At 65.7% G+C, this 57,671-nt stretch carries 47 protein-coding genes and 1 riboswitch (1 of these 48 cut by a window edge); of the genes, 14 read left to right on the top strand and 33 right to left on the bottom strand.

Going from position 1 to position 57,671, the window contains the following annotated elements; all coding sequences use genetic code 11:
- Window positions 1-63: 63 nt before the first annotated feature.
- The 5 genes from AB0J47_RS07855 to ftsY form a co-directional block, all read right to left on the bottom strand.
- Window positions 64-378: a hypothetical protein gene (locus AB0J47_RS07855; RefSeq protein WP_364341747.1), complete on the bottom strand. Its 315-nt coding sequence runs from the start codon at window positions 376-378 to the stop codon at window positions 64-66.
- Window positions 379-486: 108 nt separating this feature from the next.
- Window positions 487-2,955, bottom strand: a complete 2,469-nt coding sequence (locus AB0J47_RS07860; protein ID WP_364341749.1) for a [protein-PII] uridylyltransferase — start codon at window positions 2,953-2,955, stop codon at window positions 487-489.
- An 88-nt stretch (window positions 2,956-3,043) separates the two neighbouring features.
- A complete protein-coding gene (locus AB0J47_RS07865; RefSeq protein ID WP_040868325.1) occupies window positions 3,044-3,382 on the bottom strand; it encodes a P-II family nitrogen regulator in 339 nt (112 codons plus the stop codon).
- A 4-nt stretch (window positions 3,383-3,386) separates the two neighbouring features.
- Window positions 3,387-4,766, bottom strand: a complete 1,380-nt coding sequence (locus AB0J47_RS07870; protein WP_364341751.1) for an ammonium transporter — start codon at window positions 4,764-4,766, stop codon at window positions 3,387-3,389.
- Window positions 4,767-5,000: 234 nt separating this feature from the next.
- On the bottom strand, window positions 5,001-6,644 hold the full coding sequence (ftsY, locus tag AB0J47_RS07875) for a signal recognition particle-docking protein FtsY (protein ID WP_364341753.1): 1,644 nt from the start codon (window positions 6,642-6,644) through the stop codon (window positions 5,001-5,003).
- Between the two features lie 120 nt (window positions 6,645-6,764).
- Here ftsY and AB0J47_RS07880 point away from each other — a divergent pair, with 120 nt between their 5' ends.
- Window positions 6,765-7,154 carry a DUF2237 domain-containing protein gene (locus AB0J47_RS07880; RefSeq protein WP_019048221.1) on the top strand — a complete coding sequence of 130 codons (390 nt, stop codon included), beginning with the start codon at window positions 6,765-6,767 and terminating at the stop codon, window positions 7,152-7,154.
- Window positions 7,155-7,227: 73 nt separating this feature from the next.
- Here AB0J47_RS07880 and AB0J47_RS07885 read toward each other — a convergent pair whose 3' ends face one another.
- Window positions 7,228-8,019, bottom strand: coding sequence for a helix-turn-helix domain-containing protein (locus tag AB0J47_RS07885; protein ID WP_364341756.1), 792 nt, complete (start codon window positions 8,017-8,019; stop codon window positions 7,228-7,230).
- 105 nt (window positions 8,020-8,124) lie between these two features.
- On the opposite strand from AB0J47_RS07885, the gene AB0J47_RS07890 reads away from it, so the two are divergent.
- A complete protein-coding gene (locus AB0J47_RS07890; RefSeq protein ID WP_364341758.1) occupies window positions 8,125-9,045 on the top strand; it encodes an NmrA family NAD(P)-binding protein in 921 nt (306 codons plus the stop codon).
- A gap of 58 nt (window positions 9,046-9,103) precedes the next feature.
- Here the strand turns inward: AB0J47_RS07890 and smc are convergent, their stop codons facing one another.
- Window positions 9,104-12,721, bottom strand: coding sequence for a chromosome segregation protein SMC (smc, locus tag AB0J47_RS07895; protein WP_364341760.1), 3,618 nt, complete (start codon window positions 12,719-12,721; stop codon window positions 9,104-9,106).
- Window positions 12,722-13,304: 583 nt separating this feature from the next.
- On the opposite strand from smc, the gene AB0J47_RS07900 reads away from it, so the two are divergent.
- The 4 genes from AB0J47_RS07900 (at window position 13,305) to AB0J47_RS07915 (ending at window position 18,750) form a co-directional block, all read left to right on the top strand.
- Window positions 13,305-14,666: a hypothetical protein gene (locus AB0J47_RS07900; RefSeq protein WP_364341763.1), complete on the top strand. Its 1,362-nt coding sequence runs from the start codon at window positions 13,305-13,307 to the stop codon at window positions 14,664-14,666.
- 273 nt (window positions 14,667-14,939) lie between these two features.
- Window positions 14,940-15,365, top strand: coding sequence for a DUF1707 domain-containing protein (locus tag AB0J47_RS07905; protein ID WP_364341765.1), 426 nt, complete (start codon window positions 14,940-14,942; stop codon window positions 15,363-15,365).
- A gap of 244 nt (window positions 15,366-15,609) precedes the next feature.
- Entirely contained in the window at window positions 15,610-16,515 is a 906-nt protein-coding gene (locus AB0J47_RS07910) for an alpha/beta hydrolase family protein (protein ID WP_364342038.1), read from the top strand.
- A 243-nt stretch (window positions 16,516-16,758) separates the two neighbouring features.
- Entirely contained in the window at window positions 16,759-18,750 is a 1,992-nt protein-coding gene (locus AB0J47_RS07915) for a hypothetical protein (RefSeq protein WP_364341767.1), read from the top strand.
- 18 nt (window positions 18,751-18,768) lie between these two features.
- On the opposite strand, the gene AB0J47_RS07920 is transcribed toward AB0J47_RS07915, so the two are convergent.
- From AB0J47_RS07920 to AB0J47_RS07955, 8 genes are all read right to left on the bottom strand, one after another.
- The gene (locus AB0J47_RS07920; RefSeq protein ID WP_063042863.1) at window positions 18,769-19,218 is read right to left on the bottom strand and encodes a DUF350 domain-containing protein; all 450 of its coding nucleotides are present in this window, start codon (window positions 19,216-19,218) and stop codon (window positions 18,769-18,771) included.
- A gap of 30 nt (window positions 19,219-19,248) precedes the next feature.
- A complete protein-coding gene (locus tag AB0J47_RS07925; protein WP_364341770.1) occupies window positions 19,249-20,412 on the bottom strand; it encodes a glutathionylspermidine synthase family protein in 1,164 nt (387 codons plus the stop codon).
- Window positions 20,412-20,954 (bottom strand): hypothetical protein, encoded by a 543-nt coding sequence (locus tag AB0J47_RS07930; RefSeq protein ID WP_364342040.1) that lies wholly within the window; start codon window positions 20,952-20,954, stop codon window positions 20,412-20,414. The genes AB0J47_RS07925 and AB0J47_RS07930 overlap by 1 nt, the downstream gene beginning before the upstream one ends.
- 340 nt (window positions 20,955-21,294) lie before the next feature.
- Window positions 21,295-21,573: an acylphosphatase gene (locus AB0J47_RS07935; protein WP_364341772.1), complete on the bottom strand. Its 279-nt coding sequence runs from the start codon at window positions 21,571-21,573 to the stop codon at window positions 21,295-21,297.
- Window positions 21,573-22,043 carry an OsmC family protein gene (locus tag AB0J47_RS07940; protein ID WP_364341774.1) on the bottom strand — a complete coding sequence of 157 codons (471 nt, stop codon included), beginning with the start codon at window positions 22,041-22,043 and terminating at the stop codon, window positions 21,573-21,575. The genes AB0J47_RS07935 and AB0J47_RS07940 overlap by 1 nt, the downstream gene beginning before the upstream one ends.
- A gap of 104 nt (window positions 22,044-22,147) precedes the next feature.
- Window positions 22,148-22,855 carry a response regulator gene (locus AB0J47_RS07945; RefSeq protein WP_364342042.1) on the bottom strand — a complete coding sequence of 236 codons (708 nt, stop codon included), beginning with the start codon at window positions 22,853-22,855 and terminating at the stop codon, window positions 22,148-22,150.
- A gap of 41 nt (window positions 22,856-22,896) precedes the next feature.
- Complete coding sequence (locus tag AB0J47_RS07950) at window positions 22,897-25,398, bottom strand: sensor histidine kinase KdpD (RefSeq protein ID WP_364341776.1); 2,502 nt, start codon at window positions 25,396-25,398, stop codon at window positions 22,897-22,899.
- Entirely contained in the window at window positions 25,395-25,568 is a 174-nt protein-coding gene (locus tag AB0J47_RS07955; protein ID WP_364341778.1) for a hypothetical protein, read from the bottom strand. The genes AB0J47_RS07950 and AB0J47_RS07955 overlap by 4 nt, the downstream gene beginning before the upstream one ends.
- Window positions 25,569-25,947: 379 nt before the next feature.
- Between AB0J47_RS07955 and AB0J47_RS07960 the strand changes: the two genes are divergently transcribed.
- The 4 genes from AB0J47_RS07960 (at window position 25,948) to AB0J47_RS07975 (ending at window position 30,767) form a co-directional block, all read left to right on the top strand.
- Window positions 25,948-26,034: a potassium-transporting ATPase subunit F gene (locus AB0J47_RS07960; RefSeq protein WP_364342044.1), complete on the top strand. Its 87-nt coding sequence runs from the start codon at window positions 25,948-25,950 to the stop codon at window positions 26,032-26,034.
- A complete protein-coding gene (kdpA, locus tag AB0J47_RS07965; RefSeq protein WP_364341780.1) occupies window positions 26,035-27,705 on the top strand; it encodes a potassium-transporting ATPase subunit KdpA in 1,671 nt (556 codons plus the stop codon). It abuts the gene before it with no gap.
- Between the two features lie 112 nt (window positions 27,706-27,817).
- A complete protein-coding gene (gene kdpB, locus AB0J47_RS07970) occupies window positions 27,818-29,878 on the top strand; it encodes a potassium-transporting ATPase subunit KdpB (protein WP_364342047.1) in 2,061 nt (686 codons plus the stop codon).
- Window position 29,879: 1 nt separating this feature from the next.
- Window positions 29,880-30,767 carry a potassium-transporting ATPase subunit C gene (locus AB0J47_RS07975; protein ID WP_364341782.1) on the top strand — a complete coding sequence of 296 codons (888 nt, stop codon included), beginning with the start codon at window positions 29,880-29,882 and terminating at the stop codon, window positions 30,765-30,767.
- A gap of 49 nt (window positions 30,768-30,816) precedes the next feature.
- Here AB0J47_RS07975 and AB0J47_RS07980 read toward each other — a convergent pair whose 3' ends face one another.
- From AB0J47_RS07980 to AB0J47_RS07990, 3 genes are all read right to left on the bottom strand, one after another.
- Window positions 30,817-31,002, bottom strand: a complete 186-nt coding sequence (locus AB0J47_RS07980) for a hypothetical protein (RefSeq protein ID WP_364341784.1) — start codon at window positions 31,000-31,002, stop codon at window positions 30,817-30,819.
- Between the two features lie 81 nt (window positions 31,003-31,083).
- Window positions 31,084-33,222 carry a glycogen debranching N-terminal domain-containing protein gene (locus tag AB0J47_RS07985; RefSeq protein ID WP_364341786.1) on the bottom strand — a complete coding sequence of 713 codons (2,139 nt, stop codon included), beginning with the start codon at window positions 33,220-33,222 and terminating at the stop codon, window positions 31,084-31,086.
- Window positions 33,219-34,322, bottom strand: a complete 1,104-nt coding sequence (locus tag AB0J47_RS07990) for a glycosyltransferase family 4 protein (protein ID WP_364342050.1) — start codon at window positions 34,320-34,322, stop codon at window positions 33,219-33,221. The genes AB0J47_RS07985 and AB0J47_RS07990 overlap by 4 nt, the downstream gene beginning before the upstream one ends.
- A gap of 458 nt (window positions 34,323-34,780) precedes the next feature.
- Here AB0J47_RS07990 and AB0J47_RS07995 point away from each other — a divergent pair, with 458 nt between their 5' ends.
- A complete protein-coding gene (locus AB0J47_RS07995; RefSeq protein ID WP_364341788.1) occupies window positions 34,781-35,062 on the top strand; it encodes a hypothetical protein in 282 nt (93 codons plus the stop codon).
- A 1-nt stretch (window position 35,063) separates the two neighbouring features.
- Here AB0J47_RS07995 and AB0J47_RS08000 read toward each other — a convergent pair whose 3' ends face one another.
- From AB0J47_RS08000 to AB0J47_RS08040, 9 genes are all read right to left on the bottom strand, one after another.
- Window positions 35,064-35,513: a carboxymuconolactone decarboxylase family protein gene (locus AB0J47_RS08000; protein ID WP_364341790.1), complete on the bottom strand. Its 450-nt coding sequence runs from the start codon at window positions 35,511-35,513 to the stop codon at window positions 35,064-35,066.
- 65 nt (window positions 35,514-35,578) lie between these two features.
- On the bottom strand, window positions 35,579-37,105 hold the full coding sequence (locus tag AB0J47_RS08005) for a substrate-binding domain-containing protein (protein ID WP_364341792.1): 1,527 nt from the start codon (window positions 37,103-37,105) through the stop codon (window positions 35,579-35,581).
- 163 nt (window positions 37,106-37,268) lie between these two features.
- The gene (locus AB0J47_RS08010; protein WP_364341794.1) at window positions 37,269-38,324 is read right to left on the bottom strand and encodes a PHP domain-containing protein; all 1,056 of its coding nucleotides are present in this window, start codon (window positions 38,322-38,324) and stop codon (window positions 37,269-37,271) included.
- 5 nt (window positions 38,325-38,329) lie between these two features.
- A complete protein-coding gene (locus AB0J47_RS08015; protein ID WP_364341796.1) occupies window positions 38,330-38,911 on the bottom strand; it encodes a dihydrofolate reductase family protein in 582 nt (193 codons plus the stop codon).
- 55 nt (window positions 38,912-38,966) lie between these two features.
- The gene (gene mutM / locus AB0J47_RS08020) at window positions 38,967-39,827 is read right to left on the bottom strand and encodes a bifunctional DNA-formamidopyrimidine glycosylase/DNA-(apurinic or apyrimidinic site) lyase (RefSeq protein WP_364341798.1); all 861 of its coding nucleotides are present in this window, start codon (window positions 39,825-39,827) and stop codon (window positions 38,967-38,969) included.
- A gap of 159 nt (window positions 39,828-39,986) precedes the next feature.
- Window positions 39,987-40,709: a ribonuclease III gene (rnc, locus tag AB0J47_RS08025; protein WP_364341800.1), complete on the bottom strand. Its 723-nt coding sequence runs from the start codon at window positions 40,707-40,709 to the stop codon at window positions 39,987-39,989.
- Between the two features lie 22 nt (window positions 40,710-40,731).
- Window positions 40,732-40,914, bottom strand: coding sequence for a 50S ribosomal protein L32 (gene rpmF, locus AB0J47_RS08030; RefSeq protein ID WP_014987105.1), 183 nt, complete (start codon window positions 40,912-40,914; stop codon window positions 40,732-40,734).
- A gap of 61 nt (window positions 40,915-40,975) precedes the next feature.
- Window positions 40,976-41,602 (bottom strand): DUF177 domain-containing protein, encoded by a 627-nt coding sequence (locus tag AB0J47_RS08035; protein WP_364341802.1) that lies wholly within the window; start codon window positions 41,600-41,602, stop codon window positions 40,976-40,978.
- A 177-nt stretch (window positions 41,603-41,779) separates the two neighbouring features.
- Entirely contained in the window at window positions 41,780-42,526 is a 747-nt protein-coding gene (locus tag AB0J47_RS08040) for a DivIVA domain-containing protein (RefSeq protein ID WP_364341804.1), read from the bottom strand.
- 306 nt (window positions 42,527-42,832) lie between these two features.
- On the opposite strand from AB0J47_RS08040, the gene AB0J47_RS08045 reads away from it, so the two are divergent.
- Entirely contained in the window at window positions 42,833-43,348 is a 516-nt protein-coding gene (locus tag AB0J47_RS08045) for a GtrA family protein (RefSeq protein WP_364341806.1), read from the top strand.
- A gap of 57 nt (window positions 43,349-43,405) precedes the next feature.
- Here AB0J47_RS08045 and coaD read toward each other — a convergent pair whose 3' ends face one another.
- From coaD to AB0J47_RS08060, 3 genes are read right to left on the bottom strand one after another with little or no spacing between them, the layout of a single operon-like run.
- Window positions 43,406-43,891 carry a pantetheine-phosphate adenylyltransferase gene (coaD, locus tag AB0J47_RS08050; RefSeq protein WP_364341808.1) on the bottom strand — a complete coding sequence of 162 codons (486 nt, stop codon included), beginning with the start codon at window positions 43,889-43,891 and terminating at the stop codon, window positions 43,406-43,408.
- 54 nt (window positions 43,892-43,945) lie between these two features.
- Entirely contained in the window at window positions 43,946-44,506 is a 561-nt protein-coding gene (gene rsmD / locus AB0J47_RS08055; RefSeq protein WP_364341810.1) for a 16S rRNA (guanine(966)-N(2))-methyltransferase RsmD, read from the bottom strand.
- On the bottom strand, window positions 44,503-47,907 hold the full coding sequence (locus AB0J47_RS08060; protein ID WP_364341812.1) for a pyruvate carboxylase: 3,405 nt from the start codon (window positions 47,905-47,907) through the stop codon (window positions 44,503-44,505). The genes rsmD and AB0J47_RS08060 overlap by 4 nt, the downstream gene beginning before the upstream one ends.
- Window positions 47,908-48,140: 233 nt before the next feature.
- A riboswitch (cobalamin riboswitch) is annotated at window positions 48,141-48,445 on the top strand.
- Window positions 48,446-48,586: 141 nt separating this feature from the next.
- On the opposite strand from AB0J47_RS08060, the gene metE reads away from it, so the two are divergent.
- Window positions 48,587-50,842 carry a 5-methyltetrahydropteroyltriglutamate--homocysteine S-methyltransferase gene (metE, locus tag AB0J47_RS08065; protein WP_364341814.1) on the top strand — a complete coding sequence of 752 codons (2,256 nt, stop codon included), beginning with the start codon at window positions 48,587-48,589 and terminating at the stop codon, window positions 50,840-50,842.
- Between the two features lie 286 nt (window positions 50,843-51,128).
- Here the strand turns inward: metE and AB0J47_RS08070 are convergent, their stop codons facing one another.
- Window positions 51,129-51,515: a limonene-1,2-epoxide hydrolase family protein gene (locus AB0J47_RS08070; protein ID WP_364341816.1), complete on the bottom strand. Its 387-nt coding sequence runs from the start codon at window positions 51,513-51,515 to the stop codon at window positions 51,129-51,131.
- Window positions 51,516-51,786: 271 nt separating this feature from the next.
- Between AB0J47_RS08070 and AB0J47_RS08075 the strand changes: the two genes are divergently transcribed.
- On the top strand, window positions 51,787-53,208 hold the full coding sequence (locus tag AB0J47_RS08075) for a short-chain fatty acyl-CoA regulator family protein (protein WP_364341817.1): 1,422 nt from the start codon (window positions 51,787-51,789) through the stop codon (window positions 53,206-53,208).
- A 72-nt stretch (window positions 53,209-53,280) separates the two neighbouring features.
- Here the strand turns inward: AB0J47_RS08075 and recG are convergent, their stop codons facing one another.
- Window positions 53,281-55,554 carry an ATP-dependent DNA helicase RecG gene (gene recG / locus AB0J47_RS08080; protein WP_364341819.1) on the bottom strand — a complete coding sequence of 758 codons (2,274 nt, stop codon included), beginning with the start codon at window positions 55,552-55,554 and terminating at the stop codon, window positions 53,281-53,283.
- Between the two features lie 4 nt (window positions 55,555-55,558).
- Window positions 55,559-57,671, bottom strand: partial view of a DAK2 domain-containing protein gene (locus AB0J47_RS08085; protein WP_364342053.1) — the 3' portion only. It continues 347 nt past the right edge of the window; only the last 2,113 of its 2,460 coding nucleotides appear in the window; its start codon lies off the right edge, out of view — the gene reads right to left on this strand; its stop codon occupies window positions 55,559-55,561.

The following is a 57,671-nucleotide window of genomic DNA, read 5'->3' on the forward strand; positions in this document are numbered from 1 at the left end:
GTAACCACGGAGGGACCCGGGAGCGCCGAAATCGAAAACAGTGGGCGCGCAAGCGGTGCTCGGTTATTCCATCGTGCGGCGGCGCGGTTTTGCGGTTTTGCGGTAATCGTGGTTCTCCTGAGCAACCATGAAAACCGCCTCCCGACCGGTGAGACCGAGCTCGAGGGCCAGGTCGTCGAGCATGGCCCAGTCCGCGCCTGTCGGCACATCGCGGGTGGCAACAGCGGTGGCAATCGTCATAGCGGTCACAGCCTGCTGTCCGGACAGTGTCCGGCCGGGCAGCCAGGAGACCACCCACCGATCACCGCCGACGCAGCGCGCCATATGCGTGGTCTCGTCACTCGTCATCGTCGACGCCGAAACGACTTCAATTGCCACCGACCTGCTCCCCTCATGCTCGCGATAGCCAGACGCTCTGATAGTAGGGTGCGACGGGCGCGCTGCATACGCTTTCAGCAAATCATGTGCAAATGTCAATCACCCTGGTCAGGAGACCGAGCTGGTGCCTGGTGGTCCGACTCCCTCCGGAGGCTTCGGGGCGGGCCGCGGGACCACGGCAAGAACGGCCTTTTCGATGGTTTCGCGACGCTCCGGAATGTCGACGCCGAGGTCGAGGCCGAAGGCGTCGACCACCGCGGAACCCATGGTCACCACCTTCGCCCAGCGCACATCTGCGCCGCATTCGGCAAACGCCGAGGCCAACCGGCTGAGCAGGCCGATCCGGTCCTCGGCGCGCAATTCGAGGACCACCTGGCCCGGCGTCGATGTCGCCGACCAGATCACTCGGGGCTGTGCCTGCGCATACTGGCTCGGGCGAGCGCCGGTGGCCTCGTGCTCCCGCTTCGCCAGCAGCGCGGACAGATCCAGATCGCCCGCTGTCGCCCGGATCAGCTCCTGTCGCAGCAGTCCGCCGTCCGGCGGATCGCCGAACTTCGGGGATACCACGAAAGTATTGATGGCCGAGGCACCTTCGCCGCCCACGGTCGCCGAGAGCACCCGCAGCGAATGCAGGGCCAACACCCCGGCGGCATCCGAGAGCAGGCCGGGCGTATCCGGTGCGATCACGGTGACCGTGTAGGTGTACTTGCCCTCGCCCGGCCGCAGATCGACGTGCACGCCACCCGCCGCGGCCTTGGCCAGCAGGTCCGGTGCGATCGGTTCCGGCTCAGGCAGCAGATCTCCCGCCATGACCAGGCGGCAGCGGCGCACGAGTTCCCCGATCAGCGATGCCTTCCAATCGCCCCACACCCCGGGGCCGGTAGCCAGCGAATCGGCCTCGGCCAAAGTGTGCAGCAGTTCGAGCAGCTGCACGTCGCCGCCGAGGGCCTCGACGACGAATCGCACGGTGTCGGGGTCGGCCAGGTCGCGCCGAGTCGCGGTGTCGGGCAATAAAAGATGGTGGCGCACGATGGCGCTGAGTGTCCGCACGTCCGACGGCCATAGGCCGAGACGCCGTCCGATATGGGTGGCCAGTTCGGCGCCGACAATGCTGTGGTCACCGGCGCGGCCCTTACCGATATCGTGCAGCAGCGCACCGAGCATCAGCAGGTCGGGACGGGCGACGCGGGTGCTCAACGCGCTCGCGTAGGCGACCGCCTCCATCAGGTGCCGGTCCACGGTCCAGGTGTGCAGGGCATCGCGCGGCGGCAGGTCGCGCACCGCACCCCATTCGGGAAGCAGCCTGCCCCACAAGCCAGTTCGGTCCAGTGCCTCGACCGCATCGATGACGCCGCGACCGGCTCCGAGCAGGATCAACAGGTCGTTGACCGCATCCTTGGGCCAGGGTTCGCGCAGCTCCGGCGCATCCTCGGAGAGTCGATTCAGAGTGGTCGCGGACATCGGCAGCCCGGTCTGCGCCGAGGCTGCGGCCACCCGCAGGATCAGTCCGGGATCGCGCTGCGGCCGCGCATCCCGCGCCAACACGACCTCCCCCGCGTGTTCGACCACCCCCTCATCGAGTGGTCGCCGAACCGGCATGCGCCGCAGTCGCGCGAGGCCGCGCCGTGGTAGCGCATTGGCTGCGGTGCGAAGACCGACATCGACGGAATAACTCACCGTCCGCGCCGAATCGCTCAGTGTGCGAGCGAGGTCGAAACGGTCACCGATGCGCAAGGCCGCGCCGATCTCGTCGGCATCCTGGGCTCGCAGTTGATCGCGGGCCCGGCCCGCTACCCGATGCAGCTCCGTGCGAACATCCAGCAAACGGCGTCGCGCCTGCTTCAGACCACCGCCGGGCACATCTGGCCCCAGACCCGGCATGGCATCGGTCAGTTGGGCGATGGCCAGCGCGTCGAGCAGTTGGATATCGCGCAATCCGCCGCGCCCGTTCTTCAGATCGGGTTCGGCGCGGTGAGCTATCGCACCGCTGCGCTGCCACCTGGTCTCGGCCTGTTCGATCAATTCGTCGAAGCGCGAACGGATTCCGGTCCGCCACTCCCGGCGCACCCCGCCGATCAGCAGATTGCTCAACTCCATATCGCCGACGATGTGTCTGGCCTCGAGCATGCCGAGGGCCGCGATGAGATCGTCGGAGGCCACGCGCAATGCCTGCGGCACGGTGCGCACGCTGTGGTCGAGCTTGATATGCGCATCCCACAGCGGATACCAGAGCTGATCGGCCACCTCGGCCACCCGCGCGGGATCGACGTCATCATGCAGCAGCACCAGATCCAGATCCGAATACGGCAGCATCTCCTTGCGCCCGAGTCCGCCGACGGCGACCACGGCGAGACCGCTGTCGCGGCCGATGCCGAGTTCGGTGCCCTTGGTGGTCAGCCACAGTTCGAACAGATCGACCAGCGCCGAACGCAGGGATTCCGCGTCCAGGCGCGGATTGCGGGGCAGTCCACCCTCGAGCAATTGATTGCGTGCGCGGACCAGGTCGGTCGCGCCATTGGAGACGTTCGTGCCGACATCCTCGGTTACCTGTCTGCCGTCTTGCTCGTGACTACCCACAAACCACCGTCCATCCAAATGCGTACGGCCCCGCCCCGACCGGGCTATCCGGTGGGAGCGGGGCCGCCGCTCGATTTCGATTCTCCGTTTAGAGGGCGTCGGTACCGCGTTCGCCGGTCCGCACTCGGATGATCGACTCCACCGGTGTCACCCAGACCTTGCCGTCACCGATCTTGCCGGTGCGCGAGGCCTCGACGATCACCTCGACGACCTTGTCGACCGAGGCATCGTCCACGACAACCTCGACCCGAACCTTCGGCACGAAATCCACCGAGTACTCCGCGCCGCGGTAGACCTCGGTGTGCCCCTTCTGGCGGCCGTAGCCCTGCACCTCGCTGACGGTCATGCCCAGCACACCAGCCTGCTCGAGCCCGGATTTGACGTCCTCGAGAGTGAACGGTTTGACGATTGCGGTGATCAGTTTCATGTCGTCATGCCTCCTTGACGGCGGTACGTGCCGTGCCACCCACAGCAGCGAAATCGTATGCCGTTTCAGCGTGCTCGGACTCGTCCATGCCCACCGACTCGGCTTCCTCGCTGGCGCGCAGCCCAATGGTGAACTTCACGATATAGGCAATGATCAGGCTCGCGATAAAGGAGAACGCGAGTACCGCACCGGCACCGATGGCCTGACGCCACAGCTGGTCGAAGCCGCCGCCGTAGAACAGCCCGGTCTTGCCCGCGCCCGCCTCCGGTGCGGCAACCAGGCCCACCATCAGGGTGCCGATGACGCCGCCGACGAGGTGCACGCCCACGACATCGAGCGAGTCGTCGAAGCCGAACTTGAACTTCAGGCCGACCGCCAGCGCACAGATCGCACCGGCCACGAAGCCGATCACCAGGGCGCCGACCACGTTGACCGAGGAACACGACGGGGTGATCGCGACCAGACCGGCCACCACGCCCGATGCCGCGCCCAGCGAGGTGGGCTTGCCATCGCGGACCTTCTCCACCAGCAGCCACGCCAGCATTGCGGCACAGGTCGCGAGGGTAGTGGTGATGAAGGTCGAACCGGCCAGACCACCGGAGGAAACGGCGGAACCGGCGTTGAAGCCGAACCAGCCGAACCACAGCAGACCCGCGCCGAGCATCACGAACGGCAGGTTGTGCGGGCGGAACGGCGTCTTCGGCCAGCCCTTGCGCTTGCCGAGCACCAACACCAGGGCCAGGCCCGCAGCACCGGCATTGATATGGACCGCGGTACCACCGGCGAAGTCGACCGCGAGCAGTTTGTTCGCGATCCAGCCGCCTTCGTGCACGACATTGCCGTCGGCGTCCTTGACATCGAAGTCGAAGACCCAGTGCGCGACGGGGAAGTAGACGACCGTCGCCCAGATACCGGCGAACAGCAGCCAGGAGCCGAACTTCAGGCGGTCGGCGACCGCACCCGAGATGAGGGCAACCGTGATGATCGCGAACATCAACTGGAACGCGACGAACACGGTCGCGGGGATCGTACCCGCGAGCGGAATGTTCACTGCCGCAGTGGTGACAGCGCCGCTGGCGTCCTTGACCTCGGCAACCGAATTGCCGCCGATCAGACCCTTGAGACCGAAGAACTGCGCAGGATCGCCGATCACGCCGAATTTGTTGTCACCGAACGCGGTCGAGTATCCGTATAGCGACCACAGCACGCCGACCAGACCCATGGCACTGATGCTCATCATGATCATGTTGAGCACGTTCTTGGAGCGGACCATGCCGCCATAGAAAAACGCCAGGCCAGGCGTCATCAACAATACGAGCGCTGAACTGGCCAGCATCCAGGCGGTGTCACCAGTGTCCGGTGCACCGGTAAGGGGAAAAGCCACCTTAATGTCCTCCTCATCTCGGGCCCAGCCGACTCCGGCAATTGGACCTGCACAGAAGGGTCCTCATTCGGTGTTTCATCCGTGATGATGCTGTGTTTCGCCTAAGTGAACGCCTGGGGCAGTTGTGTTGCTACCACGTTTCCTGGCGTACACAGACGTTTCATCGCAGGTGTGCGATGGGTGTCGGAGCAAACCGACAGCTGCTTCCGAGAGGGAGGATCGGTGGTTGCGGAACTAGCCGAGCAACGCGTCCACGAAGGCGGCGGGTTCAAAGGGAGCCAGGTCGTCGGCGCCCTCGCCGAGACCGACCAGCTTCACCGGAACACCGAGTTCGTGCTGCACTTGGAAGACGATGCCGCCCTTGGCCGTTCCGTCCAGTTTGGTGAGCACGACGCCGGTGATATCGACGACCTCCGCGAAGACACGCGCCTGCATGAGGCCGTTCTGTCCGACGGTGGCATCCAAGACGAGCAGGACCTCGTCGACCACGGCCTTCTTCTCTACAACGCGCTTGACCTTGCCGAGCTCGTCCATCAGACCGGTCTTGGTGTGCAGCCGACCGGCCGTATCGATCATGACGACGTCGACGCCGCCCTCGATACCCGCGCTGACCGCGTCGAAGGCGACAGCAGCCGGGTCCGCGCCCTCCCTGCCACGAACCGTATCCGCACCGACGCGCTCACCCCAAGTCTGTAGCTGATCAGCGGCGGCAGCGCGGAAGGTGTCAGCGGCGCCGAGCAGGACCCGGCGGCCGTCGGCGACCAGTACGCGCGCGAGTTTGCCGGTCGTGGTGGTCTTGCCGGTGCCGTTGACACCGACAACCAGCAGGATCGACGGGTGATCGTCGTGCGGGAGTGCCCGCACCGAGCGGTCGAGTTCGGGACGTAGCGCCTCGATCAACACCTCGCGCAGCACGGCGCGAGCCTGTTCGGTATCGCGGACGCTGCGCGCGGCCATCTCCTCGCGCAGCCGCTCCACCACCGCCGCGGTGCTCGCGGTGCCCAGATCGGCGAGGACCAGGGTGTCCTCTACCTCTTCCCAGGAATCGTCATCGAGGTCGCCGCCGCCGAGCAGGCCGAGCAGGCTCTTGCCGACCGCGTTCTGCGAACGGGACAGGCGGCCGCGCAGGCGCACCAGGCGGCCCGCGGTCGGCTCGATTTCCTCGAGGGCGGGGGTCGTGGCCGCGTCGGCGGCTGTGGGTTCGGGGGCGGTTTCTACGGAGGGCTTGTCGGGGGTTGGCGGCGTGGCTGCGCGCGGGGTGGTGTCCGCAGGAGGGGCCGGTTTTGTGTCCGTCGGTGCGGTGGTGTCCGTCGGTGCGGTGGTGTCCGTCGGTGCGGTGGTGTCCGCGGGTGCGGCGGTTCCGGTGTCCGCGGAGGTGATGCTCGCCGCAGGCGCGGCGCCATCGGCACTGGTGGGCGGGGCGGTTCCGGGTTCGGCGGTCGTCTCGTCCGATTCGACCGCGGTATCCGAATCGGACGTGGCCGTTGCGGATTCGGCCGTGGTGGCCGCGCCGTCGGTTTCGATCGGCGCGGACTCCGCGGTTTCGACATCGCCCTCGGGCAGCGGCACATTGGTAATGCCACGCTTCGGCGCGTCACGCGGAATCGCCGCGTCATCGCCGACGTGCGGCTGCCCCTCGGTATCGGTTCGCTCGATCGGTGCGGGCGGCTCCGGGCGTGTCGCGGTGGCCGTGCCGCCCTGACTGAAGTTGAAGCCACCGGAGGCCGCGTATCCACCCGACCGGTCGGTCACTTCTTTCTCGGCGGTGGGCGCCGTCAGCGTGATGCGACGGCGCTTGTACAGGACGAATCCGGCGACGAACGCCACCACCAGCAGGGCGGCGACAGCGGCGATCAGGATCCAGGCTTCGGAACTCACGCCGACCATCCTTGCAGAAGCAGGTCCTTCGCCTTACCACAGCGTCCTGGACCCAACACACAACCCCCGAGATTTCTTGTCCTGCGGAACTTCTCGCGATGGGACAATAGTATCGGCGACGTGACCGATCGAAACGTGCTTGGGGGGCCGCTGGAAGAGTGCGGCACCGATCCTCTCACCGGCTTCTACCGGGACGGCTGCTGCAGTACCGGGCCGGAGGATCTGGGCAGCCATACCGTGTGCACCGTCGTCACGGCCGAATTTCTCGAACACCAGGCGTCCATCGGCAACGATCTGAGTACGCCGCGCCCGGAGAACAACTTCCCGGGCCTGCAGCCGGGAGACCGGTGGTGCGTGGTGGCCGTGCGCTGGTTGCACGCCCACGAGGACGGTGTCGCCGCGCCCGTGGTGCTTGCGGCCACCCATGAAAACGCCCTGGAAGTGATCTCGATGGACATTTTGCGCAAATACGCTGTCGACGTACCGGACGACGTGAGCGATCTGCTCTAACTCCCCGCCCTTTTGCCGACCGTCTGCCCAGAACGTCCCGTCCCGGGCAGACGGTCGCTGGGCGGAATCCGAATTATCGCAGCAAGGCCGCCTCGGCTAGCGCGGCGCGGGTGGTTCGTTGGCGGTGCGCCTTCTGACGGCACGCCGCTGAGCAGTATCGGGCCGGGCGGCCAGTGCCGGTGGAACGGATCTCGGTACCGCATATCGGACAGTGCGGAGTTTCGTTACGCACACCGGTTTCGTTACGTAGCTTGACCTCCGAATCAGGTTTCGTTACGGAGTTCGCGCGCATGGCATCGAGCATGATCGCGACAGCCCGAATCATCGGTCCGCCGGGTCGCTGACGTCGTTGGATCGCGACGCATCCCGTGAAAATGTCCAGTACATCGGCGATTTCGATATCGGCACGGACCGAACCTTGGCGCTGCGCGGCGGTCAGCAGCGCGCCGAGCGCATGATGGAAGCGGTCGCCCGCGCCGCGAAGCAGTGCCTTCGGCCAGCCGTCATCGGACTGGACCATATCGCAGAGCGCCTGGCTACGCGGGGACGACATGACCACGTCGGTGCAGACCGCGAAGAACGCGGCACCGGGATCCGGCGCGTCGAGATATTCGGCGGCCAGTGTCGCGAGCCGGTCGACGCGCTGTTGCATAACCGCTTCCAGCAGATCGGTTTTCGTGGGGAAATGCCGATAGACGGTGCCCGCGCCCACCCCGGCCCTGCGGGCGACCTCGGCCAGCGACACCGAGATGCCCTGTTCGGCGAAAGCGCGCTGCGCGGCGGCCAGCACCAGCGCGCGATTGCGGCGGGCATCGGCCCGCGCGGCGACTACCGACGGCGCTGGAGTGGATAGCGAAGCAGACATTTCGTTACGGTCTTCCGTTCCTGGACCTGGCCAACTGGATGAGCGCACCCATATCGTCCGAATACGGGTTATCCGACCCGATTGTATCGAGCAGAGAAGGCGAGCATGCCCCTTCAGCAGAATCCCATCCTGGTCACCGGCGCGACCGGCAAGCAGGGCGGCGCGACCGCGCGCCGACTGCTGGCCGACGGTATCGCGGTGCGCGCGCTGGTCCGCGATCCGCAGGCCCCCGCGGCCCGCGCATTGGCCGACGCCGGTGCCGAATTGGTGACCGGTGACTTCGACACCCCCGCAACGCTGGACGCGGCCGTTGCCGGAGCGCGCGGCGTATTCCTCGTGCCGCCAGCCGCTTTCGGACCGAACGGTTGGCAGGCCGATCTGGAAGCCACTCGCGGCATCGCGGTGATCGATGCGGCCGAGCGCGCGGGGGTCGAACAGATCGTCTTCACCGGTGTCGCCTCGATGACCGACGACGCCGCCTGGGGCCAGGCCGGAAAGAAAAGCATCGAGGATGCGGCGGCGGCCAGCGGATCGCGCTACACCCTGTTGCGTCCGGTGCGTTTCATGGAGAACTACATCATGCGTGGCAGTCCGGTCGACGGCATCATCGACGGCGTACACAAGCACCTGTTCGCTGCGGACCGGCCGTTGCAGATGATCGCGATCGATGATATCGCGGCCTTCGCCGCACTGGCCTTCGCCGACCCGGATCGTTTCCACGGCCGAACCCTCGAATTGGCCGGTGACGCAATCACTCCCGTCGCGGCCCTGGCCGCGATCACCCGGGCCACCGGATATCCGGTGCGCTACCACGAGGTCACCGAGGCCGAAGCCGATGCCCTCGGCGAACAGATCGGCAATACCTGGCGGCTGCTGCACGAATCCGGCGGCGGCTGGCGCGCAGACATCCCCGCGCTCCGGGAAATCTACCCCGCCCTCAACACCCTCGAATCCTGGCTCACCACAACCGGTGCTGCCAAGATCAAGGCCCAACAGGACAGCGACCGCTTGGCCACTTCACACTGACCGAGGTCGTCGGGATCCGCACTGGGCGCGCACGTACGGATCCCGAAGAGCCCTGGGTTCAGCTGGCCGCGCCGACCGGGGTCAGGGTCTCCCCGCGCAGCCGCTGACTGATCACCTGGGTAATGCCGTCACCGCGCATGCTGACGCCGTAGAGGGCGTCGGCGATCTCCATGGTCGGCTTCTGGTGGGTGATGACGATCAGCTGACTCTTCTCCCGCAACTGCTCGAACAGGCCGATGAGGCGGCGCAGATTGGTATCGTCCAGCGCGGCCTCGACCTCGTCCATCACGTAGAACGGTGAGGGGCGCGCGCGGAAGATGGCCACCAGCAGGGCAACCGCGGTAAGCGACTTCTCACCACCGGACAGCAGCGACAGTCGCTTGACCTTCTTACCGGGCGGACGCGCCTCCACCTCGATGCCGGTGGTCAGCATGTCCGAGGGATCGGTGAGCACCAGCCTGCCCTCGCCGCCAGGGAACAGTTTCGCGAAGACGCCGACGAATTCGCGCTCGACATCCTCGTAGGCCTCGGTGAACACCTGCAGGATGCGCGCGTCGACTTCCGCGACCACATCCAGCAGGTCCTTGCGCGCATTCTTGACGTCCTCGAGTTGGGTAGCGAGGAAGTTGTAGCGCTCCTCGAGCGCCGCGAACTCTTCCAGCGCAAGGGGATTCACCTTGCCGAGGGTGGCGAGGTCCTTCTCGGCGCGCTTGGCGCGGCGCTCCTGGGACTTGCGGTCGAACGGCATCGGCGCGGGCGCGGTCACCTGTTCGCCGCGCTCCTTGGCCTGCTCGTACTCCTGCCATTCCAGATCCGATGGCGGCATCGGCACATCCGGACCGTATTCGGCGATGAGATCGGACAGTGCGATGCCGAACTGTTCGGCGATGGTCGCCTCGATCTGCTCGATGCGCAGTGCCGCTTGGGCTTTGGCGACCTCGTCGCGGTGCACAGCGTCGGTGAGTTGGGCGAGCTGGGTGGTCAGCGCGCGGACCCGCTCCTTGATATGTTCGACCTGGGTGGCGCATTCGGTGCGGCGGCGCACCAGTTCATCACGGCGTGCACCCGCTTGCGCCACAACCGATTCCAGTTCGGCGGCGACCTTGGCGCCGGATTCGGCAACGGCGGCAGCGACTTCGGCGGCCTGCCTGCGCGCGGCCTGTGCACGTTCGGCGCGGGCCCTGGTCTCACGTTCGGCGCGGGCCGCCCGGCGCAGCGAATCCGCCTTGCCGCGAACCGATTCCGCGCGTTCCTCGGAGGTGCGCACTGCCAGGCGGGCCTCCACCTCCATGGACCGTGCCTCGGCAAGTGCGGCGGCGGCTTCCTCACGGTCGCGTCCGGCGGATTCGGTGCCCGCCGCGCCCATACCGTCGTCGTCGACCTCGGATTCGAGTTCGGTGCGGCGCAGCCGTTCTTCGAGATCGGCCAGTGCCGCCAACGCCTCTTCCCGGCCCGACTCGGTTTCCGCGCGCTGGCCGGTGAGCCGGTCGATATCGGATTGGGCGGTGCGTGCCACCTCGCCGAGCCTGCCCAGACGGTCGTAGATAACAACCAGCGCCTGATCCGATTCGTGCAGTGCGAGCAGTGCCTGGTCGACGGCATCCTTGCGGTCGGCTTGTTCGGCAAGTGCACCGGAAAGGGCCGCCTCCAGCTCCTCGGCGCGGCGTTGCGCAGCGACCAGATCGGCCTTTGCGGTATCGATATCGGCCTGGATCTCCAGCTGACTCGGTGCGCGATCGGATCCGCCGAGCACCCAACCGGTTCCGGTGAGATCACCGTCGCGGGTGACCACGCGCAGTTCCGGCCTGGCCCGGACCAGTTCGGTGGCGGCGGCGAGATCGTCGACCACGGCGACACCGGCGGTCAGCGCGGCAATGGCACTGCGTACGTTGTCCGGTGCGTCGACCACCTCGACCAGCCAGCGCGCCCCGCCGGGCAGCGCACCGTTCGACGCGATCGGCGCACTCGCGGCATCGAAGACGAGCGCGACGCGACCACCATCGGCTTCCTTCAGCGCCCGCATCGCGGCGTGTGCGGAATCCCCGGTATCGGCCGCCACGGCGTCGGCGAGCGGGCCGAGCGTCGCGGCGACCGCGGCCTCGAAACCACCGTGCACCCGGATCAGCCCGGAGAGCGGGCCGAGCAGGCCCTGCGCGCGATTCTCGACCAGCCAGGCCGCGCCGTCCCTGCGCGCCAGACCCATGCCCAATGCTTCGATGCGGGCGCTCAGCGAGGCGACCCGCTTGCTGGCGTCGCGATCCTGTTCGCGCAGTTCGGTGACACGCTGATCGGCGAGTTCGAGGGCCTGCACCGCATGCTCATGCTGGGCGTCCAGACCGGTCTCCCCGGCCTCGAGTTCACCGAGTTCGCCCTGGACCGTTTCGAATTCGGCCTTGGCCGCCTCGCCGCGCTGGCGGGCCTCGCCGATCGCGACGGTGAGCCGGGTGATTTCCGCGTCCACCGACTGCGATCGGGTGCGCAGGGTTTCGACCTGACCCGAGAGCCGGGCGAGACCCTCGCGCCGATCTGCGATAGCGCGCACCGCGGCCAGATGCGCCTGCTCGGCGGCCTTCGCGGCCTGCTCGCGTTCGGCGAGCGCCTCGCGCGCGGCTTCCAGGGTTTCGGTCGCGATTTCGACGGTCTCGCGCAGTTCGGCCTCCTCGGCCTCCACACGTTCGGCCTCGGCCTCGAGCTGCTCCGGATCGCGTCCGCTGCCGACGGGCATTTCGGTGTGCAGATTGCGGGCTCGGTCGCCCGCGATGCGGATGGTGGCATTGACCCGCTCGGCCAGCGCGGACAGCTGGAACCAGATCTGCGCGGCGGCCTCGGCGCTCGGGGTCAGTCGGGACAGCTGGAATTCCTGCTGTGCCAGTGCGGCATTGGCGGCATCGAGTTCGGTCTGCACGGTGATCTGCTGCTCGCGCGCGTACGCCTCTTTGCTCTGCTGACTCTCCAACTCGTTGCGCCGGGTGACCAGGTCGTCGGCGGCCAGACGCAGGCGCGCGTCGCGCAGGTCGGCCTGTACGGTCTGGGCGCGGCGGGCCACCTCGGCCTGTCTGCCGAGCGGTTTGAGTTGGCGGCGCAGCTCGGTGGTGAGGTCGGTGAGGCGGGCGAGGTTAGCCTGCATCGCCTCCAGTTTGCGGACCGCCTTCTCCTTGCGCTTGCGGTGCTTGAGCACACCGGCCGCCTCTTCCACGAAGGCGCGGCGGTCCTCGGGACGTGATTCCAGAATGGCCGAGAGTTGGCCCTGTCCGACGATGACGTGCATTTCCCGGCCGATGCCGGAGTCGCTGAGCAGTTCCTGCACATCCATCAGCCGGCAGGAGCTGCCGTTGATCTCGTATTCACCCGCGCCGTCACGGAACATGCGCCGGGTGATGGAGACCTCGGCGTAGTCGATCGGCAGCGCACCGTCGGAGTTGTCGATGGTGAGCGTGACCTCGGCGCGACCGAGCGGTGCGCGTCCGGTGGTACCGGCGAAGATGACGTCCTGCATCTTGCCGCCGCGCAGCGCTTTCGCACCCTGTTCGCCCATCACCCAGGTGAGCGCATCGACGACATTCGACTTACCCGAACCGTTCGGGCCGACCACACAGGTGATGCCCGGCTCGAAACGCAAGGTCGTCGCGGACGCGAAGGACTTGAAACCCTTCAACGTCAGACTCTTCAGGTGCAAATTCGACGACCCTTCCCTGCGCGGTGGTCGGACAATTCGTCGTCCCATAAGGCGACCAGCCATGGTATCCGCCGAGCATCGGTTACCCCGTAAGCGGGCGGACACCGCTCGGCCACCTCCGTAGGTTATCGACTCCGCGCCCGATGTCCGGCATTTCGTGTGCCCCACATTTGCTGGCCGCGCGTCAGTTTCGCACCCCTTGTCGGTGTTCGCACGTCGGGCGTTCAGCATGCGGTGACGGTGGTTGAGGTTCGGTTCTCGCACTGACGGAAGTACTCCGGAGGAGTCGGCGCATTCGGTGACCAAGTCCGGTGCGCGGATCAGCAACCGCTTGGCTTCCAGGATGGTTCGCTGAACGAGGGGTGTCTTCGGCGCTGTGGCCGGTGTTCTCCCTGGCCAGGCGGTCGAGGGTGCGGATGGAGTAGCCGACGCTGGCCGCGTGGTCGGTGACCCTGTGTCGACTTGGCAGACGCTACCGACTACGCCGGACTGACCGGTTTGTGCTTGCAGTATCGCCGGGCTGCTCGGGCGCATACGATCCAGTCTGATTCGCCAGCGGAACCTTAGTTCGGAAGTGCACAGCATGTCATCGGACAAGACCAGCACCTTGCTCGGTCTAATCCGTCATGCGACGACGCTGCGGCTGACACGCATCGCGACGCTGGTCGTGGGGAGCCTGGTGTTTCTGTACGCCTGCGAGGTCAGTCGAAACAGCGACCTTTCCGATGTCTGGGTGCAGGTCGCCGTGGCCACCGGATTCGCGCTCACCGGCCTGACAACCGCCTGGTTCGAGGTGAAGGCCGCCGACCACGCCGCCACTCGCGCCCGCACCGATATCCGCGGTTTCCATATCGAATCCGACGGCATAACGGTGCGAGCCCGCATCACCCGCTCCGGCGATCTCGTCTTCCACGGACACGACACCAGCGGCGCCCATCCGGCATACGAATGGGACTGGGCCTTCCGGGCCTCCACCTTCCCTGCCATCCGCACCGCCCTCGGCGGCGGCCGGGGCGACCTGCTCGACCTCCTCGAACACACCGCACCCGACCTGGACCGCCACGAACGCTACGACCCCGGCGCCTGGCTGTACAACCAGGGCATCCCCGCCGCCTTCCGGGAACGCGGCGACACTTCCCACCGCATTACCCGGAAGCTGCCCGTGGTCGGTCCCGATGCTTCCCGACCCGCCCCGTCCCGCGAAACCATTGGGGCACACCAGCTATCGAACACTCACCGTAACCCCGACGTGGACTCGCCTCGGCCCACCCGATCAAGCCGCCGCGAACCACCACCCGACCAAGCCCCGCCGGTCCCCACCCGACGCCGGACATCGGCCCGTCAAGATCCTCGGACCTCAGCGAAGCGCCCCGACGAACCACCAGCCGGAGGCCGCGGCCAGCCGTCGCACACCCGCCGCAGAGCAAAGGATCGGTGGGAGGCACAGCCGGAGGCTCATGCGGGCAGAACACCGAGTGATCGCTCGGACGCCGCACCAAGTGACGGCTGGGACGCACCATCGAGCGATCAGTGGGACGATCCGCCAGCACGCCCAACCGGACGATCGGGCACACCCCGCTACGAAGCATCGCCCGATAACAGGGTGGATCCATCAGCCGCCCGCCGTGGCGCACCAGCGACCCGACATCCTGAGCAACCACCATACGAACCAGGCACACCAACGCATGCCCGCCGCAGGACCCCTGCGGATCCACGGCAATCCGAGCCCTCGAGTAGTCACTGGAACGAACCCCCAGCCACCCGTTACAGGGCACAAGCGGCGGATTTCCGCGAAACCACCGGCTGGCCCCGGGACAAAAGTTCCGGCGCGCATCGGCACGTGCTATCCGGTGCACACCCCAGCGAACCGCCCCCGCCCGACCAGCGCGAACAACAGGCGCAGCGGCGAGACGAGCAACCTGGTCGGCGTCATCGCAGATCATAGGCTGCACACCGGGTAGCCCAGCTCATTGATGTGGCGGCAGCCGAACCCAGGCTCATTTGTGCTGAGGCGACGGAGCGAGCAGACCAGGCCACAAGTGATCAGCTGAACGCAGAGCAGAGTTCGTCGGGGCTACGGCGGCTGGAATCTCGGATGCCGCAGCGATGGCCAGCCCGGCCCCATTCCGCAGCACACCGCTTGACATTCCACATTGGAGGGTGCACGCTGAGGTCACCTTCCAATGTGGAATATGGACCTAGTCGTTAGGAACTGGACATGGAAATCTCGCCTGGTACTCGGGCCTCCGATGCGGAGCGCGAGAAGGTTGTGCGGCTGCTCGGACGGCACATGGCCGACGGTCGGATCGACCTCGCCGAATACGATCAGCGCGTCGCCCGCGTCTACGAGACCGGCGTTCGCGACGATCTGCAGCTAGTTCTCTCGGATCTGCCAAAATTGCCGAAAGAGTCTGCCACACAGAAGAACTCGATGAACCGCTTCCCGATCTGGCAGCAGATCGAAGGTACCTCGTGGCTCGGTGTGAGCGTGCTCGTGCTCACCATCTGGGCCGCGATCTCGATCAGCGTCGGCGAATTCACCTACCCGTGGCCGATCTGGGTCATCGGCCCATGGGGCGCCGTACTCGCCTTCCGCATGCTGGCCGGTTTCGAATCGGGCCGCTTCGGACGCCACACCAACTGACAATCGCCATGGTCAGGGATCCAGCCGTCGGAATACTCTGAGCGAGCGGGCTTTCGAGTGACGACGCCCAGCGCGAAAAGCCTTCGATCCGGCGGCCGGCGACTGAGCCCTTGGGCCTTGGTGGCGTTGCGGGAAGTTTCGGTGAGCATCCCGAAGAGGTTGGGACGCATTGGGTTTGCGCATTGATCTTCGGTGGTATTACGGGATCGTGAGGGCTTCAAGGTATTTGGCCTCGCTCGTGAGTGTGCTGGTGGCCGGTTTTGCGATTTCTGTCATATCCGTTCGGCCTGCGCTGGCGGCGCCGCAAGTGGTCGGTGAGACGCCGCTGGACGGCTCGGTCTCGCGAGTGGACGTCTACTCCCCCGCTATGGATCGGGTGGTGAGCAACAGGGTGATTCGAGCGGCGGGTGGGCCCGCGCCGACGCTGTATCTGCTCACCGGAATCGGTGGTGGCACCGATGGCATCTCGTGGTGGGACGATACGGATGTCCGGCAGTTCTTCGCCGACAAACACGTCAACGTGGTGATGCCGATCGGCGGCGCATACAGCATGTACACCGATTGGCTCAGCGACGATCCGGTGGTCGGCCGAAACCGGTGGCAGACCTATCTCTCGCGGGAACTCCCGGCTGTTCTGGATACCCGGCTCGGCAGCACCGGACGCAATGCGATCGCGGGTGTATCGATGAGTGCCGGGTCGGCAGTGGACCTGGCCATTCAGGCGCGCGATGTGTACAGCGCGGTGGCGGCCTACAGCGGATGTCCGTGGACGTCGGATGCGCTCGGGGTGGCGATGGTCAGCGCGCAGGTGATCCGCGGCGGGGCAAATCCGGTGAATATGTGGGGTGAGCTGGGCCAAGGGATCTGGCGAATGCACGATGCGTTCGCCAATGCGAGTGCGTTGGCGGGTAAGACGATCTATCTTTCGGCCGCCACCGGCACCCCTGGCGCGATCGATGAAGGCGGACTCGGCTTCCCGCCCGTCGAGGCCATCGCCAGCTCCTGCACGGATGCATTCGCGGACCGACTCAGCGAGCTCGGACTCCCCGCCATCCATGTCAACCGCCCCGAAGGCTCACACACCTGGGGCCAGTTCGAAACCGACCTCCACGATTCCTGGCCGCACCTGGCCCGAGCCCTCGGCGCATGACCGTGCCTGACCCGTTGTGCCGATAGTCTCGGGCAGTGGCCTACTTCGCGCGCAAACTAGGCGCGTGTTGCGCCTGCCCGCAATCTGGGCGGCCACTCCCGCGCACCGATTCACGCGTCGCGCACATTTCGCCGGGCGAATCGGTACATGGCGCGGGAGAACGCGACCGCAGGCAGGAGAGGGCGCGCGGTCCACGGCGCGAAGTTGTCACGCGGCTAGGGCGTGACACTACGGTGGGGTGACATGGATACCGTCGCCGTGCCGGAGTGGGTCGACCTCGCGCCTGCGCGGGAGGTTCGGGCGGGGCGGGGTGTGCTTGCGGTGGCGGTATGTCTTGTGGTGGTGCAGTTGGTGATTCGGGGGTGGGCAGCGGGGAGTGGGTTCTTCTATTGGGATGATCTGATTTTGGTGGGTCGGTCGGGGAGTCATTCGCTGTGGTCGGCGGATTTGCTGTTGTACAACCACGATGGGCATTTCATGCCGTTGGCGTTTGCTACGGCTTGGGTGGTTACTGCGATTGCACCGTTGACGTGGGCTGGGCCGGTGGTGTCGCTGGTGGTGTTGCAGTTGGCGGCTTCGGTGGCGGTGGTGCGGATGCTGGTCGTGCTTTCGGGGGTGCGGTGGGCGATTCTGGTGCCGCTGGGGTTTTACCTGTTCTGTCCGTTGACGCTTCCGGCGTTCGCGTGGTGGGCCGCCGCGCTCAATGCGCTGCCGCTGCAATTCGCGCTCGCTTGGGTGATCACTGATGCGGTGCGGCTGGTCGAGACCGGGCAGCGACGGTATGCGGCATCAGGGGTCGTGGTGTTGGGGGTGGCGCTGCTCTTTTTCGAGAAGTCGGTGATCGTTCCGTTCGCGGCATTCGCTGTTGCGGCGCTCGTTCGGCATGTCGATGGTGTCGGATCCGCGCTGCGGGTCGTGGCGCGGCGTGGGGCGGCGCTATGGGGTGGGTCGGGCGTGGTGATCGCCTGCTGGCTGGCCGGATATCTGATCGTGGTGGATGTTTCGGCGGTGCACACCAGTCCGGCGGAATTGCGTGACTTATTGCCCGGCGCGACGTCATTGGGGATTGTGCCGACGCTGTTCGGCGGACCGTGGAGTTGGCAGCGCTGGCTACCGTCGACGCCGTGGGCGGATCCGCCGAGTTGGGCTGTCGTGGCGGCTTGGGTCGCATTGTGCGCGTTGGTGCTGCTTTCGCTGCGTGCCCGACTCCGGGTGGGGCCGGTGTGGGTGACAGCGGCGGTGTACGTGCTCGTCGCCCAACTGCCGGTCGCATTGGCCCGCAGCGGACCGAACACGGCCGGCGAGCTGATGCAGTCCCTGCGCTACTTCGCCGATATCGCGGTGGTGTTGACCGCCGCGGGTGCGCTGATATTGCGTGCCCAGCCGCGCGACCACGGTTCGGATCTGCTTCCAGGTACGCACGGCCGCACCGCTGAAATACTTACCGGTTTTCGCGATCTCGCGCGTGTGCCGCATTTGCGGAGTGGGGCCGGTGCGGCATGCGGGCGGGGCCGTGCGGTGCTTTGGGGCGTCGGTGGTCGGGTGACCGGGTGGATTCTCAGGATGGGTAATCGGATACCGGTATTAGTGCCCGGTTTGCGGGTTACGGCTGTGTTGGGGGCGGTGTTTCTGGTGAGCAGTCTTTGGTCTACTGCGTCGTTTGTGGAGTCTTGGCGGGTCAATCCGACGAGGACGTATGTGACGAATGTGAAGGGGGCGTTGGCGGCGGGTGATGGGGTGCCGTTGCTGGAGCAGGAGGTGCCGTGGGATGTGTTGAATCCGACGGCTTATCCGCAGAATCTGGTCAGTCGGGTGCTTGCGCCGCTCGCGACGCCGACTACGTTTGCTGATTCGACTCCGCGGTTGCGGATGATTACTGATAGCGGTGAGATTGTCGAGGCGGCGGTTTGGTGGAATCGCAGTATTGTGTCCGGGCCCGAGGCCGGCTGTGGGTATCGGATTCAGGGGCCGCAGCCGAGCGATATTCCGTTGGATGGGCCGATGCTCGAGCATGAATGGACCGTGCAGCTCAACTATCTGGCCAACGAAGATGGACGGATTACTGTCTCGTTCGAACACGGCGAGCCCGTGAGTGCGCCGGTTCGCGAAGGGTTGAATACGGTCTACGTTCGAGTGGTCGGTAGCGGGTCCATGCTCCGAATCAGTCCTCGCACACCAGGACTCGCCCTCTGTCTCGGGGTTGGGCCCGTAGGAGTTGCCTCCTACGACAACTGACCTCCGGGCGGGTGCCAACTACAGAATGGCGAAGGCGACAACCAGACCGAGCGCGAAATGCGCGGCTGCTACCACGAGAACCTCGGTGGTGTAGACATCGGACGCCAGCGCCGCACCTATATCGATGCCGAGTGCGCGCTCGATGACCCGCACCGAGATCACCTGCGCGATAATGCCGACCAACCCGTAGACGCTGGCCGCGATGAGTCCCTCGGAGAGTTTGCCCGCCGAGGCGTAGGTCGCCAGGACCACGATCAAGGCCATGCTGACCATGCCCGCGGCCGTGACGATGATGGCATTCGGTTTACCCGCAGCGACCAACGCGCGCAGCTTGCCGGGTGTGGTCAGATCGATGGCGTAGAAGCCGACGAGCATGAGGGCCAAGCCGACAATGGCGTAGAGGACGATGGCTCCAACGCCGGTGCCGAGCGAGTTCCAGTAACCCGATTCGAGGGCAACTGCGGTCATCGTGATCCTTCCGAGGTGAGGTCGCGTTTGCTACTGCGTAATACGGTGCGGGACAAAGGCCGAGCCGTCGTCGGTGATCAATCCGGCCGTTTCACGAATCCCGAGTCCGGCCGCGTTGTCGCCGACGATCCAAGCGCCGAGGACCGGGCGCATATCGTCGAATTCCGGTAGCGGGTCCAGCAATTGGTAGACGAAACCCTCTTCGCCGTAGACCCCGCCGGTGGCCGTCTCCAGGCCCGCGCCGACAATGGTCATATTCGCACCCTCGCGCCCGAGCTTCGGCTTTCTAATGTATTCGGTGAGCTCATTGGGCTGATCGAGGTAGGCGGGCAATAGGTTCGGATGCCCGGGATACATTTCCCACAGGATGGCGAGGATCGCCTTATTGCTCAGCAGGGTCTTCCACAGCGGCTCGACCCACATGGTCTGCGGCAGGCTCGCGACCACACGCTTACCGAAATCGTCGTCGAGCACCCACTCCCACGGATAGAGCTTGAAGATCGCATCGATCGAACCCTCGGCCAGATCGACGAAACGCTCCAGCTCGCTGTCGAATCCGACGTCCTCGATCGGTAATGCGATGGTGTCGAATCCGGCCTCGGCGGCGGTCTCCTGCATATACGCGGTGGTGACGTTGTCCTCACCGGTAGCGTCCGCACCGGACCAGGTGAAATGCAATTGCGCGGAGGGCAGGATGTCGCGCAGCTCGGTCCAGCGCTCGACCAGCTTCTCGTGTAGGGAATTCCACTGATCGCCATCGGGATAGAGCGCGGTGAGCCAGTGCCACTGCACAATTGCCGCCTCTAGCAGCGAAGTCGGCGTATCGGCGTTGTACTCCAACAGTTTCGCCGGACGGCGCGCGTCATAGCGCAGATCGAAGCGCCCGTAGACGTACGGATCATTGCGCTTCCAGGATTCCGCGATCGGCCCCCAACTCCATTCGGGCAGACCGAAATCCTTGTACCGCTCGGTGAGTACCACATGCTCGACGGCATTCAGGCACATCGAATGCAGCAGTTCGACATCGGCCTCCAGCGCGAGGATCTCCGACATCTCGAACTCGTAGCGCACCGATTCATCCCAGTACGGCCGTGGCAGACCGCTCGCATCCCGGCCTGGTGATCCGTAGACAAGTCCCTGGCCCTCGATGATCTGCTGCCAGCCGGGCCGCGGCGTAGCGCGCACGCGTCGCATTACGAACCCCCGCTGCTCTTGCTGCTGGTGCCGAGACCGCCGCGAGTGATGGTGCTGCCGCTCTTGGTCGCGATCTGAGCGCCCTTGGGCTGCACCGTAGTTCCGCCGGTCGGCGGTTTGCCGACGGTGTTGTTGCCACCGTAGTAGTAGCGGTACTGGTGCCCGTTGTAGATGAAGATCCCGTTGCTACCGGTGTACGCTCCGGTCGTCCCGGATCCGACGGCGGTCGAGGCGACCTCGCAGTCGTCGTCGGGCGCGGTGACCTCCTGACCGTTCTGATCGATCACGGTGCAATAGGCGGTCACCTGATCGGGTTTGGTGAGCGCGCGGTATGCGAGATAACCGCCCCCGACCAAACCCGCGACACCGACAATGGCGACACCGCCGATGAGCACGCGCTTGCGAGTGCGTTTCTTTTGCTCGGCGGCCGCCGTCGCGGCCCGCTCGGCCTCCTCGGCGCGCTTACGTGCCTTGTCACGCGCCCGCGCCTCCGCCACCGTCGGCGGGCGCGGCTGGGTGATACCGGGCTCTTGCCGCTGGATACTGCCCCTTTGCGGCGGGCTACTGAACCGCCGCGGCTCGGCGCCGGGCTGAACCGGCCCGTCGCCCGGCGAACCAGCCCCGCCATCCTGCGAACCAGAGCCGCCACCGGCCGCGTCAGACCCAGGACTTGCAGGACCAGCCTCGGCACCCGCCGAGTGGGCCCCACTCCCCGGCGAAAACGGTTGCGATGGCGTGCTTTCAAACCCCGCGTACCCGCCGGACTCGGGCACGTCAGGCTTCGACGACCCCGGCTCCGGATCGGGCTGAGTCCGTCCCGCGTCGTCTCCCGCCCCCGGACCTCCCGTACTCAACGATCACATCGCTCGGTCGTCGAAACCACTACCGCTCCTCGAATCCGGACAAATCTCCCCGCGCGGGTTCCCAGCTTTCCACAACAAGGTCGACCCGACCAGGAGTATCTCCAGAACGCAGAAGATCCAGCAACATTTCGCATGCGGGTCGCGGACCTTCGGCCACCACATGCACCCGACCGTCGCGGGCATTGGTGGCGTGTCCGACGAGTCCGAGTGCCAACGCCCGTGAGCGCGTCCACCAGCGGAAGCCGACGCCCTGCACGTAGCCGTGCACCCATGCGCTGAGCCGAACCGCTTCCGGCATCACGCGTCGATGGCGTCGATATCGAATGTCAGCGTGACCTTCGAACCGGCCTTGAGCGTCCGGCCGACGGTGCAGACCTTGTCGATGGCACGCTGCACGGTGACCAGCAGTCGCTCGCGGGCCTGCTCGTCCAATTCGCTGAGGTCCAGCTCGAACACCTCGTCGAGCTGCGGGTACACCTCGTTCTCGCGGTCGGCGTCGCCGGAGACGTGGATGGTCGCGTCGAAGGTGTCGCCTAGCTTGCGCGAAAGCGGGAAGTCCGCGCTCAGTCCGGAGCAGCCCGCCAGGGCGATCTTCAGCAGCTCACCCGGGGTGAAGGCTCCCGGTACGCCCTGCGACGCGATCAATACCTCGGCACCGCGCGAACTGCGACCGGTGTACGCCCTCGTCCCTGTGCGCTCGACCCACAGGGTGGTCGGCTCGGTCGCGGCGGCGGTGGTGGTCGCGGATGCGGTGGTCTGGTCAGCCATGGTCTGATCCTGCCATTCTCTAAATGGAACTCTCACTCCCGCCAACGCCATGCGAGCGCGAGCCCTTCCACGAATGGCCACCCGAGCCGGTGATCTCCGAGACATCACTCCTGGAATCGGTACCCCATTCCGGCCTCGGTCAGCAGATGCTTCGGATTCGACGGGTCGATCTCGAGCTTGCGCCGCAACTGCGCGAGATACACCCGCAGATAATGCGTTTCGGTGGCGTACGACGGCCCCCACACCTCGCGCAGCAGCTCGCGCCGCCCGACGAGTTTGCCGCGGTTGCGCACCAGCATCTCGAGCATCCCCCACTCGGTCGGGGTCAGATGCACCGGTTCACCGTTCCTGGTGACCTTCTTCGCGCTCAGGTCGACGGTGAACGAGGACGTCACCACCACCGGATCCGAAGTATCGGTATCGGTCGCGCCGCGGCGGACCGCGGCCCGCAGCCGAGCGAGCAGCTCATCCATGCCGAACGGCTTGGTGACATAGTCGTCCGCGCCCGCATCCAGCGCCTCCACCTTGTCGGTCGAATCGGTACGCGCCGAGAGCACGATCACCGGTGCCGCGGACCAGCCGCGCAGTCCGGCCAGTACCTCGATACCGTCCATATCGGGCAGGCCCAGATCCAGGATGACCACATCGGGATGCTTATCGGCGGCCGCTCGCAATGCCGCCGCGCCGGTGCCCGCGGTGATCACCTCATAGCCGCGGACCGACAAATTGATGCGCAGTGCGCGCACGATCTGCGGTTCGTCATCGACCACAAGCACCTTCGTCGACGGTGCTTCCTGCTTCTTGTCGGTCATCACGACTTCCTGTGCGGTCCGCGGCGTCGTTGTGCTCATCATCAGCTGCTCACCTCGGTTTCATCGGCAGGCAGGTCCACGATCATCGTCAATCCTCCGCCCGGTGTCGGTTCGGCGTGCACGGTGCCGCCCATCGCCTCGACGAAGCCGCGCACCACCGACAGGCCGAGCCCTACCCCCGAGGTGTTGTCACGATCGCCGAGCCGCTGGAAAGGCTCGAATAATTGCTCCTCGGTGCCCGGCGGGACACCGGGACCCAGATCGACCACGGCGATCGACACCTGGTCGCCGTCGCGTTCCGCGGTGACCCGAACAGGCGAATCACGGGTCGAATGCCGAAGTGCGTTATCGATCAGATTGGCCAGCACCCGCTCGAGCAGGCCGCTATCTGCCCGCACCGAAACCTCGCCGACCTCCACCTTGACCCGATCCATCGCCGCGCGCCGCAGTCCGCGCGCGCCCATCCCGACGCTCACCAGCGCCTGATGCACGACCTCATCCATGTACACCCGACGGAACTGCGGCTGCACCACACCGACCGCCAGACGCGACGAGTCGAGCAGATTGCCGACCAGCGCGGTCAGCTGATCCACCGATTCCTCGATGGTTTCCAGCAATTCGACGGTGTCCTCGGGCGAGAACTCGATGTCGTCACTGCGCAGACTGGAAACCGCGGCCTTGGCCCCGGCCAGCGGTGTGCGTAGATCGTGGCTCACCGCGGACAGCAGCGCCCGGCGCAACCGGTCGGCCTCGAGCAGGGCCGCGGCGGCGCTGGCTTCCTCGGCCAGCCGGGACTGGCGGACCAGTCCGGCCGCCTGATTGGCGACCGCGTTGAGCACCGGACGGTCGGTCGCGGCGAGGGGACGTCCGGCCAACAGCAGCCAGCTCATCGCATCGCCCGCCTGAATCGCGGTTTCGGCCTCGGAGGCCCGCTGCGGCGGACTCGTGCCGACCGCCGCGATCACCTCGTCACCGCACTGCATGCTGACCGCGCGAAGCCCGTAGGTCTCGCGCACATATTCCAGCAGCTTGGGCAGATCCGCACCGTGCAGCACGGCTCCGGCGAACAGGGTCAGCAACTCGGCCTGCTGGGAGGCTCGGCGCGCCTGACGGGTCTGTTTGGCGGCCACATCGACCAGCGCCGCGACCGCCACCGCGACGATCAGCAACACCGCCACCGTGACGAAGCTGTCCGGTTCGGCGATGGTCAAGCTGTAGCGCGGATCGACGAAGAACCAGTTCAACAGCATGCCCGACAGCAGCGCCGAAAGTGCCGCTGGCACAACGCCACCCAATAACGCCACCGCGACGACGCCGATGAAGAACACCGCACTGAGCCCGCCGAGCTGCAGATATCCGTCCAGAAAGAAGGAGCAGACGGCCGAGACCGCCACCGGAACCAGCACCGCCGCGAGCCATGCGCGGATCGGCTGGCGCGGCATCAGCGAATAGCGGCGCAGCCCTCGGTTTGCCTCCTCGTGCGTGACCATGTGCACATCGATCTTGCCGGATGCCTGTACCACGGCGGAGCCGATGCCCTCGTCGAGCATGCGCGCCCAGCGCGAGCGCCGGGACGTGCCGAGCACCAACTGGGTCGCATTCACCTCGCGGGCGAATTCCAGCAGCGTATTCGGCACATCGTCACCGGTGACCGTATGCAGCGAGGCATCCAGACTCGCGGCGAATTCCCGCAGCCGTGCCAGCCGTTCGGTCGACACCCCGGCAAGTCCATCGCCGCGCACCACATGCAGCAGGATCAGGTCGGCGCTGGATTTGGTGGCGATGCGGCCAGCCCGGCGCACCACCGTCTCCGATTCGGGACCGCCGGTCACCGCGACGACGACACGTTCGCGCGCCTCCCACAGCTCAGTGATCTTGTGGTCGGCCCGGTATTTCGCCAATGCGGCGTCGACCTGATCGGCCAGCCACAGCAGCGCCAATTCGCGCAGGGCGGTGAGATTGCCGGGCCGGAAGTAGTTGCGCAGCGCCGCGTCGACCCTGTCGGCGGCGTACACGTTGCCGTGAGACAGCCTGCGCCGCAACGCCTCCGGCGTGATATCGACCAGTTCGACCTGGTCGGCGCTGCGCACCACGGCATCGGGCACGGTTTCCTTCTGCTGGATGCCGGTGATCTGCTCGACGACGTCGTTGAGGCTCTCCAGATGCTGCACATTGACCGTCGAGATCACATCGATGCCCGCGGCCAGCAAATCCTCGACGTCCTGCCAACGCTTGGCGTGTTTGCTCCCCGGCGCGTTGGTGTGCGCGAGTTCGTCGACCAGCGCCACCGCCGGTGCGCGGCGCAGCACCGCTTCCACATCGAGTTCGGGCAGCGTCGTGCCGCGATAGGCCACCATGCGCGGTGGAATCCGCTCGATGCCCGCCAGCAGTTCCGCGGTTTTGGCTCGGCCGTGTGTCTCCACTACCGCAGCTACCACGTCGCGGCCGCGTTCGAGTCGGCGATGAGCCTCGGCCAACATGGCGTAGGTCTTGCCGACCCCCGGTGCCGCACCGAGGTAGATGCGCAGTTGCCCGCGTTTCACTCGTCCATCATCGCGCGGTACGGCGTGTCGCCGGACATCCGTACCGAGTCTGTCGCGACGTCCGGATGCCAGGACGTCGCGCCCCTTCCCTCCACCAGAGTCGACAACGCGCGAATACCCAAGGCGCACAAGATAAATCCGACGATCACCGCGACTGCGACACCCGACATGACGATCCCTTCACCAACCGACAGGAAGCCGGTCGCGTTGGAAGCCCCCGCACAACCGGTCGATGAATTTCTACTCCCGTATCGGCCGCCTATCTGGATCTTTACGGTGTGTTGACGGGTTGTCCGCCTACCTTGACGGCATCCTTTCACCGAGTGCCCGAGCCCATACCCGTAAACGAAGCGTCAATGCTGATCAATGGGCCGCTAAGGACCCGTAAACACGCTCCGCACCAGCTCGAATGACCGCTTGACTCACCCTGTCGCGCTCCATACAGGGAGCGCCAATGGAGGTTGTGTAAATGTCTGTCGTGGTGTTCACGGTGCTCACCGTGGCGATCTTCGCGCTGCTGGGTCTGATCCAGCGGGGGGTGGAGAAGCTGTGATCGCGAACCTGGTCGGCTTGATTCTGGCCGTTCTCGTCGCCGTCTACATGGTCGCGGCTCTGCTTTTCCCCGAGAGGTTCTAGGTGAACACGACCACAGCGGGGATCGCCTTCCTGGCGTCCCTGATCATCGCGCTCGCCTTGGTGCATGTGCCGCTGGGTGACTACATGTTCCGGGTGTACAACGCCAAGAAACACTCCCGTGCGGAGCGGGTGATCTACAAGGCCATCGGCGTACAGCCCGAGGTCGAGCAGAGCTGGGGCGTCTACGCCCGCAGTGTGCTGGCGTTCTCCGCAGTCAGCGTGCTGTTCCTGTTCTTCTTCCAGCTGATCCAGGGCAAGCTGCCGCTGCACCTGAACGATCCGGGCACCGAGATGACACCGGCGCTGGCGTGGAACACCGCCATCAGTTTCGTGACGAATACGAATTGGCAGAACTACTCCGGTGAGTCGACCCAGGGTCACCTGGTGCAGATGGCCGGTCTCGCGGTGCAGAACTTCGTCTCGGCGGCTGTCGGTATCGCAGTGGCGGTCGCGCTGGTGCGCGGCTTCGCCCGCCGGCATACCGGCGAACTCGGCAACTTCTGGGTGGATCTGGTGCGCGGTACTATCCGCATCCTGTTGCCGTTCGCGTTCGTTTTCGCGATCGTGCTCATCGCCGGTGGCGCCATCCAGAATTTCCACCTGCACGATCAGGTCGCGCAGACGCTGAACGGTAGCGAGCAGACGATCACCGGCGGGCCGGTGGCCAGCCAGGAGGTCATCAAGGAACTCGGCACCAATGGTGGCGGCTTCTATAACGCGAACTCCGCGCATCCGTTCGAGAACCCCAACGCCTGGACCAACTGGCTGGAAATCTTCCTGCTGCTGGTGATCAGCTTCTCGCTGCCGCGCACGTTCGGTCGCATGGTCGGCAGCAAGAAGCAGGGCTACGCGATCGTGGCCGTGATGGGCACCATCGCGCTTATCAGCGTGACCTTGCAGAACTTCTTCCAGCTGCAGCACCATGGGACCGTGCCGACGGCGATCGGCGCGTCCATGGAGGGTGTCGAAACGCGGTTCGGCGTCGCCGATTCCGCGACCTTCGCCACCGCGACCACGCTGACCTCGACCGGTGCCGTCGACTCCTTCCACGACTCGTACACCAGCCTCGGTGGCATGATGACGATGTTCAACATGCAGTTGGGTGAGGTCGCGCCCGGTGGTACCGGCTCGGGTCTGTACGGCATGCTCATCCTCGCGGTGATCACCGTCTTCGTGGCCGGTCTGATGGTCGGGCGCACGCCGGAGTACCTGGGCAAGAAGATCACCCCGCGCGAAATCAAGCTCGCCGCGTCGTACTTCTTGATCAGCCCGCTGATCGTGCTCGTCGGCACCGCCGTCGCCATGGCAATGCCGGACCAGCGGGCGAGCATGGCCAACAGCGGGCCGCACGGACTCTCAGAGGTGTTGTACGCCTTCACATCCGCGGCGAATAACAACGGGTCCGCCTTCGCGGGTCTGACCGGAAATACCGAGTGGTACAACACCGCGCTCGGCCTGGCCATGGTTTTCGGGCGGTTCCTGCCGATGATCTTCGTGCTCGCGCTCGCAGGTTCGCTGGCCCAGCAGGGCACCACTCCCGAGTCGATCGGCACGCTACCGACGCACCGGCCGCAGTTCGTCGGCATGGTCGTCGGTGTGACGGTGATCTTGGTCGCGCTCACCTTCCTGCCCGCACTCGCACTCGGGCCGCTCGCTGAAGGAATCCACTGAAATGACCAGTCCCACTACTGAAATCACCAGCGTTCCGGACGAGTTCAACGAGTCGAAGAAGCGGCTGGAACACAACCGCGGTCGTGTCCCGCGTGGCGCGCTCGACCCGAAGATGCTGCTGACATCGCTGCCGGATGCCGCGCGCAAGCTCGACCCGCGCACCATGTGGCGCAACCCGGTGATGTTCATCGTCGAGATCGGCGCGGTCTGGTCGACGATCCTCGCGATCACCGACCCCAGCTTCTTCGCGTGGGCGATCGTGGTGTGGCTGTGGCTCACCGTGATCTTCGCCAACCTCGCCGAAGCAGTCGCCGAGGGCCGCGGCAAGGCACAAGCCGACACCCTGCGTAAGGCGAAGACCGACACCGTTGCTCGGCGACTGGTCGACTGGTCGCCCGGCGCCAGAATCGTCGAGGAGAAGGTCAGCGCGCCCGAACTGCAGCGCGGCGACTATGTCGTCGTCGAGGCGGGGCAGATCATCCCCGGTGACGGCGATGTCGTGGAAGGCATCGCCTCGGTGGACGAATCGGCCATCACCGGCGAATCCGCCCCGGTCATCCGGGAATCCGGCGGTGACCGCTCGGCCGTCACCGGCGGCACCACGGTCCTGTCCGATCGGATCGTCGTGAAGATCACCCAGGAGCCGGGCGCGAGCTTCATCGACAAGATGATCGCCCTCGTCGAAGGTGCTTCCCGGCAGAAGACGCCGAACGAAATCGCGCTGAACATCCTGCTCGCCTCGCTGACGATCATCTTCGTCTTCGCGGTGGTCACCCTGCAGCCGCTGGCTATCTTTTCCAAGGCGAACAACCCTGGCGTTACGGATACTTCGGCACTCGATGTGCACGGCATCACCGGCATTGTCATGGTCTCGCTGCTGGTCTGCCTGATCCCGACCACCATCGGAGCACTGCTCTCGGCCATCGGCATCGCGGGTATGGACCGCCTGGTCCAGCGCAACGTACTGGCTATGTCCGGCCGCGCGGTCGAGGCCGCCGGCGACGTGAACACCCTGCTGCTGGACAAGACCGGCACCATCACACTCGGCAACCGCCAAGCCTCGGAATTCGTTCCGGTACCCGGCGTTCCGGATGACGAACTGGCCGATGCCGCACAGCTTTCCAGCCTCGCCGACGAGACCCCCGAGGGTCGCTCCATCGTCGTCTACGCCAAGCAGGCGTTCAACAAACGCGAACGCACCCCGGGCGAGCTGACCGGCGCGACCTGGGTGGAATTCACCGCCCAGACCCGCATGTCCGGCGTGAACCTTCAGGACGGGCACCAACTGCGCAAAGGTGCGGCCAGCGCGGTCACCGAATGGGTTCGCGCACAAGGAGGGGACGTACCTACCGAGATCGGCGTGATCGTCGATGGCGTCTCGACCTCCGGTGGTACGCCACTGGTGGTCGGTGAGGTCAACGATGGCACGGCCCGGCTGCTCGGTGTCATCCACCTCAAGGACGTCGTCAAGCAGGGCATGCGGGAGCGTTTCGACGAGATGCGCCGCATGGGCATCCGCACCGTCATGATCACCGGCGACAACCCGTTGACCGCCAAGGCGATCGCCGATGAGGCGGGCGTGGACGACTTCCTCGCCGAAGCCACGCCGGAAGACAAGCTGGCCCTGATCAAACAGGAGCAGGACGGCGGCAGGCTGGTCGCGATGACCGGTGACGGCACCAACGACGCTCCGGCACTGGCACAGGCCGACGTGGGCGTCGCGATGAACACCGGCACCTCCGCGGCCAAGGAAGCCGGGAACATGGTCGATCTGGATTCGGATCCGACCAAGCTCATCGAGATCGTGGAGATCGGCAAACAGCTGCTCATCACCCGTGGCGCGCTGACCACTTTTTCGATCGCCAACGACATCGCCAAGTACTTCGCGATCCTGCCCGCGCTGTTCATCGCACTGTTCCCCGGCCTCGACGCGCTCAACATCATGCGGCTGGCCAGCCCGCAGTCGGCGATCCTGTCGGCGGTCATCTTCAACGCACTCGTCATCATCGCGCTGATCCCATTGGCGCTGCGCGGGGTGAACTACACACCGACCCATGCGTCGAAACTGTTGAGCCGCAACCTGACCATCTACGGCCTCGGCGGCATCATCGCACCGTTCATCGGCATCAAACTCATCGACCTCGTTGTCCAACTCCTCCCCGGGATGTCCTGATATGCGTATGTCAACCTGGATCCGGCAGCATCTGGCCGCGTTGCGTGCGCTGCTGGTGCTCACCGCGATCACCGGAATCGTCTATCCGCTAGCGGTTTTCGCGGTCGCTCAGTTGCCCGGCCTGCACGACAAAGCCGAGGGCTCGCTGATCACCGTCGACGGAAAGACAGTGGGCTCCAGCCTGATCGGGCAGTCCTTCACCGATAAACACGGCAATGTGCTGGCGCAGTACTTCCAAAGCCGCCCCTCCGCAGCCGGTGACGGCTACGATCCACTGTCCACCGCCGCGTCCAACCTCGGCCCGGAAAGCATCGTCGACACCCTCGACTCCGATCCGGACAAGGTGAAACTGAGCCAGCTCTCCACCGTCTGCGCGCGCAGCAAGGAGGTCGGCGACCGTGAGGCGGTCGACGGCAGCCGCCCGTTCTGCACCAAAGACGGTGTCGGCGCGGTGCTTTCAGTGATCGGTCCACGCGACACCGACGGCGAGGTCTCGCAACCAGTGCAGGTCATCAGCGTCAACGAAGCATGCCCGACGACACCATTCCTGGACACCTACAACGGTGTCGAAGTCGAGTGCGCCAAACCGGGCGAGGACTACTCGGCCGGCCGCATCGTCCCGATCTACGGCGACGCCGCAACCAACACACCAGTACCCACCGACGCGGTCACCGCCAGCGGCAGCGGTCTCGACCCGCACATCACGCCGCGGTACGCGGCCATCCAGGTCACGCGAATCGCCAAGGCCCGCAATATCTCCGAGGATCAGGTGCGCACACTCGTCGACGCGCACACCGATGGCCGGACCCTTGGCTTCCTCGGTGAACCGCGCGTCGATGTGGTCGGGCTGAACCTCGATCTCGACAAGCGATACCCGTTGCGCGGCTAACGACCCGAGCGCTCATTCCCGATGGGAATGGGCGCTCGGTCGATTCTGTTCAGTTGTCCTCGACGCAGGCGAAGCAATACGCCGATGCGGCGAGATACTGGTGGCAGTCCGGGCCATGGCCCGCATGCGTACTGCAGATGAAACGCGCCAGGTCGAGATCGAGATCCATGGGCTCGGCACTGCAATCACGGTGCTGACTGCTCCACAGATCCCGGCGATCCAGTGATGTCTGCATTGTGCACCTCCAGCCTGCTGGTATTCAGTGGAGAAGCAAACCAATGTCCTTACGGTGGTGGATTACCCGATTCGGCGCCGTTCATCGCGTGATCTGCCAATCATCGGGCAGACGCACGGTGGTGACCTGATCGCCCTCGGCCTCGAGATCCACGGTCGCCGAACCCAATCGCAGATCACTCAAAGTGACCGTGCCCCACTGCGGCGGCAGCTGCGGTCTGACAGTGAGCGTGTGCGACGGCGCGGCCGGATCCAATCCGAGGAACGAGCGCACCAGCAATAGCGGTGCCGCGCTGGCCCACGCCTGCGGTGAACAGGAAGTGGGATATGGGACCGGAGCGGCGAACTGATCGCGCGGGAATCCGCAGTACAGCTCGGGCAGCCGACCGCCGAAAGAGGCTGCCGCATCGAGTAATCCGCCCGCCAGCCGGGTGGCGAGCTCGACCGCGCCCGGCACCTGCCGGTAGCGTAGCAAGCCCGCGACGGCGATCGCGGTATCGTGCGGCCAGACCGATCCACAGTGGTAGCTCATCGGGTTGTAGGCACCCATCGACGAGGCGAGTGTGCGCAGCCCGAAGCCGGTGTCCATTTCGGGTCCGGAGAGCCGCCCGACCATTTCGGCGGCGTGCTCGTCACTGGCGATACCGGTCCAAAGACAATGCGCCACATTGCTCGTCAGCGCGTCGACCTGCCGTTTGCCGCCGTCGAGTGCGACCGCGTACCACCCCTGTTGCGGCAACCAGAACTGTTCGGCGAATTTACCTCGCAGTTCGGCGGCCCGCTCGCGTAACCGGGTCGCGGCGCGCTGATCGTCGAATGCCTCGGCCAATTCCGCGCGGGACAGCAGTGCGGCATACGCATAGCCCTGCACTTCGCACAGCGCGATCGGCGCCTCCGCGAGATGTCCCGCAGCATCGTTGATTCCGTCGAAACTGTCCTTCCAACCCTGATTGACCAGGCCGCGATCGGTGGCACGGCGATATTCGACGAAGCCGTCGCCGTCACGATCGCCGTAATCGGTGATCCACCGCACCGCGGCGTCGGCGGCGGGCAGCAGTTCCCTGATCACCTCCGAATCCGCGCCCCACCGATGACATTCCGCCAGCAACATGATGAAAAGCGGTGTGGCATCCGCGCTTCCGTAATAGGTACTGCCACCGAGCACATGCCCGCTGGCCGGGCCGCGGCGCATTTCGTGCATGATCCGTCCCGGCTCCTCCTCGGTGAGCGGATCGATACACTGCCCTTGCATTTCGGCCAACTGCTGCAGTGTGCCCAGCGCGAGATCCACTTCCAAAGGAAGCGCCATCCACGCTGTGAGCAAACTGTCGCGGCCGAACAGGGTCATGAACCAGGGCGCACCCGCGGCCACGAACGGACGGCCTTCGCCGGATTCGTCGTGGATCTGCAAGGCGCCCAAGTCGCTTTCCGAGCGGCGAAGTACCTGGGTGAGAACGGGATCCGCGGAAGTGATCTTCGTCGCGGTGTGTCGCCATGCCGCCATCTTGCGGCTCGGCGCGCTGAGCCCATGGTGCTCCCCCGGCGCCAATGGCGCCTGGACGCGCTGATTACCGACGGTCGGCTGGGCCACGATCTCGGTTTGCCAGCGTTCGCCGGGCAGCACGACCACCCGCCAGAGCAGGGTGCCGGGCAGAACAGCGGGCTCGACGGTCGCCGAGACCGTGAGCCCGCGCATCCGATCGGTGCGGTCGTGCAGCAGCAGTTCGCCTTCGGCCACGGCGACCTCGGCGCGGCCGTGCGCTACGCGGCCCTCCTTGACCGCGAACAGATCGACGAAATCAGCGTCGACATGCAATTCCAGGGTGACCGCGGTGGCCTCGCGGCCCATATTCTCCAGCGTCAGAATCTCGTGCATGCCGTCGGCGATGAGGCGTTCGCGCACCACGAGCAGGGTGCTATCGACCTGTCCGGCCTGCGGTGGCCGGCGCAGCACGAATCTGGCGGCGAACGCCTCTGGGCTGAGCACCGACAGTGATTCGGCAGGTTTGCCGTCCACCAGCAGTTCCCAGCGGGAGATGACGCGGGCGTCGCGAAAGAACAACCCGTGCGGGTGTCCCGGTTCGACATCACCGAGCCGATTCGATAGGCAGAAGGTTCCGCCCTCGACCAAGGTCACCGAACTTCCACAACCGCCGAGACCGGTCGGCTCACCGGAATTCAGCGGTGCGGGATTCGACGCGACGCCGGCGTCTGTGGTCATACGCGTTCGCTGGCGGGAATACGGACCGGCACCGTCTTATCGAGCAGCAGTGCCGCGCGCGCATGACGCCGCGAACGCAGGAGCTGGTGATAGACCTGCTCGTAGCCGCGCCCGAGCGTGCCAGCGCCGAAGTTCGCCTCGACGTGTGCGCGGCATGCGGCCGGATCCATCTGGCTCGCTTCGGCGATCGCCGCGGGCAGCTCGGACGGATCATCACAGATCCGGCCGGTCACACCATCGACGACGACCTCGGCAACGGCTCCGCCGCGAAGCGCCACCACCGGCGTACCGCAGACCATCGCTTCGATCATCACCATGCCGAACGGTTCCTCCCAGTCGATCGGGAACAACAAGCAACGCGCACCCGCGAGCAGTTTGCGCTTGGCCTGCGCATCCGCGAGTCCGAAAAGATGATCGCGCTCGGTGATCAGTGGGCGCACATGTTTCTCGAAATACGCCCGCTCGGGTGCCTCACTGCATTTGCCCGCGAGCACCAGAGGAATACCGGCCTCGTGCGCGGCTTGCAATGCCAGATGCGTGCCCTTGGTTGCGGTGAAGCGGCCGAGAAACAGTGCGTAGTCGCCTTTTTCGGTTTGGTACGGCCACTGGTCGACATGCAGTGCATTGTGTACGCGACCGACCCAATTCAGATCGGGCGCCAATTCGCGCTGCCGATCACTGATCGCGACCAGCGATACTTCCTGGCCCAATTCGCGGTAGTAGTGGTAGCAGTCGCCCTCGTCGACCGGGCCGTGCACGGTCACCACTGTCGGCAAGCCCAGTCCCATATATGCCGGGGCATTCAGTGGTCCGGCAAAGGTGTGGTCGTGCACCAGATCCACGCCCGAGGTGGCGGCAACCTGTTCGATCGCCCTTCGCACCTTCAGAGCGTGCACGACCTCGGGAAACGGCTCGCCGAGCCGTTCGGGTAACGCGCGATCCCAAACCGGAACGAATTTCGCCGTGGTACCGGGCTCGCCGGCGCCGAACAATGTCACGTCGTGCCCGCGTGCGACCAAGGCGTCGACCAAATCGGCGACGACGGCCTCGACTCCGCCATAGGCCTTCGGCGGTACGTCGAAGTATGGCGGAACAACCATCGCAATGCGGAATCGTTCACCGACGTGATCGGTAGACAGCAAATCCGAAGCGGCAATGGGCGCCGAATTCGGCGCGATTAGACCTGCGCTCATGACCATCCTTCCAGGGACAACCTTGTGCACATCCACCCAGCACTTCGGTGCGCTGGGCGCCGAACGTGTTGGCCGCCGCGGCGGAGGTGGAGACTGAAGCCTGCACCGCCGTCCATGAAGGCTTGGTTGGCCTGGTCACGCCGCTTGGCATGAACAGGGGGGCCGCACACAGACGTACCTTATTTCTGGATGCTCAAACCACGCAGTCGGTCTGAAATCTCAGCATTTGGGATAAAATAGCCCATTATCCGACTTTGGCATCAAGGGGACTTATCGCAAAATTGCATATTTCGAACGGGGTGAGCGAACAAATCCGGTGCGCGATTGCTCTACCATCTCATTATACGCATACATATAATATGAGCATGTTCGATCCCATCACTCTCGCCGTCGGAGCCGCAATCGCGGGTGCCGGCTGGGCCGTAGGCCGGTTCGGCAGGCGCTCGCCCGCTGCAGCCGCAGTCGCCCGGTGCGGCTGTGGCCACGACCTGGCGCTGCACGATCCGGAGGCGGGCACCTGCCATGCCGAGCTGGTCCGCAAGACCTACGGCGGGCCCGTATGGGTGCAGTGCGGTTGCCGACGCTACACCGGTCCGGTTCCCGTCGAGGAATTCTTCAGCAGACCGATCATGCCCTCGGACGACTGACTCACGACTCGGCCGCCGAGGCGGGCTGCATGCGCAGCGGCACCCCGATCCGGTTCCACAGGTTGATCATCGCGGTGACCGCGACCAGACCGGCCCGCGCGCCCTCGTCGAAGTTCTTCTCCACCTCGGCCCAGATTTCATCGCTGACACCGTGTTCACCAAGTCTGGTGACGGCCTCCGCGTAGGCAAGGGCGGCTCGTTCGACCTCGGTGAACTTCACCGACTCACGCCAGGCATTGAGGTAGTAGATCCGCTGTTCGGTCTCGCCCGCCATCCGCGCATCGGTGGTGTGCATATCGATGCAGAACAGGCAGCCATTCATCTGGGAAACGCGGATCTTCACCAGCTCACGCACCGTCGAATCCAGTGGTCCGCGGCGGATGGCCTGCTCGGCGGCGTACCAGGCCTGGTAGATCTCGGGCGCCGCCTCGGCGAGCTTCATACGTGACATAGGTCGTCCTCTCTCGAAATCGCTTACCCGAGTAGGACGAGATAGCCGCCGAGTCTGTGACAACGTTACGAAGACGGCAGGCAGCGGGCCCGATCAGGAAGCTCGCTACAGGGCTCGTTGCCATGCTCGCGCAACACATCCTTACCGGTCAGATCGGTCAGGAAGTGTATGAAGCTCGCACCGAGCGAATCGCCGGGGAGTTCGCCGTAGCTGTAGGCGTATTCGACACCCCAGAACGGATAGCTGCGGTTGACGGCGGCGTCGCGACCGGCCGCTACGCCATTGACGGTGAGGGTCGTGGCTCCTACCTTCACCGCCTCGGAGAACTCGCTGTAGCCGATCGCACCTGGGAGATCGCTCACCGCCTTCTGCATATCCTTGGTTACCTGCACATCGCAATATCTGGCTGTCGCGGGTGCGCCATCCTTGATCGCAACACAGCTGACGTGCGGCCGATCGGGCTGCGGACCGCCGAGTAACCTGCGCTCCAACGTATTTCGAGTGCCCGATCCCGGTATCCGATTGACCAGCACGACCGGCAGATCGGCACCGCCGACATCGCGCCAGTTGGTGATCCGGCCCTGATACAGATCCTGGATCTGGGCGACGGTGAGGTTGGTGACGCCGACATCCTTGTGCACGATCATGGTGAACAGCGATAGCGCCAGCGGGCGTGCCAGCAGCGGTTGGTAGCCATCACCTTTCGGTCCGTCGCTGATCGTGAGCAGGTCGGGATCGTCCTCGCCCTCCTCGGCGAGCTGGTCGAGTCCGCGTTCGGTGCCCTCGAAACCGAAGGCGAATTCCGCTCCGGTGCAACGCTTCCCATACTGCGCGGCCGCATCGCGAATGACCGGTTCGAAGGCCGAGGAGCCGACTACCGAGAGTTTGCCCGCGGCACAATCCAATGGCGTCGGATCGGGCGCCAGCACGGCGACCAGGAGCTGGACGACGATCACCACGACCAGGAAGGCCGTGAGCGCCACCATCACTCGCGAAATGCCGGTACGGCTCTGGGTTTCGATGATCCGTCCACCCTTGATGCCGCCGCTCAGCACCGGATCCGGATACTCTCCCGTGCCCTCCGAACGTTGCAGGATGGCCAGGATCTTGTAGTGATCGCCGCGATTGAGCGGCACTCTCGGCAGATCAATGGCACCGATATGTCCGACCGTATCCTCGCGAACCGCGATGCCCGAATCACGGCCCAGCGAATCGGCCAGCCCCTGGTCGCTCAGCTCGGTCACCGCCATACCGATGACCCGGCGCTGTGGAAAGTTCAGATGCAGGCCGACCCGGCCCGCCTCCGGTGCTTGGTAGTCGTGCGTGTCGATCGGTGTCGCACCGCTGTTTTCGATGCGGACCAGGACAACCGACAGATCCTTCAGCGGGGGACTCACACCGTCCTGCGCCGGGCGCAGCTGCGGCAGCACTCCAGGAAAGACCGACTCGATCTCACCGGTGACCGGCGTATCCATCTGGACCCGATAGCCGAGTTCCTTGCGTCCGACGAACACGAACTCCCACAGGAATGCGATGACCGGCACCGCGATACCGATGAGTCCGAGCACGATTTCGATCGGAAAGCCACCCACCGACGCCGCCACCCCCAAGAGATCTGTGTGTCAACCATTCTCGAACGTCATCGGGCATCCTCGCAGATCCCGCACCAGTGTTCGGCAACAGTTAACCGGATGGTCGGAAGCTGGCGCCGAAATCATCTCCGAACAGGTCGGCCTGCTCGTGCTGAAGCGACGATCAAACCACGTCCCCGGCTGGCGATTTGGTCCAGGCAAGCAGCTTCTCGGTTGGCCAAGTGTTGATAACCCGTTCCGCCGCAACATCGTTCGCGACAGCGCGCTCGCAGCCGTAACCCAGCCAGTCCAACTGACCAGGGGCATGCGCATCGGTGTCGATCGAGAAATAGCATCCCATCTCGACCGCCATCCGCAGCAGTCGCGACGGCGGATCGAGCCGTTCGGGCCGGCTGTTGATCTCCACCGCTGTCCCGTAACTCCGGCACGCCTCGAAGACGAGTTCGGCATCGAAACTCGACTCCGGCCGCAGCCCCCGCTGCCCCGCGATCAGTCTGCCGGTGCAGTGGCCCAGCACATCCACATTCGGATTCGCCACCGCATACACCATGCGCTTGGTCATAGCCTCGCTGTCGGCACGCAGATGCGAATGTACGCTGGCCACAACGATATCGAGTTCGGCGAGCAGATCGCTGTGCTGATCCAGGGCCCCGTCGTCGAGGATGTCCACCTCGATTCCGGTGAGAATTCGGAATGGCGCGACTCGTTCGTTCAGCTCGGCGACCACATCCAACTGCCGCCGCAATCGGTCGGCCGAAAGTCCGTTGGCGACGGTCAACCGCGGCGAATGATCGGTCAGCGCGCAGTATTCGTGTCCGAGCGCGGCCGCGACTCCCATCATCTCCGCGATCGGACTGCCGCCGTCGGACCAGTCGGAGTGGGTGTGCAGATCGCCGCGCAACTGGGCCCGCATGGGCTTGCCCGGTCCCCCGATGGGCTGCGCGGCCTTGCGCAGTTCGCTCAAATAGTCCGGTACCACACCGGAATACGCCTGCTCGATGACGGCGGCGGTCTTGGGGCCGATCCCCGCGAGTTCTTGCCAACTGTGCGCCGCCCGATGGATCGCCCGCTCGCCCTCGGGCAGCTGCGCCACGATGTCGGCAGCCCGCCGATACGCCTTCACCCGATGTGTTTGCGCCCGTGCGCGTTCCAGCCAGAAGCCGATTTCGCGCAGCGCCTCCACCGGACCCGGAGCGGCGATCGAATCGTCTTCCGCCACAGCGGTTACCGAATCCGGCTGTACTTCACGAAGGCGACGCCGTCCTCGAAAACCCGGCTGGTGATCACCCGGAAGCGGGCCGCCTCGGGCAGGCGCGGGCCGGCACCGAACAGCGGACGGCCACTGCCGAGTACGACCGGGTACAGCTTCAGGAAGATCTGATCGATCTCCGGCAGCAACACCTGCGCCAATTCCCCGCCGCCGCACAGCCAGATCCCGAGTCCGTTGTCCCGCTTCAACTCTCGCACTGTGGCGAGCGGATCGGCCGAGATGAGCTCAACCGACGGATCCGGGCTCTCGGGCAACGTCGTCGACACGACGAATTGACGCAGATGCGAATACGGGCTGGAGGTTCCGGTCCGCACGCCGAAATCGTGGGTCTTGCGACCCATCAGCACGGTGTCGAAGTAACGGTTGCGCTTATCTATGCCGAGGGCCTCCCGCACCTTCGTCGGCAGGGTCTCCGGGTACTGCGCGGTGATCGCCGGGCCGTGATCACCACCGACCGGGAAGAAGTCGACCGACCCCTCCTCGGTGGCGATGAACCCGTCGATAGTCGATGCGACGTAGTAGGTGAGCTTGCGCATAAGTCCTTCCTCCACGGCCGGTCTAACCGCCTAAAAGAACGGTAGCTCGCCAACCCTAACGGCGACGGGGCTTCGGTTGGCAGCGCGGGCAGGAGTACGAAGAACGATTCATGAACTTCTCCCGCAGGATGGGCGCACCACAGCGACGGCAGGGTTCGTCCTCGCGCCCGTAGACCGCGAGCGAACGTTCGAAGTAACCGGATTGGCCGTTGACATCGACATATAGGGCGTCGAACGAGGTGCCACCGGCCGCGAGCGCCTCCTCCATCACCACGCCGACCGCGGTGAGCAGGGTGCGTACGGCGGGTCTGGTCAGGCCGGATGCGAGCCGGTTGCCGTGGATCTTGGCCCGCCACAGTGATTCGTCGGCATAGATATTGCCGACGCCGGAGATCACGGTCTGATCCAGCAACACCCGCTTGATCTCGGTTTGTTTGGCGCGTACCGCTGCCACCACGGCCTCTGGGTCATAGCGCGGGTCCAGTGGATCCCGGGCGATATGTGCGACGGGCTCGGGCACCAAGGTGCCGTCGACCTCGACCAGCGGTGCGAGCGCCCAGCCGCCGAAGGTGCGCTGATCGACGAAGCGCAATTGCGTGCCGTCGTCGAGAGTCGCGAGTATATGCGCGTGCTTCTCCACCGGAGCATCGGCGGACCGCACGAGCATCTGCCCGCTCATACCGAGATGGACGACGAGCGAGGTGTCCGGATCGTCGAAGGTGAGCCACAGGTATTTGCCGCGACGCTCGGCGGCGCAGACCCGCAGACCCTTCAACCGGGCCGTCAGATCGTCCGCGCCTTCGAGATGGCGGCGCACCGACCTGAGATGGGTCACCGTGACGGATTCGACGACCCGCCCGACAACATGTGCGGCGAGTCCGCGCCGGACGACCTCGACCTCGGGCAACTCGGGCATCAAGCACTCCTATCGACCACGCGCGAGTCTTACGAGCACCCGTTCGCGGCCTGTCTCGCATCCGGGTGGCCGAAGCGCATCCGACGCCGTCGCGAGTCTCGGCCACTCGGAAGCGAGACGCCGGGGGCCGCGAATACGCGGTGCCGTAGGCACCGCAAATTAGATACTGTCGGTCAGCGCCTGATAGGCGGCGCCAGCGGCCTTCTGCTCGGCTTCCTTCTTGGAGCGGCCGACACCCTGACCAAACGGACGACCGCCGATCACGGTGGTCGCGGTGAATTCCTTGTCGTGGTCGGGGCCGGTCGAAGTGATCTCGTAGCTGGGCACGCCGAGGCCACGTTCGGCGGTGAGCTCCTGCAGGCTGGTCTTCCAGTCGAGTCCGGCGCCCATCCGCGGGCCGCGCTCGAGTAGGTCGGCGAACAGGCGCAGCACCACCTCGCGCGCGATATCGATACCGTGCTCGAGATGGACCGCACCGAGCAGCGACTCCATGCCATCGGCGAGGATGCTGGGCTTATCCCGGCCGCCGGTGAGCTCTTCGCCCTTACCGAGCAGCAGGTGCACGCCGAGCCCGCCTTCGCCGAGCCCGCGCGCCACCTCGGCGAGCGCGTGCATATTCACCACGCTCGCCCGCAGCTTGGCCAGTTCGCCCTCGGACTTGTCCGGGTGCTCATGGTAGAGCCGCTCGGTGATGCTCAGGCCCAGGACCGAGTCGCCCAGGAATTCCAGACGCTCGTTGGTCGGCAGCCCGCCGTTCTCGTATGCGTACGACCGGTGCGTCAGCGCCAGGCGCAGCAAATCGGCCCGCACGTCGACGCCGAGCGCCGCGAGCAGGCTCGCATGTTCACCGGACGCGCCGGGTTCGTCCTTGCTGGCGGTCACGTCGATACGACAGGTCGAACGATCAGACAGCAGCGGTGACCTGGCGGCCCTTGTAGGTGCCGCAGGAGGGGCATGCGATATGCGGCAGCGTCTTCTCGCCGCAGGCGCGGTTCGGGCACGTGATCAGGGTCGGCGCGGTGGCCTTCCACTGGCTGCGCCGCGACCTGGTGTTGGAACGGGACATCCGGCGCTTGGGAACGGCCACGACTACTTCTCCTCTTGTCCTATTGCTCGCCAGTTAGGCAGCATGGTCTTACTGGTCTGGTCTAAACGTCTGGGTTGGCACCCGCATTGGGGCTGCCGTTGCCGGGCGACTCGGCGGCGAACTTCGCCAACCCGGCCCAGCGAGGGTCAAGTATCTCATGCCCGTGGCCGGAACCCGCAATCGCCATCCGGACACCGCATTCCGGACACAGGCCCGCGCAGTCCGGAGTGCACAGCGGCTGCAGTGGCAGCTCCAGGCCGATCTGGTCCGTGATCACCGGTTCCAAGTCGATCGTGTCGTCCACGATGCGGTAGATCTCGTCGTCCTCGGTGGTCTGCTCGGTGGCGCTGTCCGGATAGGCGAACAGTTCCGTGAGCTGAATATCCACCGTGCCGGTGAACGGTTCGAGGCAGCGCGAGCACTCCCCTGCTGTCGGTGCGGCGACCGTCCCGGTGACGAGCACACCTTCGGACACCGCCTGCAACTGCAGATCGAGGTCCACCTCGGCGCCCACCGGAATGGCGATCAGATCCAGCCCGATCCGCTCGTCGATGGTGACCACGCGATGCAGCGCTTTCATTGTGCCTGGGCGGCGGCCCAGGCTGATGACATCCAGCACGAAACCCGCGTCCGGCGTGCGGCGTGCGGCCGTACGAGGACGCGAAGCGGGACCGGAACCGGCGGACATCACGAACTCACTTCATATTCGAGGGGAAATGGGCAACCAGTCCACAATACGCGAGGGCACGGTGAAGACCCAAACCGTCTGGGTCGTTCCGACCGTGCCGCCCGGCGACCTTCGCCAACAGTACGGATGTCGAGGGGCCGCACGGCTGGAGCGGGCCGAAGGGCCGGGTGGGGTGGTTCAGCGGCGATAGTCGGCCGCGTAGTCCGGAGCGCCCGCACCCGAGCGCAATTGGTGACGTCCGCCGCGCACGGTCCGCAAGGTGGCGTTGAGGGTCTCCTCGAAGTCGGCGAGCCTGCTGTCGACGTACTGGTCACATTCGTCGCGCATCCGATCGGCCTCTTCGTTAGCGCCGTCGATCAATCGAGCCGATTCGGCATGCGCGGCCCGCACCACTTCGGTCTGTGTGACCAAGCGGTCGCGCTCGGCCTCACCTTCGGCGACCGAACGGGCATAGGATGCCTTGCCCGCCTCGATCATCCGCTCGGATTCGATGCGGGCCCTACCGGTCACGGCCTCGAATTCGGCATTGCCGTCGGCGACGACGCGGTCGGCCTCGGCCTGTGCGGTATTCACCAAGTGGTCGGCGTGCGCGCTGGCCTCGGCGACCATGCGGTCGGCGTGCGCCTTGGCGTCGGCGAGGATCCGGTCGGCCTCCTCGCGGGCCGATCCGATGGTCTGGTGTGCCTGTTCGTTCGCGGTCGTCACCGTCGTCTCGGCGGCCGAACGGGCGTCGGAGACGATCTTGTCGCGATGATCGAGCACATCCTGGGCGTCGTCGAGTTCGCCGGGCAGTGCATCGCGCACGTCGTCGAGCAGTTCGAGCACGTCACCGCGCGGCACGATGCAGCCGCGGGTGGGCGGGATGCCGCGCGCTTCTTCGACGATGGCGACCAGCTCGTCGAGAGCTTCGAATACGCGATACATGCTCCTACCCCACTCTCGTGCAGACCTACGGCGAAACTTTCCGCCGTAGGCCAAGTGTGCCTCTCGTCACGGCTCGTGCCGAGTCCCCCACCGGTGTGTCGTGTAGGTGTCTCGTACGCCACAAAAACAAGTGGAGGATATGTCTCCACTTGGTGTTACATTTGTCCAGGAAGGTCGCAGACAAGATCTTCTTAAGTGGATCGCAGGCCCTGACCGGGACTGTGGGGATAGAGGAGGCCGACCGGGCGGATTGCGATGACCATCGCGGTTGTCCGTACCGAAGGCTCGTGTGGGATCGGAAAGACAATGACCGTACTGGAACTACCGCGGACGGCGGTTCTGCCGACAAGCAGCCTGTACACGCCGTGGGCGGGACCGTACCCGGTGCTGCAGTCGGTGACGGCCGCTCGGTTCGGCCAGTTGATGCAGTATCTGCGTGGCGATCGGGCGCTGGCTCAGCTGATCCGCTTCGCCCTGGTCGGCGGTTCCAGCAATGTCGCCTATGTCCTGCTGTTCTTCGCGATGCACGGCGTCGGTCCCCTGGTCGCCAATATCGCGGGCTCGGTCGTGAGCACCGTGATCGCCAATGAAATGCACCGTCAGCTCACCTTCCACGCAGCGGGTCGGGTCGGCTGGTTCACCGCACAGTGGGAGGGCGGCGGGCTCGCGCTGGTCGGACTCGGGATCACCACCGCCGCACTTGCCGCGCTCGAGGTGTGGATGCCAGGTATGGGCGGTACGTTCCAGGCCGCGGCCATTCTGGCCATCACCGCCGCGGTGGGCGGTATGCGCTTCCTCGCCCTGCGCGGGTTGGTCTTCTGAGCCTTTATCACGAGTCCGCCCCGGTTCTTCGGAACCGGGGCGGATTTCGTTGGGCGTTCAGCCTTTGCGTTCCGCGAGGCGATCGACCAAGCGCTTGTGGACGGCGGGCGGAAGCATATCGGTGACATCGCCGCCGTAGGTCGCGACTTCTTTGACCAGTGAGCTGGACAGGAAGCTGAAGGCCGGGTTGGGGGCGATGAAGAAGGTGTCGACGCCGCTGAGCTTCTTGTTCATCTGCGCCATCTGCAGTTCGTAGCCGAAGTCGGTAGCATCGCGCAGACCCTTGACGATCGCGCCGATGCCCTCCTGCTTGGCGAAATCCACCAGCAGACCCTGCCAGGACTCCACCCGGACATTGGGCAGGTGCGCGGTGGCCTCGCGCAGCATCTCCATGCGCTCCTCGACGCTGAACATCCCCTGTTTCTTGGGATTGATCATGACGGTCACCACGACCTCGTCGAACTGGGCCGCGGCCCGCGCGAAGACGTCGATATGTCCATTGGTCACCGGGTCGAACGAGCCCGGGCACAACGCTTCTGCCATGGACAGACGGTATCAGGAGGCCGGATCGTGACCTCGAATGCCGCGATGGCGGAGTTACTCCGGGGCGAACTCGGCTAGTTCGATGCGGGTTTCGCCGTATTTGCGCGCCTTCGCGGGGATATAGCCTGCGGGCCAGACGATCTCGGGTGAGCGGATGGAACGCTCGACTACGACGAGGGCGTCCGGTGCCATCCAATCGTGTTCGGCGAGGGCGCGGAGGTCGGCGGTGACCGTCGCGGTGTCGACGTCGTAGGGCGGATCGGAGAAGACCACGTCGTACTTTCCCGCACCGCCGCCCGCCAGGACGGTGGCGACGGAGCCGATGCGGAGTTCGGCACCCGGCAGACCGAGGTCGGCGATATTGCCGCGCACGATGGCGGCAGCCTTGCGGTCGGACTCGATAAGCAGGGCGTGCATGGCGCCGCGTGAGAGGGCCTCCAGGCCCAGTGCACCGGATCCGGCGTAGAGGTCGAGTACCCGAAGGCCGTCGAAATCGATGCGGGCGTCGAGGGCGCTGAACAGGGCCTCGCGCACCCGATCGGAGGTGGGGCGCGTGCCCGCGGGCGGGACGCGTAACCGGCGCCCGCCCGCGGTACCCGCGACGATCCGGGTCATTCGGCCGCGGACTCGCGCACCGTCAGTTCGACCAGCAGGTCACCGCCTTCGACCTGCTGTACCTTGCCGATCGCGACGCGCCCGACGATGCCCCCGCGCGGCGCGGTGATCGCTGCCTCCATCTTCATCGCCTCGATGGTGCCGACGGTATCGCCCGCCGCGATCGAATCGCCTTCGGACACGGCAAGTGTCACCACACCGGCGAACGGGGCAGCGATATGGCCCTGGTTGTTCTTATCGGCCTTCTCTGCGGCCGGGATATCGCTGGCGATGGAGCGGTCGCGCACGGCGACCGGGCGCAGTTGGCCGTTCATGATGCACATGACCGTGCGCATACCGCGCTCATCGGGTTCGGAGATGGCCTCCAGTCCGATCAGCAGGGTGACGCCCTTCTCCAGTTGCACACGGTGTTCTTCGCCGCGACGCAAGCCGTAGAAGAACTGGTTGGCCGACAGCCCCATGGTGTCGCCGTACTTTTCGCGGTGCGCGAGGAATTCGGCGGTGGGGCCGGGGAAGAGCAGCCGGTTGAGCGTGGCACGGCGCAGTTCGGAGGAACCGGCGAGTCCGGCCTCGTCCGCCGGGGTCAGCGGGGTCTCCGGCTTGGCCGGTCCGCGACCGGCCAGTGCCCGACTGCGGAACGGCTCGGGCCAGCCGCCCGCCGGATTGCCGAGTTCGCCACGCAGGAAACCGATTACCGAATCCGGAATGTCGTAACGGCCCGGATCGGCGGCGAAGTTTTCGATGTCGACACCGGTGCCGACGAGTGCGAGCGCGAGGTCGCCGACCACCTTCGAGGACGGGGTGACCTTGACCAGGCGGCCCAGAAGTCGGTCCGCCGCAGCGTATTTCGCCTCGACCTCTTCGAAGCGGTCACCGAGACCGAGCGCGATCGCCTGCTGCCGCAGATTCGACAGCTGACCGCCCGGGATCTCGTGGGTATACACCCGGCCGGTCGGCGCGGGAAGCCCGGATTCGAAGGGCGCGTACACCTTTCGCAGCGCCTCCCAGTACGGCTCCAGGTCGCAGACATTCTGCAGGTTGAGGCCGGTGTCGAATTCGCTGTGCGCCGCAGCCGCCACGATCGCGGAAAGCGCTGGCTGAGAAGTGGTTCCGGCCATGGCGGCACTCGCGCCGTCGACCGCGTCGGCACCGGCCTGCCAGGCGGCGAGATAGGTGGCCAGCTGACCGCCGGGAGTGTCGTGGGTGTGCACGTGCACCGGCAAGTCGAAGTTCCTGCGCAGCGCGGAGACCAGGGTCGCGGCGGCCGGAGCGCGCAGCAGGCCCGCCATATCCTTGATGGCCAGCACGTGCGCGCCCGCATCGACGATCTGCTCGGCGAGCTTGAGGTAGTAGTCGAGGGTGTAGAGGTTTTCGTCCGGATTGGACAGGTCGCCGGTGTAGCTCATCGCGACTTCCGCGATGGCCGTACCGGTTTCGCGCACCGCATCGATAGCCGGGCGCATCTGATCGACATTGTTGAGCGCGTCGAAGATGCGGAAGATATCGATACCGGTGTCGGTCGCCTCCTGCACGAATGCGCGCGTCACCTGCTCCGGATACGGTGTGTAGCCGACCGTGTTTCGTCCGCGCAGCAGCATCTGCAGACAGATATTCGGCACCGCCTCGCGCAGCGCGGCCAGCCGCTCCCACGGGTCCTCGAACAGGAAGCGCAGCGCCACATCGTAAGTCGCGCCGCCCCAAGCCTCGATGGAGAGCAGTTCCGGTGTCAGACGCGCGACATGTCCGGCGACACCGAGCAGACCATTGGTGCGCACGCGGGTGGCCAGCAGCGACTGGTGCGCGTCGCGGAAGGTGGTATCGGTGACGCCGACGGCCTTCTGCTCGCGCAGCGCCTGCGCGAAGCCTTCGGGGCCCAGGCGCAGCAGCCGCTGACGGGAACCGTCCGGCGGCGGCACGCTCAGATCGATGGCGGGCAGTTTGTCGTGCGGATACACCGTGGTCGGACGCTCGCCGTGCGGCTTGTTGACGGTGATATCGGCGAGGTAGTTGAGGATCTTGGTGCCGCGGTCGGCCGAACCGCGCAGGGTCAGCAACTGCGGGCGCTCATCGATGAACGAGGTGGTGACCCGGCCCGCCCTGAAGTCCGGATCGTCGAGCACCGCGAGCAGGAACGGGATGTTGGTGGTGACGCCGCGAATGCGGAATTCCGCGAGTGCACGGCTGGCGCGCGCCACCGCAGCGTGCAGATCGCGGCCGCGGCAGGTGAGCTTGACCAGCATCGAGTCGAAGTAGGCGCCGATCTCCGCGCCCAGGTTCGCGCCGCCGTCGAGGCGGATGCCCGCGCCACCGGGGGTGCGGTAGGCGGTGATGCGGCCGGTGTCGGGGCGGAAGCCGTTGGCCGGATCCTCGGTGGTGATCCGGCACTGCAGGGCCGCACCGCGAATGGCGACCTTGTCCTGGCTCAGGCCGAGCTGTTCGAGGCTCTCCCCCGTCGCGATGCGCAGCTGGGACTGCACCAGATCGACATCGGTGATCTCCTCGGTCACCGTATGCTCGACCTGGATGCGCGGGTTCATCTCGATGAAGACGTGGTTGCCGCGCTCGTCGAGCAGGAATTCGACGGTGCCCGCGCAGCTGTAGCCGATCTGGCGAGCGAAGGCCACGGCGTCGTTGCAGATGCGCTCGCGCAGTGCGGGATCCAGGTTCGGGGCGGGCGCGAGCTCGATCACCTTCTGGTGGCGGCGTTGCACCGAACAGTCGCGCTCGAACAGGTGCATGACATTCCCGTGCTGGTCGGCCAGGATCTGCACCTCGATGTGGCGCGGGTTCACCACGGCCTGTTCCAGGAAGACGGTCGGATCACCGAAGGCCGACTCCGCCTCACGGGATGCGGCCTCGATCGATTCGCGCAGCTGTGCCGGATCGGCCACCCGGCGCATACCGCGCCCACCGCCACCCGCTACGGCCTTCACGAAGATCGGATAATCCAGGACCTCGGATGCGGCCAGCAGTTCGTCCACATCGGCGGAGGGGGCGCTGGACTTCAGCACCGGCAGCCCCGCCGCCCGCGCCGCTTCGATCGCACGGGCCTTGTTACCAGCCAGTTCGAGCACGTCGGCCGACGGACCGATGAAGGTGATGCCCTCGCGGGCGCAGGCCGCCGCGAGGTCCGGGTTCTCGGAGAGGAAGCCGTAACCGGGGTAGATGGCGTCGGCACCCGCGGACTTGGCCGCCGCGATGATCGCCTCGATCGACAGGTACGCCCGAACCGGGTGCCCCTGTTCGCCGATCTGGTAGGACTCCGCGGCCTTCAACCGGTGGACCGAGTTGCGATCCTCGTACGGGAAGACGGCGACTGTCCCGATGCCGAGTTCGTAGGCCGCACGGAAGGCGCGGATGGCGATCTCGCCACGGTTGGCAACCAAGACTTTCGAGAACATTGAACTAAGGTACCCGCCCCGGAATCGTGGCCTGACAGGGAAGTCCCTTTCGCAGGAATCTTCACAACGAGTCCTAGCAGGCTTGCGAAGTTGTGTTCATATCGCTGACACATAACTGTGTGTTGACTGGCGTAGCACGGAAATCGGATGGCGCTACCGACTATGCTGGTCGACGCAGCTGGTTCGCCGTGCGCAGACGAGATGGAGCCCCATCGTCGCGTTACGGAGTCGAGTTCGCGGATCGGGTAACCGGTGCGCGGACGAGAGGGAACCCGGTGAGAATCCGGGACTGTCCCGCAGCGGTATGCAGGAACGACCGCCGTCATCAGCACTGGGTAGGCCGTAGCGACTGCTTGCAGGTCGCTCGAAATGGTCTGTAGCGACTGCTTGCAGGTCGCTCGAAATGGTCTGTAGCGACTGCTTGCAGGTCGAAATGGTCAGCCCGGGAAGCGACGGCCAGTAGGTGAGCCCCGTACGGGGTCGGCCAGAAGGCCCGTGCCCGCAAGTCCGAAGACCTGCCAGCCGTGTCGGATACGCCGTATCCGGCGGCCACCGCCTCGTGGACTGGGCGCGCGGACCTCTGGGTGTGATTGTCGGGCTCCGTCGGTGCGCCGGCACGTCACTCGGTCTCCGCTAGCTCGTAGGGCGATGGTCTTCGATCTCAGCACTGGAGAAATTCGTGACTGTTACGCATAACCCGTTCACCGCGACGGTTCTCGGTCTCCCGAGGGTGGGGCCGCACCGTGAGCTCAAGCGCGCCACCGAGTCCTACTGGGCCGGACGCATCGACGCGCAGCGGCTGCACGCGATCGCCGCTGACCTGCGGCACAATCAGTTGACCGAATTGCAGCGGGCCGGTCTGGATTCCATCCCAGTCGGCACCTTTTCCTATTACGACCAGGTGCTCGATACCGCCGTGCTGCTCGGCGCGCTGCCGCCCAGGATGGCCGGTATCGCCGATCCGCTGGATCGCTATTTCGCGGCGGCGCGCGGCACCGATACGGTCGAGCCGCTGGAAATGACCAAGTGGTTCGATACCAATTACCACTATCTGGTGCCGGAAATCGGTCCGGAGACGGTGTTCTCGCTGGATCCGTCGAAGGTGTTGGATGAGCTGCGGGAGGCGCTCGCACTCGGGGTGCCCGCGCGTCCGGTGGTGGTCGGGCCTATCACCTTCCTGAAGCTGGCGAAGGCGACCGGTGGTGCGGCGTTGGATCGCCTGGAGGAGTTGGTGCCGCTCTATCGGGAGCTGTTGCGGCTGCTGGCCGCGGCGGGCGCGCAGTGGGTGCAGCTCGACGAGCCGGTCCTGGTCACCGACCTGACGGCTGACGAGGTGGAACTCGTACGGCGCAGCTACGCCGAACTATCGGCCGCGACGGATCGTCCAGCACTGCTGGTGGCCACCTACTTCGGCAAGCCAGGTGCTGCGTTGAGCGCTTTGGCCGAGACCGAAATCGAAGGTATCGCACTGGATTTCACCATAGACGCGGACTTCTCCGGTGTGCCGGCACTGGTGAACAAGCTGCTGGTGGCGGGTGTGGTCGACGGGCGAAATGTCTGGCGGGCCGATTTGGATAAGGCTTTGACGATGCTCGGCACGCTGCTGGGGTGCGCGAAGTCCGTTGCGGTATCGAGTTCCTGCTCGTTGCTGCACGTGCCCTACACCTTGGCGAGCGAAACCGGCCTAGACCAGCGGCTGCGTTCGTGGTTGGCCTTCGGTGCGGAGAAGGTCGCCGAGGTGCGGTTGCTCGCGACCGGACTGAGTGCGGGGTCTGAGGCGATCTGCGATGAATTGGCCATGGTCCGTGCCGCTCTCGCCACTAGGCGCACCGATCCCCGGTTGGGCAATCCGCAGGTGCGGGCGCGCCTGGCCACGCTGGGTCCCGATGCAACTCGGCGGGCTCCCGCGCAACAGCGGCGGCCATTACAGGCCGAGCGGCTGCGGCTGCCCTCGTTGCCGACGACGACGATCGGTTCGTATCCGCAGACCTCGGCGATCCGGCTGGCGCGTGCGGCACTGCGCAGGGGTGAGATCGATCAGACCGAATACGCGCGGCGGATGCGGTCGGAAATCGCGGATGTCATCGCGTTGCAGGAGAAACTGGGCCTGGACGTGCTGGTGCACGGCGAGCCGGAGCGCAATGACATGGTGCAGTACTTCGCCGAGCAGCTCGACGGATTCGCCACCACCGACGCGGGCTGGGTGCAGTCCTACGGCACCCGTTGCGTGCGGCCACCGATTCTGTTCGGAGATGTGGCGCGGCCCGCACCGATGACGGTGGATTGGATCGGCTACGCGCAATCGTTGACCGATAAGCCGGTCAAGGGCATGCTGACCGGCCCGGTGACGATTCTGGCCTGGTCATTCGTGCGCGATGACCAACCGTTGGCGGATTCGGCACGTCAGGTGGCGCTGGCGATCCGGGACGAAACGGTCGATCTGCAGGCCGCGGGTATTCGGATCATCCAGGTCGACGAGCCCGCACTGCGGGAACTGCTGCCGCTGCGCGCGGCCGATCAGGGCGCGTACCTGGAGTGGTCGGTCGGCGCGTTCCGGTTGGCGACCTCCGGGGTATCGGATGCCACACAGATCCACACCCATCTCTGCTATTCGGAATTCGGTGAGGTCATCGATGCGATCGCCGGATTGGATGCCGATGTGACCTCGATCGAGGCGGCGCGCTCGCATATGGAAGTGCTCGACGACTTGAATGCCGCGGGCTTCGATCTCGGCGTCGGACCGGGTGTGTACGACATCCACTCACCCCGGGTGCCGAGTGTGGAGGAAATCACCGCCTCCCTGCGCGCCGCACTGAAGGCCGTTCCCGCCGAACGGCTTTGGGTCAATCCGGACTGCGGGTTGAAGACGCGTGGACCAGTCGAGGTCGAGGCGTCATTGCGCAATTTGGTCGCTGCTGCGGCCGCGGTGCGCTAGAAGATCGTGCAGCCCGATAGCGCGGTTTGGTCACCGCGCTATCGGGCTGCGTATCAATGAGATTCGGCCCCGGGGAAGGGCCGGAGCCGACGACGCGGTGTGTACCTCTCACAACTCTCGCCGTTGCGGACCATCGGGCGCATGCGCGACCGCGCGCTCAGTCCCCGCCGCCAGGCCGTATGACATTCCGAGCAACGATCCATGCATACCCCTCCTTATACGTCGCCATCAGATATCACCCCCGATGTCCTATTCGACGCATGGGCGACCGATTCGGTTCCCTCGATTATTCGGCCGCGGGCGCGGTTCCGAAGGCGCGGTTGATGGCGGCCATATCGAAATAGTCGCGCCAGGCGGTAATGGCGCCGTCTGCGACCTCGAAGACGCCCACTACCGGCAGCGGGGTGTCTTTGCCGAGGCCGCGCAAGATATCGGTGCGTTCGTTCATGACGATATTCCCGGCGGCAACCTGGTGGTGGACGTCGAATTCAATGGATTCGAAGGTGTTGAGGAAACCGGCGATGAAATCGCGGATGGCGGCGCGGCCGCTGACGGGTTCCATCGGAATGTTGTGGTAGACGGCGTCTTCGGCGAAGAAGGCGCTGATCCGGTCCGGGTCGGGATCGGACCAGCTGCGGCACATGGCGGTGACGATTTCGTCGGGGCTCGGCATTGAAGTTCGCTCGCTTCCTTGCGCCGATGCGATCGGGCACATCGGTCGATTCGATCGCACCGATTACACCAAACAATCGCTTGGTTGCGCCAGGATCAGCCCCTGACCAGCAGTTCGCGCTGCGGCACTCCGACGCCAGACGAGCCAGCTGCCCTACTTCGCACGCTACGCAGGATTGATCTTCGGCAAAATCCCTTGCAACAGCAGATTTCTGCGGGCGAGAATCCTTCAATTTGCGATGATTGCGAATTGTGAGGGCTACCATCTTGCGGTGCGCAAGATGTACGCGGGCGCCCGACTGAGACGGTTGCGCGAGGAACGGCGGATGACCCAGGCGGCGCTGGCGAAATCCCTGGATCTATCGCCCAGCTACCTCAACCAGCTCGAGCGCGATCAGCGACCGCTAACCATTCCGGTGCTGCTGAAGCTCAACTCCACCTTCGACCTCGACGTGCAATTTTTCGCCGCCGACTCCGATGCCCGGCTGGTCTCGGATCTGCACGAGGTCCTCGTCGATGCGGCGGGCGGTGACAGTGCGCCACTGACAGAGGTGGAAGAGCTGGCGACGCGACTTCCGGAGGTGTCTCGAATCGTCGTCGCGATGCATCGGCGATTGCGCGCCGCGACCGATCAACTCGATCTACTCTCCGCGCGGGTAGCCGCGCCAGCGGGCGCACCCGGCGTGCCCATGCCGTATGAGGATGTGCGGGATTTCTTCTACGACCATCACAATCACATCGCGCAACTCGATCATGCGGCAGAACAGCTCTTCGAGGAGTGTGGTCTGAGCATCGGGTCACTCGATCGGCAACTCGCGAGGGTCGCCGAGGAGCGCGCGGGGGTCACCGTGCTGGTGCGCGGTGATGGCGCGGATCCGTCCATCCCGAAACGACATTACGATCCGGACAGCCGCACGCTGACGCTGGCGCGGCGGCTGCGTCCCGGGCAGCGTGCATTTCAAATCGCAACCACTCTCGGGTTTCTGCTGTACGGCAAGGATTTGGATGCCGTACTGGCCGAAACACCGTCACTCACCGGCGAATCCAGGACGTTGGCGCGCATTGGATTGGCCAACTACTTCGCGGGCGCGCTGGTACTTCCGTATGGCCGCTTCCTGCGGTCGGCCGAGGAACTGCGCTACGACATCGATCTGCTCAGCCTGCGTTTCGAGGTCGGCTTCGAAACCATCTGCCACCGGTTGAGCACCCTGCAGCGGCAGGGACAGCGCGGCGTTCCGTTCTTCCTCGTCCGCACCGATCGGGCGGGCAATATCTCGAAACGCCAGTCCGCCACGGCATTCCATTTCTCCCGGGTAGGCGGCAGCTGCCCGCTGTGGGTTGTGCACGAGGCCTTCGCCAATCCGGGTCGCATCCTGACCCAGATGGCGGCGATGCCAGATGGTCGCCGCTACCTCTGGATCGCCCGCACCGCGCTGGCCGGGCCACACGGATTCGGCACGGCGACAAAGGATTTCGCGATCGGGCTGGGTTGCGATATCGAATACGCCGACCGGCTGGTGTATGCCAATGGTCTACAACTCGACAGTCCGGCCGCTGCGGTCCCGATCGGCGCGGGCTGCAAGGTCTGCGAGCGCCCCTCCTGCCCGCAGCGCGCCTTCCCCCAAATCGGCAACCCTCTCGCAGTCACCGAGCACATCAGCACCGATCTTCCCTACCCCCGAGCCCTGCGCTAGCCGGACAATTGACCAGCATGCACTGATGCAGTGCAAACGTCGAGTAGGGCCTGTCCACCAGCGCATTCTCGATCAAGACTTCGCCAGGTACTCCAAGCGTTCGGCGTCTACAGCGGCGTGCATCATGGTGGCCAGGCCTGGGTGGTGGTGTAGGCCTGGGTCGGATTCGACTACCTGGCGCGCGAGGCTTTGGGCGGCGGTGATGACTTCGAGGTCGTCGAGTAGCGAGAGCAAGCGCAGGGAGCGAGCGGTGCCGGATTGGGCGGCGCCGAGGACGTCGCCTTCGCGGCGTTGGCGCAGGTCGAGTACGGCGAGTTCGAAGCCGTCGGTAGTGGCGGCGACGGCGTCCAGGCGGGCCATGGCGGTGCCGGTGGGGCCCGCGTCGGTGATCAGCAGGCACAGGCCGGGATGTTTGCCGCGGCCGATGCGGCCGCGCAGCTGATGTAGCTGGCTGACACCGAAGCGATCCGCGTCCACGATGACCATGACGGTTGCATTGGGCACGTCGACGCCGACCTCGACGACCGTGGTGCAGACCAGCACATCGATGTCGCCGTCGTTGAATGCCCGCATTACCTGGTCTTTTTCATCGGTCGGGAGTCTGCCGTGCAGCAGGCCGACCCGGACGCTCGCGAGCGGACCGGTGCGCAGCATGTCGAAGACCTCGAGGGCGGCGGCCGTGGTCGGGCCTTCCTTCTCCTCTGCCTTACCGGACTTCTTTCCGTTGCGGGCCTTGCCGTTCTCCTCGTCGTCGCCGATGCGCGAGCACACCACATAGGCCTGCCGTCCGGCGCCGACCTCCTCCAGGATGCGCTCCCAGGCACGGTCGACCCAGTTCGGATGCTGTTTGCGCGGCACCACCTTCGACACGATCGGCGAGCGGCCCCGGGGCAGCTGGGTGAGGGTGGAGGTCTCCAGATCACCGAGGGTGGTCATGGCGATGGTGCGGGGGATCGGGGTCGCGGTCATGACGAGCAGATGCGGGCTGGTACCGGCTTTCGCCTTGGCGCGCAACGCGTCCCGCTGTTCCACACCGAACCGATGCTGTTCGTCGACGATCACCATGCCGAGATCGAAGAACTCCACCGCGTCCTGGATGAGTGCGTGCGTGCCGATCACGATGCCCGCTTCGCCCGTGACCGCATCCAGTAGCGCGGCCTTTTTGGCCGATGCCGACATCGAGCCGGTTACCAGCACGACCTTGGTCGCGTTCTCGGCGGCACCGAGTTCACCGGCGGTGCCGAGATCGCCGAGCATCGTGCGCAGTGACCGATAGTGTTGGGCGGCAAGGACTTCCGTCGGCGCGAGCAGTGCGCATTGCTGACCGGCGTCGACCACCTGCAGCATGGCGTGCAGTGCGACGATGGTCTTGCCCGAACCAACCTCACCCTGCAGTAGCCGGTGCATCGGATGGCTGCGCGCGAGATCGTCGGAGATCTCCGCGATCACCTTTTGCTGTCCCTCGGTCAGCTCGAACGGCAAGCGGGTTTCGAAAGCCGCTGCGATACCGTCGGATCGGGGCGGACATGGCCGGGCCGCCCGCGCCTCCGCATCATGTCGCCGCTCGGCGAGCACCAGTTGCAATGCCAGCGCCTCATCGAAACGCAAACGCTCCCTGGCCTGTTCGATATCGGACTTGCGTTCGGGCAGGTGGATCAGGCGCAGTGCGTCGGAGATCTTCACCAGCCCGCGGTCCTCGCGCAGGTCACCTGGTAGCGGATCGTCGATCGGGTCGAGTTGGTCGAGCACCTGCCGGACACAGGCGAGCAGATCCCAGCTCTGCACCTTGGCGGTCGCGGGGTACACCGGGATGTATTCGCGTTCGAAGAACGAGACATCCACTCCCCCTTTACCTTTCGCGCTCTGCGCCAATCCACGCAGTGCGCCGCCGCCGCGTACCGAGGTGAGGTTCTCGATCGAGTCCTCTTCCTTCTCGGGCAGGATCAGATAATCCGGATGCGAGAGGTTCCAGCGATCCGGGCGCCACCAGTGCACGGTGCCCGACATCATGGCCCGGACCCCTTCGCGGACAAGGTGACTCACCTTGTCGCCGTTGAAGAAGGTGATATCGATCGGGGTGACCGAACCGGTGTCGAGTGCGACCTTGAGCAGTCGGCCCCTGCGGTTCTTCATCGGGCGCAGTTCGGTTTTCGTCACCCGGCCGATGACAGTAATGTGCGCGCCCTCCTCCGGCTGCTCCTGAGTGAGCGGTTGGCCCTGGGTGGCGTAGCGTAATGGGTAGTGCCGCAACAGATCCTCGACGGTATGCATGTCGAAGGCGTCGGCGAGCGGCTCGGCTGCCTTCACGCCGAGCAGGTGGTCCAGCCGATCGCTGAGTGTCGCCATATTCCTATTCCACCCCTATCTGCACCAGATCCGCTTGCTGCCCACCGAAATACACACTCACCTCGACACCGGGAAAGCCGTTCGCGATATGCCCGGCCAGTTCGTCCGCGAGTTCGGCCGGGGCCGCCACACCCATGAGCAGGGTGACCAGCTCACCGCCGAAGGCGAGCATCCGGTCCAGCAGGGTCCGCCCCGCGCTCGGCGCATCCCGATCGATCACCACGACATCATGACCGACCAGCCCCAGCCCATCACCGGCCTCGCAGGTGCCGACCATGGTGAGCGCCCGCTCTGTGGCAGCACGCAATGAGCCCCAACGGGTCGCGGCCGCCGCCTCCGACATGGCGAACGCATCGTCCACCGCGATCCGGCCGCAATCATGCACCGCCAGCGCCGCCAACCCCTGCACCATGGACCCGCTCGGCAACAACAACACGTCCCGATGCGCGTCACGAGCCGCAACACCGACCGCGACCAGCTCATGCGCGGGCAGCGCGCCGTTCGGCAGCACCAACACCTCCCGATTAGGCAGCTGCCGAATCGCCGCAAGCAGCGCCGCACTGGTCACCCGCCCATCACCGCCGAGCACCACCGCGCCCCCGGCCTCGAACAGCGCCGCCGCGCCGTCCCCCGATGCGACAGCCAGAACGGCGCGATCTGCGGGCCCTTCGTGATCGGATCCGGTGTGCGTGGCAACGCCCGATCGGATGGACACGCCGGAAAACTGAACGCGTGCGGTCGCGTCAGTGCGTCCGGCACTACCAGGCTGAGCGGCCACATCAGCGGGATCCACAAGGTCCGCCGGGGCTGAATCGCGGTGCCCCCGAGCATCAGTGCGATCCGCTTTATCGGCGGGCGCTGAATCGCGGTGCACGCCACCATCAACATGCGCGGACGGAACCGCGTGCCCAGTACCTCCAAGCCGCGCGCCGGCATCAACCCGCCCCGTAGCGTTCGCAGGGTCTGTGTCAGAGTGCCCGCCGGCCTCACCGGTGCGAGCTGCATCGTGGTGCCCGCTGGCGGCAGCACGCGGAGACGGAGCTGCGCGTCCAACATGAACAGGCCGAACAGCAGCGTCGGTACGATCCGCAGCAAGTGCCCGGGCTGCGTCGGTGGTGAAGCTTTCGATGCGGATAGCGCTGAGGGTGCCGGTGGCGATTCCCGCTTCAACGGCGGCACCCGCGTCGGCGCAGTGGACGTGCGCGGACCACGAGCCCGCGCCGTCGCCAACGACCACGACGGAGTCGCCGAGGTCGGCGAGGCGGTCGCGCAGGTGTGCGATTCGTTGGTCGTCGGTGTCGGAGAGCAGGTACATCACCTCGAAGTGAGGTTCGGCACTGTTCAGGTCGGCACTGTTCAGGGATTCGGCACAGCTGCCATACGGTTCGGCGTCGGCTCGCAGAGCGGAACCAGCCTGCGCCGCGAGGGTGCCACGATCAGCACCCGCCTGGTCACCGGCGAATACGAATTCGCCGCGCGCGTATCCCGGCCGAGCGGGTGTCTCACCGAGGGTCAGGGCGACCAGACTATCGAGCAGCACGACCAACCCGCGCGCGCCCGCATCGACCACCCCCGCTCGGCGCAGCACACCGAGCTGGGCGGGTGTATCACCGAGCGCCTTGGCGGCGCCATCGGCCGCCGCCACCGCCACCTCGGCCAGTGCGGATTCCGAGCAGGCAGCGGCACATTCCGCGGCCCTATCCAGGACGGTCAGAATGGTCCCCTCGACCGGCACACTCAACGATTCCCGCACCAGCGCCGATGCGGTGGCCAGCGCGTCGCGCAACGTCTGCGCCGTCAGCGGCCCACCGCGCACCGCCTCGGCAATCCCCCGCAACACCTGCGACAGGATGATCCCGGAATTACCGCGCGCCCCGAGCGTCGCCCCGCGCGCCATAGCCACGGCCACATCGTGCGTCGAGAGCGATTCGCTCGAGTCGGGATACCCGTCGGCAGTTGCACCCCACAGCGCCGCGCTGGGGCCGTTCCGCGAGCTCCCACGCGCCGCGGAATCAGACAGACCGCGGCGATCGATGCCGTTCGTGGCGATAACTCGGTTCGCGAACTCCTCTGGCGACGTCGTCGGGGTGTCCGATACCGGGGCACCGCCGATCGTC

Origin of the sequence: Nocardia sp. NPDC049737, from assembly GCF_040674755.1 — a bacterium.
Taxonomy (GTDB): domain Bacteria; phylum Actinomycetota; class Actinomycetes; order Mycobacteriales; family Mycobacteriaceae; genus Nocardia.

Excerpts from the sequence above, each read along its gene's own strand:
- AB0J47_RS07865 (WP_040868325.1), bottom strand. The coding sequence starts at position 3,382 with ATGAAACTGATCACCGCAATCGTCAAACCGTTCACTCTCGAGGACGTC.
- AB0J47_RS07885 (WP_364341756.1), bottom strand. The coding sequence starts at position 8,019 with ATGTCTGCTTCGCTATCCACTCCAGCGCCGTCGGTAGTCGCCGCGCGG.
- AB0J47_RS07890 (WP_364341758.1), top strand. The coding sequence starts at position 8,125 with ATGCCCCTTCAGCAGAATCCCATCCTGGTCACCGGCGCGACCGGCAAG.
- AB0J47_RS07900 (WP_364341763.1), top strand. The coding sequence starts at position 13,305 with ATGTCATCGGACAAGACCAGCACCTTGCTCGGTCTAATCCGTCATGCG.
- AB0J47_RS07905 (WP_364341765.1), top strand. The coding sequence starts at position 14,940 with ATGGAAATCTCGCCTGGTACTCGGGCCTCCGATGCGGAGCGCGAGAAG.
- AB0J47_RS07915 (WP_364341767.1), top strand. The coding sequence starts at position 16,759 with ATGGATACCGTCGCCGTGCCGGAGTGGGTCGACCTCGCGCCTGCGCGG.
- AB0J47_RS07920 (WP_063042863.1), bottom strand. The coding sequence starts at position 19,218 with ATGACCGCAGTTGCCCTCGAATCGGGTTACTGGAACTCGCTCGGCACC.
- AB0J47_RS07925 (WP_364341770.1), bottom strand. The coding sequence starts at position 20,412 with ATGCGACGCGTGCGCGCTACGCCGCGGCCCGGCTGGCAGCAGATCATC.
- AB0J47_RS07935 (WP_364341772.1), bottom strand. The coding sequence starts at position 21,573 with ATGCCGGAAGCGGTTCGGCTCAGCGCATGGGTGCACGGCTACGTGCAG.
- AB0J47_RS07940 (WP_364341774.1), bottom strand. The coding sequence starts at position 22,043 with ATGGCTGACCAGACCACCGCATCCGCGACCACCACCGCCGCCGCGACC.
- AB0J47_RS07945 (WP_364342042.1), bottom strand. The coding sequence starts at position 22,855 with ATGACCGACAAGAAGCAGGAAGCACCGTCGACGAAGGTGCTTGTGGTC.
- AB0J47_RS07955 (WP_364341778.1), bottom strand. The coding sequence starts at position 25,568 with ATGTCGGGTGTCGCAGTCGCGGTGATCGTCGGATTTATCTTGTGCGCC.
- kdpB (WP_364342047.1), top strand. The coding sequence starts at position 27,818 with ATGCTGCTGACATCGCTGCCGGATGCCGCGCGCAAGCTCGACCCGCGC.
- AB0J47_RS07975 (WP_364341782.1), top strand. The coding sequence starts at position 29,880 with ATGCGTATGTCAACCTGGATCCGGCAGCATCTGGCCGCGTTGCGTGCG.
- AB0J47_RS07980 (WP_364341784.1), bottom strand. The coding sequence starts at position 31,002 with ATGCAGACATCACTGGATCGCCGGGATCTGTGGAGCAGTCAGCACCGT.
- AB0J47_RS07985 (WP_364341786.1), bottom strand. The coding sequence starts at position 33,222 with ATGACCACAGACGCCGGCGTCGCGTCGAATCCCGCACCGCTGAATTCC.
- AB0J47_RS07990 (WP_364342050.1), bottom strand. The coding sequence starts at position 34,322 with ATGGTTGTTCCGCCATACTTCGACGTACCGCCGAAGGCCTATGGCGGA.
- AB0J47_RS07995 (WP_364341788.1), top strand. The coding sequence starts at position 34,781 with ATGTTCGATCCCATCACTCTCGCCGTCGGAGCCGCAATCGCGGGTGCC.
- AB0J47_RS08000 (WP_364341790.1), bottom strand. The coding sequence starts at position 35,513 with ATGTCACGTATGAAGCTCGCCGAGGCGGCGCCCGAGATCTACCAGGCC.
- AB0J47_RS08015 (WP_364341796.1), bottom strand. The coding sequence starts at position 38,911 with ATGCGCAAGCTCACCTACTACGTCGCATCGACTATCGACGGGTTCATC.
- mutM (WP_364341798.1), bottom strand. The coding sequence starts at position 39,827 with ATGCCCGAGTTGCCCGAGGTCGAGGTCGTCCGGCGCGGACTCGCCGCA.
- AB0J47_RS08035 (WP_364341802.1), bottom strand. The coding sequence starts at position 41,602 with ATGTCCGCCGGTTCCGGTCCCGCTTCGCGTCCTCGTACGGCCGCACGC.
- AB0J47_RS08040 (WP_364341804.1), bottom strand. The coding sequence starts at position 42,526 with ATGTATCGCGTATTCGAAGCTCTCGACGAGCTGGTCGCCATCGTCGAA.
- AB0J47_RS08045 (WP_364341806.1), top strand. The coding sequence starts at position 42,833 with ATGACCGTACTGGAACTACCGCGGACGGCGGTTCTGCCGACAAGCAGC.
- coaD (WP_364341808.1), bottom strand. The coding sequence starts at position 43,891 with ATGGCAGAAGCGTTGTGCCCGGGCTCGTTCGACCCGGTGACCAATGGA.
- rsmD (WP_364341810.1), bottom strand. The coding sequence starts at position 44,506 with ATGACCCGGATCGTCGCGGGTACCGCGGGCGGGCGCCGGTTACGCGTC.
- AB0J47_RS08060 (WP_364341812.1), bottom strand. The coding sequence starts at position 47,907 with ATGTTCTCGAAAGTCTTGGTTGCCAACCGTGGCGAGATCGCCATCCGC.
- AB0J47_RS08070 (WP_364341816.1), bottom strand. The coding sequence starts at position 51,515 with ATGCCGAGCCCCGACGAAATCGTCACCGCCATGTGCCGCAGCTGGTCC.
- recG (WP_364341819.1), bottom strand. The coding sequence starts at position 55,554 with ATGGCGACACTCAGCGATCGGCTGGACCACCTGCTCGGCGTGAAGGCA.